General features: G+C 70.5%; 61 protein-coding genes and 1 tRNA gene (2 of these 62 running past the window's edge). 40 read left to right on the forward strand and 22 right to left on the reverse strand.

Translation table 11 applies throughout. From position 1 onward, the window contains the following. The 4 genes in view from ACYU7G_RS12765 to ACYU7G_RS12780 are tightly spaced (each overlapping or abutting the next) and all read right to left on the reverse strand, a layout consistent with a single transcriptional unit that may run on beyond the window. Positions 1–518: the 5' portion of a 2'-5' RNA ligase family protein gene (locus tag ACYU7G_RS12765; protein ID WP_461108393.1), read on the reverse strand. Its footprint begins 169 nt before the window's first position; only the first 518 of its 687 coding nucleotides appear in the window; it begins with the start codon at positions 516–518; its stop codon lies beyond the left edge, outside the window. Then, positions 479–1,099, reverse strand: a complete 621-nt coding sequence (locus tag ACYU7G_RS12770; RefSeq protein ID WP_461108395.1) for a Maf family protein — start codon at positions 1,097–1,099, stop codon at positions 479–481. The genes ACYU7G_RS12765 and ACYU7G_RS12770 overlap by 40 nt, the downstream gene beginning before the upstream one ends. Then, positions 1,096–1,296 carry a hypothetical protein gene (locus tag ACYU7G_RS12775; RefSeq protein ID WP_461108397.1) on the reverse strand — a complete coding sequence of 67 codons (201 nt, stop codon included), beginning with the start codon at positions 1,294–1,296 and terminating at the stop codon, positions 1,096–1,098. The genes ACYU7G_RS12770 and ACYU7G_RS12775 overlap by 4 nt, the downstream gene beginning before the upstream one ends. Then, positions 1,293–2,864: an acyl-CoA carboxylase subunit beta gene (locus ACYU7G_RS12780; RefSeq protein ID WP_461108399.1), complete on the reverse strand. Its 1,572-nt coding sequence runs from the start codon at positions 2,862–2,864 to the stop codon at positions 1,293–1,295. Before ACYU7G_RS12780 ends, ACYU7G_RS12775 begins: the two co-directional genes overlap by 4 nt. Positions 2,865–2,901: 37 nt before the next feature. On the opposite strand from ACYU7G_RS12780, the gene ACYU7G_RS12785 reads away from it, so the two are divergent. Genes ACYU7G_RS12785 through purE form a run of 5 tightly spaced genes read left to right on the forward strand, consistent with a single transcriptional unit; the run spans position 2,902 to position 6,502 of the window. Further along, positions 2,902–3,693 carry a biotin--[acetyl-CoA-carboxylase] ligase gene (locus ACYU7G_RS12785; protein WP_461108401.1) on the forward strand — a complete coding sequence of 264 codons (792 nt, stop codon included), beginning with the start codon at positions 2,902–2,904 and terminating at the stop codon, positions 3,691–3,693. A 54-nt stretch (positions 3,694–3,747) separates the two neighbouring features. Then, the gene (locus ACYU7G_RS12790) at positions 3,748–4,296 is read left to right on the forward strand and encodes a type 1 glutamine amidotransferase domain-containing protein (protein WP_461108403.1); all 549 of its coding nucleotides are present in this window, start codon (positions 3,748–3,750) and stop codon (positions 4,294–4,296) included. Between the two features lie 24 nt (positions 4,297–4,320). Beyond that, positions 4,321–4,833 (forward strand): PH domain-containing protein, encoded by a 513-nt coding sequence (locus ACYU7G_RS12795; protein ID WP_461108405.1) that lies wholly within the window; start codon positions 4,321–4,323, stop codon positions 4,831–4,833. 15 nt (positions 4,834–4,848) lie between these two features. Beyond that, positions 4,849–6,006, forward strand: coding sequence for a 5-(carboxyamino)imidazole ribonucleotide synthase (locus ACYU7G_RS12800; protein ID WP_461108407.1), 1,158 nt, complete (start codon positions 4,849–4,851; stop codon positions 6,004–6,006). After that, entirely contained in the window at positions 5,999–6,502 is a 504-nt protein-coding gene (gene purE, locus ACYU7G_RS12805) for a 5-(carboxyamino)imidazole ribonucleotide mutase (RefSeq protein ID WP_461108409.1), read from the forward strand. The genes ACYU7G_RS12800 and purE overlap by 8 nt, the downstream gene beginning before the upstream one ends. A gap of 63 nt (positions 6,503–6,565) precedes the next feature. On the opposite strand, the gene ACYU7G_RS12810 is transcribed toward purE, so the two are convergent. Both ACYU7G_RS12810 and ACYU7G_RS12815 read right to left on the reverse strand, forming a co-directional pair. Next, entirely contained in the window at positions 6,566–8,155 is a 1,590-nt protein-coding gene (locus ACYU7G_RS12810) for a DUF3352 domain-containing protein (protein WP_461108411.1), read from the reverse strand. A 76-nt stretch (positions 8,156–8,231) separates the two neighbouring features. After that, positions 8,232–9,437 carry an LCP family protein gene (locus ACYU7G_RS12815; protein ID WP_461108413.1) on the reverse strand — a complete coding sequence of 402 codons (1,206 nt, stop codon included), beginning with the start codon at positions 9,435–9,437 and terminating at the stop codon, positions 8,232–8,234. A gap of 137 nt (positions 9,438–9,574) precedes the next feature. On the opposite strand from ACYU7G_RS12815, the gene ACYU7G_RS12820 reads away from it, so the two are divergent. After that, on the forward strand, positions 9,575–11,083 hold the full coding sequence (locus tag ACYU7G_RS12820) for an LCP family protein (RefSeq protein ID WP_461108415.1): 1,509 nt from the start codon (positions 9,575–9,577) through the stop codon (positions 11,081–11,083). Positions 11,084–11,093: 10 nt separating this feature from the next. Beyond that, positions 11,094–12,086: a glycosyltransferase family 2 protein gene (locus ACYU7G_RS12825; protein ID WP_461108417.1), complete on the forward strand. Its 993-nt coding sequence runs from the start codon at positions 11,094–11,096 to the stop codon at positions 12,084–12,086. Here ACYU7G_RS12825 and ACYU7G_RS12830 read toward each other — a convergent pair. Continuing rightward, the gene (locus ACYU7G_RS12830; RefSeq protein ID WP_461108419.1) at positions 12,083–12,748 is read right to left on the reverse strand and encodes a TIGR03089 family protein; all 666 of its coding nucleotides are present in this window, start codon (positions 12,746–12,748) and stop codon (positions 12,083–12,085) included. The genes ACYU7G_RS12825 and ACYU7G_RS12830 overlap by 4 nt on opposite strands. Before the next feature lie 36 nt (positions 12,749–12,784). Between ACYU7G_RS12830 and ACYU7G_RS12835 the strand changes: the two genes are divergently transcribed. The 5 genes from ACYU7G_RS12835 (at position 12,785) to ACYU7G_RS12855 (ending at position 19,367) form a co-directional block, all read left to right on the forward strand. Then, the gene (locus tag ACYU7G_RS12835) at positions 12,785–13,864 is read left to right on the forward strand and encodes a mannose-1-phosphate guanylyltransferase (RefSeq protein ID WP_461108421.1); all 1,080 of its coding nucleotides are present in this window, start codon (positions 12,785–12,787) and stop codon (positions 13,862–13,864) included. 22 nt (positions 13,865–13,886) lie between these two features. Continuing rightward, positions 13,887–14,612 (forward strand): hypothetical protein, encoded by a 726-nt coding sequence (locus tag ACYU7G_RS12840; RefSeq protein WP_461108423.1) that lies wholly within the window; start codon positions 13,887–13,889, stop codon positions 14,610–14,612. 109 nt (positions 14,613–14,721) lie between these two features. Then, a complete protein-coding gene (locus tag ACYU7G_RS12845) occupies positions 14,722–14,979 on the forward strand; it encodes a WhiB family transcriptional regulator (RefSeq protein ID WP_461108425.1) in 258 nt (85 codons plus the stop codon). A gap of 45 nt (positions 14,980–15,024) precedes the next feature. Next, the gene (locus tag ACYU7G_RS12850) at positions 15,025–18,072 is read left to right on the forward strand and encodes a glycosyltransferase family 2 protein (protein WP_461108427.1); all 3,048 of its coding nucleotides are present in this window, start codon (positions 15,025–15,027) and stop codon (positions 18,070–18,072) included. Then, on the forward strand, positions 18,072–19,367 hold the full coding sequence (locus tag ACYU7G_RS12855) for a DUF5719 family protein (RefSeq protein ID WP_461108429.1): 1,296 nt from the start codon (positions 18,072–18,074) through the stop codon (positions 19,365–19,367). The genes ACYU7G_RS12850 and ACYU7G_RS12855 overlap by 1 nt, the downstream gene beginning before the upstream one ends. A gap of 4 nt (positions 19,368–19,371) precedes the next feature. Here ACYU7G_RS12855 and ACYU7G_RS12860 read toward each other — a convergent pair whose 3' ends face one another. Then, positions 19,372–19,815, reverse strand: coding sequence for a metallopeptidase family protein (locus ACYU7G_RS12860; RefSeq protein WP_461108431.1), 444 nt, complete (start codon positions 19,813–19,815; stop codon positions 19,372–19,374). 36 nt (positions 19,816–19,851) lie between these two features. Between ACYU7G_RS12860 and ACYU7G_RS12865 the strand changes: the two genes are divergently transcribed. From ACYU7G_RS12865 to ahcY, 6 genes are read left to right on the forward strand one after another with little or no spacing between them, the layout of a single operon-like run. Next, positions 19,852–20,226 (forward strand): DUF3499 family protein, encoded by a 375-nt coding sequence (locus tag ACYU7G_RS12865; protein WP_461108433.1) that lies wholly within the window; start codon positions 19,852–19,854, stop codon positions 20,224–20,226. 38 nt (positions 20,227–20,264) lie between these two features. Then, positions 20,265–21,626: a phosphohexomutase domain-containing protein gene (locus ACYU7G_RS12870; RefSeq protein ID WP_461108435.1), complete on the forward strand. Its 1,362-nt coding sequence runs from the start codon at positions 20,265–20,267 to the stop codon at positions 21,624–21,626. Positions 21,627–21,662: 36 nt separating this feature from the next. Further along, positions 21,663–21,854 carry a Trm112 family protein gene (locus ACYU7G_RS12875; RefSeq protein ID WP_461108437.1) on the forward strand — a complete coding sequence of 64 codons (192 nt, stop codon included), beginning with the start codon at positions 21,663–21,665 and terminating at the stop codon, positions 21,852–21,854. A 9-nt stretch (positions 21,855–21,863) separates the two neighbouring features. Beyond that, the gene (locus tag ACYU7G_RS12880) at positions 21,864–22,886 is read left to right on the forward strand and encodes a phosphoheptose isomerase family protein (RefSeq protein ID WP_461108439.1); all 1,023 of its coding nucleotides are present in this window, start codon (positions 21,864–21,866) and stop codon (positions 22,884–22,886) included. A gap of 30 nt (positions 22,887–22,916) precedes the next feature. Further along, entirely contained in the window at positions 22,917–23,354 is a 438-nt protein-coding gene (locus tag ACYU7G_RS12885; protein WP_461108441.1) for a type II 3-dehydroquinate dehydratase, read from the forward strand. A 9-nt stretch (positions 23,355–23,363) separates the two neighbouring features. Next, positions 23,364–24,761 carry an adenosylhomocysteinase gene (ahcY, locus tag ACYU7G_RS12890; protein WP_461108443.1) on the forward strand — a complete coding sequence of 466 codons (1,398 nt, stop codon included), beginning with the start codon at positions 23,364–23,366 and terminating at the stop codon, positions 24,759–24,761. A 34-nt stretch (positions 24,762–24,795) separates the two neighbouring features. On the opposite strand, the gene ACYU7G_RS12895 is transcribed toward ahcY, so the two are convergent. Continuing rightward, positions 24,796–25,038, reverse strand: a complete 243-nt coding sequence (locus ACYU7G_RS12895; RefSeq protein WP_143936853.1) for a DUF3039 domain-containing protein — start codon at positions 25,036–25,038, stop codon at positions 24,796–24,798. Between the two features lie 26 nt (positions 25,039–25,064). On the opposite strand from ACYU7G_RS12895, the gene ACYU7G_RS12900 reads away from it, so the two are divergent. Next, the gene (locus tag ACYU7G_RS12900; RefSeq protein ID WP_461108446.1) at positions 25,065–26,426 is read left to right on the forward strand and encodes an MFS transporter; all 1,362 of its coding nucleotides are present in this window, start codon (positions 25,065–25,067) and stop codon (positions 26,424–26,426) included. A 1-nt stretch (position 26,427) separates the two neighbouring features. Here the strand turns inward: ACYU7G_RS12900 and ACYU7G_RS12905 are convergent, their stop codons facing one another. Next, the gene (locus tag ACYU7G_RS12905) at positions 26,428–27,549 is read right to left on the reverse strand and encodes a serine/threonine-protein kinase (RefSeq protein WP_461108448.1); all 1,122 of its coding nucleotides are present in this window, start codon (positions 27,547–27,549) and stop codon (positions 26,428–26,430) included. A gap of 96 nt (positions 27,550–27,645) precedes the next feature. Here ACYU7G_RS12905 and ACYU7G_RS12910 point away from each other — a divergent pair, with 96 nt between their 5' ends. Together ACYU7G_RS12910 and malQ are read left to right on the forward strand one after the other, a co-directional pair. Further along, a complete protein-coding gene (locus ACYU7G_RS12910; RefSeq protein ID WP_461108450.1) occupies positions 27,646–28,356 on the forward strand; it encodes an RDD family protein in 711 nt (236 codons plus the stop codon). After that, the gene (gene malQ / locus ACYU7G_RS12915; RefSeq protein ID WP_461108451.1) at positions 28,353–30,506 is read left to right on the forward strand and encodes a 4-alpha-glucanotransferase; all 2,154 of its coding nucleotides are present in this window, start codon (positions 28,353–28,355) and stop codon (positions 30,504–30,506) included. Before ACYU7G_RS12910 ends, malQ begins: the two co-directional genes overlap by 4 nt. A gap of 3 nt (positions 30,507–30,509) precedes the next feature. Here the strand turns inward: malQ and ACYU7G_RS12920 are convergent, their stop codons facing one another. Continuing rightward, entirely contained in the window at positions 30,510–31,862 is a 1,353-nt protein-coding gene (locus tag ACYU7G_RS12920) for a nicotinate phosphoribosyltransferase (protein ID WP_461108453.1), read from the reverse strand. A gap of 69 nt (positions 31,863–31,931) precedes the next feature. Here ACYU7G_RS12920 and clpS point away from each other — a divergent pair, with 69 nt between their 5' ends. From clpS to ACYU7G_RS12975, 11 genes are all read left to right on the forward strand, one after another. Then, positions 31,932–32,237, forward strand: a complete 306-nt coding sequence (gene clpS, locus ACYU7G_RS12925) for an ATP-dependent Clp protease adapter ClpS (RefSeq protein ID WP_461108455.1) — start codon at positions 31,932–31,934, stop codon at positions 32,235–32,237. Next, on the forward strand, positions 32,234–32,797 hold the full coding sequence (locus ACYU7G_RS12930; protein WP_461108457.1) for a DUF2017 family protein: 564 nt from the start codon (positions 32,234–32,236) through the stop codon (positions 32,795–32,797). The genes clpS and ACYU7G_RS12930 overlap by 4 nt, the downstream gene beginning before the upstream one ends. Positions 32,798–32,853: 56 nt before the next feature. Continuing rightward, positions 32,854–33,597 (forward strand): glutamate racemase, encoded by a 744-nt coding sequence (murI, locus tag ACYU7G_RS12935; protein WP_461109585.1) that lies wholly within the window; start codon positions 32,854–32,856, stop codon positions 33,595–33,597. Between the two features lie 74 nt (positions 33,598–33,671). Continuing rightward, positions 33,672–33,794: a hypothetical protein gene (locus tag ACYU7G_RS12940; RefSeq protein ID WP_461108459.1), complete on the forward strand. Its 123-nt coding sequence runs from the start codon at positions 33,672–33,674 to the stop codon at positions 33,792–33,794. A gap of 15 nt (positions 33,795–33,809) precedes the next feature. Then, positions 33,810–34,538 carry a ribonuclease PH gene (gene rph, locus ACYU7G_RS12945; protein ID WP_461108461.1) on the forward strand — a complete coding sequence of 243 codons (729 nt, stop codon included), beginning with the start codon at positions 33,810–33,812 and terminating at the stop codon, positions 34,536–34,538. Further along, complete coding sequence (gene rdgB / locus ACYU7G_RS12950) at positions 34,535–35,140, forward strand: RdgB/HAM1 family non-canonical purine NTP pyrophosphatase (protein ID WP_461108463.1); 606 nt, start codon at positions 34,535–34,537, stop codon at positions 35,138–35,140. The genes rph and rdgB overlap by 4 nt, the downstream gene beginning before the upstream one ends. Position 35,141: 1 nt before the next feature. Further along, positions 35,142–35,957 (forward strand): thymidylate synthase, encoded by an 816-nt coding sequence (locus tag ACYU7G_RS12955; RefSeq protein WP_461108465.1) that lies wholly within the window; start codon positions 35,142–35,144, stop codon positions 35,955–35,957. A gap of 12 nt (positions 35,958–35,969) precedes the next feature. Continuing rightward, on the forward strand, positions 35,970–36,452 hold the full coding sequence (locus ACYU7G_RS12960; RefSeq protein ID WP_461108467.1) for a dihydrofolate reductase: 483 nt from the start codon (positions 35,970–35,972) through the stop codon (positions 36,450–36,452). 136 nt (positions 36,453–36,588) lie between these two features. Next, entirely contained in the window at positions 36,589–36,801 is a 213-nt protein-coding gene (locus ACYU7G_RS12965; RefSeq protein ID WP_461109587.1) for an IPT/TIG domain-containing protein, read from the forward strand. Between the two features lie 115 nt (positions 36,802–36,916). After that, positions 36,917–37,369, forward strand: a complete 453-nt coding sequence (locus ACYU7G_RS12970) for a hypothetical protein (RefSeq protein WP_461108469.1) — start codon at positions 36,917–36,919, stop codon at positions 37,367–37,369. A 24-nt stretch (positions 37,370–37,393) separates the two neighbouring features. Beyond that, positions 37,394–38,500, forward strand: a complete 1,107-nt coding sequence (locus ACYU7G_RS12975; protein ID WP_461108471.1) for an LOG family protein — start codon at positions 37,394–37,396, stop codon at positions 38,498–38,500. Here the strand turns inward: ACYU7G_RS12975 and ACYU7G_RS12980 are convergent. Then, positions 38,497–39,465, reverse strand: a complete 969-nt coding sequence (locus ACYU7G_RS12980; RefSeq protein ID WP_461108473.1) for a calcium/sodium antiporter — start codon at positions 39,463–39,465, stop codon at positions 38,497–38,499. The genes ACYU7G_RS12975 and ACYU7G_RS12980 overlap by 4 nt on opposite strands. 43 nt (positions 39,466–39,508) lie before the next feature. On the opposite strand from ACYU7G_RS12980, the gene ACYU7G_RS12985 reads away from it, so the two are divergent. Then, positions 39,509–40,864: a DNA polymerase IV gene (locus ACYU7G_RS12985; protein ID WP_461108475.1), complete on the forward strand. Its 1,356-nt coding sequence runs from the start codon at positions 39,509–39,511 to the stop codon at positions 40,862–40,864. Here the strand turns inward: ACYU7G_RS12985 and ACYU7G_RS12990 are convergent. After that, on the reverse strand, positions 40,834–41,637 hold the full coding sequence (locus ACYU7G_RS12990; protein ID WP_461108477.1) for a class I SAM-dependent methyltransferase: 804 nt from the start codon (positions 41,635–41,637) through the stop codon (positions 40,834–40,836). The genes ACYU7G_RS12985 and ACYU7G_RS12990 overlap by 31 nt on opposite strands. Positions 41,638–41,750: 113 nt before the next feature. Here ACYU7G_RS12990 and thpR point away from each other — a divergent pair, with 113 nt between their 5' ends. The 3 genes from thpR (at position 41,751) to ACYU7G_RS13005 (ending at position 43,665) form a co-directional block, all read left to right on the forward strand. Further along, the gene (gene thpR / locus ACYU7G_RS12995) at positions 41,751–42,311 is read left to right on the forward strand and encodes an RNA 2',3'-cyclic phosphodiesterase (RefSeq protein ID WP_461108479.1); all 561 of its coding nucleotides are present in this window, start codon (positions 41,751–41,753) and stop codon (positions 42,309–42,311) included. Positions 42,312–42,346: 35 nt separating this feature from the next. Next, positions 42,347–42,428, forward strand: a tRNA-Leu gene (locus ACYU7G_RS13000). A 1-nt stretch (position 42,429) separates the two neighbouring features. Continuing rightward, the gene (locus tag ACYU7G_RS13005; RefSeq protein WP_461108481.1) at positions 42,430–43,665 is read left to right on the forward strand and encodes an MFS transporter; all 1,236 of its coding nucleotides are present in this window, start codon (positions 42,430–42,432) and stop codon (positions 43,663–43,665) included. Here the strand turns inward: ACYU7G_RS13005 and ACYU7G_RS13010 are convergent. Further along, positions 43,622–44,137 (reverse strand): DUF6328 family protein, encoded by a 516-nt coding sequence (locus ACYU7G_RS13010; protein WP_461108483.1) that lies wholly within the window; start codon positions 44,135–44,137, stop codon positions 43,622–43,624. The genes ACYU7G_RS13005 and ACYU7G_RS13010 overlap by 44 nt on opposite strands. A 111-nt stretch (positions 44,138–44,248) precedes the next feature. Here ACYU7G_RS13010 and ACYU7G_RS13015 point away from each other — a divergent pair, with 111 nt between their 5' ends. Together ACYU7G_RS13015 and ACYU7G_RS13020 are read left to right on the forward strand one after the other, a co-directional pair. Then, positions 44,249–44,596, forward strand: coding sequence for an ArsR/SmtB family transcription factor (locus tag ACYU7G_RS13015; protein ID WP_461108485.1), 348 nt, complete (start codon positions 44,249–44,251; stop codon positions 44,594–44,596). Continuing rightward, the gene (locus tag ACYU7G_RS13020) at positions 44,593–45,084 is read left to right on the forward strand and encodes an SRPBCC family protein (protein ID WP_461108487.1); all 492 of its coding nucleotides are present in this window, start codon (positions 44,593–44,595) and stop codon (positions 45,082–45,084) included. The genes ACYU7G_RS13015 and ACYU7G_RS13020 overlap by 4 nt, the downstream gene beginning before the upstream one ends. Here ACYU7G_RS13020 and ACYU7G_RS13025 read toward each other — a convergent pair. Together ACYU7G_RS13025 and ACYU7G_RS13030 are read right to left on the reverse strand one after the other, a co-directional pair. After that, positions 45,042–45,734 carry an IMPACT family protein gene (locus tag ACYU7G_RS13025; protein WP_461108489.1) on the reverse strand — a complete coding sequence of 231 codons (693 nt, stop codon included), beginning with the start codon at positions 45,732–45,734 and terminating at the stop codon, positions 45,042–45,044. The genes ACYU7G_RS13020 and ACYU7G_RS13025 overlap by 43 nt on opposite strands. Beyond that, a complete protein-coding gene (locus ACYU7G_RS13030; RefSeq protein ID WP_461108491.1) occupies positions 45,727–46,206 on the reverse strand; it encodes a peroxiredoxin in 480 nt (159 codons plus the stop codon). Before ACYU7G_RS13030 ends, ACYU7G_RS13025 begins: the two co-directional genes overlap by 8 nt. A gap of 49 nt (positions 46,207–46,255) precedes the next feature. Here ACYU7G_RS13030 and ACYU7G_RS13035 point away from each other — a divergent pair, with 49 nt between their 5' ends. Next, entirely contained in the window at positions 46,256–46,597 is a 342-nt protein-coding gene (locus ACYU7G_RS13035; protein ID WP_461108493.1) for a DUF3618 domain-containing protein, read from the forward strand. A gap of 23 nt (positions 46,598–46,620) precedes the next feature. Next, positions 46,621–46,917: a GroES family chaperonin gene (locus ACYU7G_RS13040; protein WP_461109589.1), complete on the forward strand. Its 297-nt coding sequence runs from the start codon at positions 46,621–46,623 to the stop codon at positions 46,915–46,917. On the opposite strand, the gene ACYU7G_RS13045 is transcribed toward ACYU7G_RS13040, so the two are convergent. The 6 genes in view from ACYU7G_RS13045 to ACYU7G_RS13070 are tightly spaced (at most 55 nt apart) and all read right to left on the reverse strand, a layout consistent with a single transcriptional unit that may run on beyond the window. Continuing rightward, on the reverse strand, positions 46,914–48,086 hold the full coding sequence (locus ACYU7G_RS13045; protein ID WP_461108495.1) for a hypothetical protein: 1,173 nt from the start codon (positions 48,084–48,086) through the stop codon (positions 46,914–46,916). The genes ACYU7G_RS13040 and ACYU7G_RS13045 overlap by 4 nt on opposite strands. A gap of 40 nt (positions 48,087–48,126) precedes the next feature. After that, positions 48,127–49,134, reverse strand: coding sequence for a sugar phosphate isomerase/epimerase family protein (locus ACYU7G_RS13050; RefSeq protein ID WP_461108497.1), 1,008 nt, complete (start codon positions 49,132–49,134; stop codon positions 48,127–48,129). An 11-nt stretch (positions 49,135–49,145) separates the two neighbouring features. Next, positions 49,146–50,309 (reverse strand): Gfo/Idh/MocA family protein, encoded by a 1,164-nt coding sequence (locus ACYU7G_RS13055; RefSeq protein WP_461108499.1) that lies wholly within the window; start codon positions 50,307–50,309, stop codon positions 49,146–49,148. 20 nt (positions 50,310–50,329) lie between these two features. Then, complete coding sequence (locus ACYU7G_RS13060; protein WP_461108501.1) at positions 50,330–51,400, reverse strand: substrate-binding domain-containing protein; 1,071 nt, start codon at positions 51,398–51,400, stop codon at positions 50,330–50,332. Positions 51,401–51,455: 55 nt separating this feature from the next. Next, on the reverse strand, positions 51,456–52,466 hold the full coding sequence (locus tag ACYU7G_RS13065) for an ABC transporter permease (protein ID WP_461108503.1): 1,011 nt from the start codon (positions 52,464–52,466) through the stop codon (positions 51,456–51,458). After that, positions 52,463–53,384: the 3' portion of a sugar ABC transporter ATP-binding protein gene (locus ACYU7G_RS13070; RefSeq protein WP_461108505.1), read on the reverse strand. 602 nt of this gene lie beyond the right edge of the window; 922 of the gene's 1,524 nt are visible here — the last part of the coding sequence; its start codon lies off the right edge, out of view; it ends in the stop codon at positions 52,463–52,465. The genes ACYU7G_RS13065 and ACYU7G_RS13070 overlap by 4 nt, the downstream gene beginning before the upstream one ends.

Here is a 53,384-nt window from a genome sequence, read left to right on the forward strand (position 1 = left end):
TCGAGCGGTTCGTCGATCGGCCACGACCCCCTGTAGTGGCCCACCGTCACGTGCGGGCGGAAGTCCATGGCGTGCTCCTCCGGGGCGCCGTGGGTCAGCACCGCGTGGGCGTGCGGCAGCCAGTCGTCGGACAGCGCCAGGTGGGGCACCATCGGGAAGGAGCCCCAGCCGTCGGCGCGGAGCGTGACGGGCCCGGCCGCGAGCCGCCGCAGCAGCCGCAGGTCCGACTCCAGTTCGTCGGCACCGTAGGCCTGCTCGCCCTCCCCGACGAGGCCCGCGAAGGTCAGTGTGACGTGCGGTTGCCGCAGGTATCCGCGCAGCAGGTAGCCCTCCAACCGGGACCGGGCGGAGGCCAGTTGACGGCGAACGTCGGGATGGTCCAGCTCCAGCGCCCAGGCCACGGCATGGGTGCGGCCGCCGTGCCACTCGACGAAGTCCCGGTCCCGGCACGCGATGGTGTGGGTGCCGGCCACCGGGGTCAGTGGCTGACGGCGTCGGGCCGCCACAGGTCGTGCCACACGATGCCCAGATCCAGCAGCATCTGCCGCAGCAGCGGCAGGGAGATGCCGACGACGTTGTGCGGGTCGCCCTCGATCCCGGTCAGGTAGGCGCCGCCCAGACCGTCGATGGTGAAGGAGCCGGCCACCCACAGGGGCTCGCCGCTGTGGGTGTAGGCCTCGATCTCGTCGTCGGTGAGGTCCGCGAACTTCACCACGGTGCTGCCCACCCGCTTGCTGGAGAGCACCTCCTCGCCGCGGCGCACCCAGACATAGTGGCCCGTGTGCAGCACGCCCTGGCCGCCCCGCATCCGTCGCCACTGCTCGGCCGCCCGGGTGGGGGTGCCGGGCTTGCCGCGGGGCTTGCCCTCGAACTCCAGCACCGAGTCGCAGGCCACGAGGACGGCGTCGCCCTCCACCTGGTCCAGCACGGAGGTGCCCTTGGCCTCGGCCAGGGTGAGCGCCAGCCGGGCGGAGTCGGTGTCGATCACCTGGCTCTCGTCGAAGCTGGAGACGATCACCTCCGGGTCCAGCCCGGCCTGGCGCAGCAGGCGCAGCCGGCCGGGGGAGCGGGAGGCGAGGATGAAGCGTGGTGTGGTCATGGTGTCCTCAGGGAGTCTCGCCAGGTGTCACGCCCGCGTGGGGGCGGCACCCGGAGTTGGCGGTGGTGGGAGTTCCAGGCGGTGGCGCCCGCCTGGATCTCGGTACTGGTCCCGACGGCGCGGGCCAGGAGGGCGACGAGTGCTGCCGTCGCCTCGGCATCAGTGGCGGGGGTGATGACCTCGGGCATGCTGCTCACAGCGGGATGTTCCCATGCTTCTTGGGCGGCAGCGAGTCCCGCTTGGTGCGCAGCAGCCGCAGTGCACGCACCACCTCGGTGCGGGTGCGGTGCGGATGGACCACCTGGTCCACGTAGCCGCGCTCGGCCGCGATCCACGGGTTGGCCAACTCCTGGTCGTAGTCGTCCATCAACTGCTGCCGCAGGGCCTCGGGGTCCTCGGCCGCGGCCAGGTCCTTCTTGTGGAGCACACCCACGGCGCCCTGGGCACCCATGACGGCGATCTGGGCGGTGGGCCAAGCCAGGTTCACGTCGGCGCCCAGCGCCTTGGAGCCCATCACGAGGAACGCGCCGCCGTAGGCCTTGCGGGTGATGACGGTCACCAGCGGCACCGTCGCCTCCGAGTAGGCGTAGATCAGCTTGGCGCCGCGGCGGATGATGCCGCGGTGCTCCTGCTCCACGCCGGGCAGGAAGCCGGGGACGTCGACGAACGTGAGCACCGGGATGTTGAACGCGTCGCAGGTGCGCACGAACCTTGCCGCCTTCTCCGAGGCGTCGATGTCCAGGCAGCCGGCCAGCACCAACGGCTGGTTGGCGACGACGCCGACGCTGCGGCCCTCGACGCGTCCGAACCCGACCAGCACGTTGCCCGCGAACAGTTCGTGCACCTCCACGAAGTCGCCGTCGTCGAGGACGCTCCGGATCACCTCGCGCATGTCGTAGGGCTGGTTGGCGCCGTCGGGCACGAGGGCGTCAAGGAGCCGGTCGGCGTCGGTCACCTCGGCCACCGGGTCCGCCTCGAGCAGCGGCGGGTCCTCGAGGTTGTTCTGCGGCAGGAACGAGAGCAGTTCGCGCACGAACTCGAGTGCGTCGGTCTCGTCGGCCGCGAGGTAGTGGGAGTTGCCGGACCTGGTGGACTGGGTGCGGCCGCCGCCCAGCTCCTCCATGGTGACGTCCTCGCCGGTGACGGTGCGGATCACGTCCGGGCCGGTGATGAACATCTGGGAGGTCTGGTCCACCATCACGGTGAAGTCGGTCAGGGCGGGGGAGTAGACGTGGCCGCCGGCGGCCGGCCCCATGATCAGTGAGATCTGCGGGATCACGCCCGAGGCGCGGGTGTTGCGTCGGAAGATCTCCCCGTACAGCGCCAGCGAGACCACGCCCTCCTGGATGCGGGCACCGCCGCCCTCGTTGATGCCCACCAGCGGCACGCCGAGTTTGAGCGCGAGGTCCATCACCTTCACGATCTTGCTGCCGTAGACCTCGCCGAGCGCCCCACCGAAGACGGTGACGTCCTGGCTGAAGACGCACACGTGGCGCCCGTCGATGGTGCCCGTGCCGGTGATCACCCCGTCGCCGTAGGGGCGGCGCTCACCCATCCCGAAGGACGTGGTGCGGTGGCGCGCGAACTCGTCGAGTTCGGAGAAGCTGCCCTCGTCCAGCAGGGCGAGCACCCGTTCCCTGGCCGTCAGCTTGCCCTTGGCATGCTGCCGCTCCACCGCCGCCGCCGAGCCGGCGTGCACCGCCTCCTCGATCCGGCGCTCGAGATCGGCGAGCTTGCCCGCCGTGGTGTGGATATCGGGGTCCATTCCCAAGACCCTATCGCCCCGGGCCTAGGCTGCAGGGGTGAGATCGACGCTTCCCGATGCTGCCGCCGTCACCGCCGCCCTGGGCGCCTCGACGTCGTGGCGCGAGGTGCAGGTGGTGGCCAGCACCGGCTCCACCAACGCGGCCCTGGCCGCGGCCGCCCGGGCCGGAGCCGCCCCCGGCGTGGTGCTGGTTGCCTCGGAGCAGACCGCGGGCCGCGGCCGTCGGGACCGGACGTGGGCGAGCCCCGCCGGCAAGTCCGTGGCCATCTCCGTACTGCTGCAGCCCGGTCCCCCGTTCCCGCAGTGGGGCTGGCTGTCCCTGCTCGCCGGGATGGCGGTCTCCTCCGCCGTGGCCGAGCTGGCCCCGGACCCTGACCGGGTGGAACTGAAGTGGCCCAACGACGTCCTGGTGGGTGGCCGCAAGGTGTGCGGGATCCTCTCGGAGGTGGTGCAGCGGGCCGACGGGGCCTGCGCCGTCGTCGGCATGGGCCTCAACCTCACCCTCGAGGAGGACGAACTGCCCGTACCGACGGCCACCTCGCTCGCGCTCGAGGGCATCCGGGTGGACCAGAGCCTCGTTGTCGCGTCAGTGCTGCGCCACTTCGAGCGCCACTACGCCCGCTGGCAGGAGACGGGGAACCTGCGCGCCGAGTACGAGGCCGGGTGCTCCTCGGTGGGTGCGCCGCTGCAGGTGGTGGTGGACGAACGGCGCACCGTGACCGGAGTCGGGCATGGCGTCGACGACGGCGGCAGGCTCCTCGTCGACACCGGGTCCGGGATCGAGGCGTTCGCAGCCGGTGACGTGGTGCACGCACGGCTGCGCCCTTGAAGCTGACCCCTCGGCGCGTAGGTTGGGGAACAACCGAACGAAGAGGAGAAGCAAATGTCTGACCTGACCGGGAAGAAGATCGCGTTCCTGCTCACCAACGGTTACGAGGACAGCGAACTGACCAGCCCGTTGGAGGCCGTCACGTCCGCGGGCGCCACCGCCACCCTCGTGTCCCCCGAATCCGGCGCCGTCGAGGGCAAGAATGGCCACAAGGCTTCCATCGACGAGGCGAGTTCCGCCGCCGATCCCGCCGCCTTCGACGCACTGGTCCTGCCCGGTGGCGTCGTCAACGCGGACCACCTCCGCATGGACTCCGACTCCGTGGCCTTCGCCAAGGCCTTCTTCGAGGCCGGCAAGCCAGTGGGTGTCATCTGCCACGGCGCCTGGATCCTCGCCGACGCCGACGTCCTCCGCGGGCGCACCATCACGTCCTACCCGAGCCTGCGCACGGACCTGCGCAACGCGGGCGCCAACTGGGTGGACGAGGAGGTGGTGGTGGACCAGGGACTGGTCTCGAGCCGGACCCCGGACGACCTGCCCGCGTTCAACGCCAAGCTCGTCGAGGAGTTCGCCGAGGGGCGCCACGAGGGGCAGACGGCCTGATCCCGGGCGTGCCAGACTTGGCGCATGGGAATCAGCAAGAACGAACTGGGGCGTGACGAGCAGGTCATCGACTCGATGCGCACGCACGGCAAGGCGCTGATCCTCCCGGCGGTGGCCCTGATCGTGATCTCCGCAGGCCTCGGTCTGGGTCTCGCCGCCCTGCCCGTGCAGGGGCGGCGCTGGACCACCTGGATACTCGTCGCCCTGTTCGTTGCGCTGTTCATCTGGGTCGTGCTGCTGCCGTTCCTGCGCTGGCTCACCAGCACCTACACCATCACCAACCGCCGGATCATCACCCGCAAGGGCATCCTCAACAAGACCGGCCACGACCTGCCCCTGCGCCGCATCAACAACGTCAACACCGAACGCCACCTCGTCGACCGGATGCTGGGCTGCGGCACCCTGATCCTGGAGACGGCCGCCGGGAACCCGCTCGTGCTGCCGGACGTGCCCGGCGTGCAGAAGGTGCACGTCCTGATCAACGAACTCCTGTTCGCGCCAGAGGACGAACGGGAGGCACTGCCCGAGGACGAGTGACGCTACGCTCGTGGGGTGGATCGGTATCGCGTAGGGATCATCGGAGGCGGCCAGCTGGCGCGCATGATGCAGCAGGCTGCCATCAGCCTGGGCATAGACATCGCGCTGCTCTCGGAGGCGGCGGGCAACTCGGCGGCGCAGGTGATCCCTCGCACCACGGTGGGCGACCAGGACCACCTCGGGGACCTGCTCGCGTTCGCAGACGGTGTCGACGCCGTCACCTTCGACCACGAGCACGTACCCACCAAGCACCTGCACGAACTCGAACAGGTGGTGGCCGTCCGGCCCGGTCCTGCGGCCCTCTCCCACGCCCAGGACAAGGCCCTGATGCGGCAGCGCCTGACCGCACTCGGCATCCCGTGCCCAAGGTTCTCCGTCTGCGCCACCCAGGCCGAACTCGTTGCCTTCGGCGACGAGCTCGGCTGGCCCATCATCGCCAAGACCTCCCGCGGCGGCTACGACGGCAAGGGCGTCTGGAAGCTGGACGGTCCCGACGACGCGGCCGAGCCGTTCGCGAACAAGAAGGAGACCTCGGCGGGTGAACCGGTGGTGATCGTCGCCGAGGAGTTCATCGACTTCAGCCGCGAACTGTCGGCGATCGTCGCCCGCTCGCCATCCGGGCAGGCCGTCGCCTACCCGGTCAGCGAGACCCGGCAGGAGAACGGCGTCTGCGCCGAGACCATCACCCCGGCCCCCGGACTGCCCGACGAGCAGGCCTCCGAACTGCAGCAGATGGCGCTGCGGATCGCCGGCGAACTGGGCGTGGTGGGACTACTGGCGGTGGAACTGATGGAGGCCCGCGACGGCCGGGTGGTGGTCAACGAACTCGCCATGCGGCCCCACAACACCGGCCACTGGACCATCGACGGGGCCGAGACCAGCCAGTTCGAGAACCACCTGCGCGCCGTCCTGGACCTGCCCCTGGGCTCCCCGGAACTGCGGGCCCCGCACGTCGTGATGACCAATGTCCTCGGCGGCGCGGAACACGACCTCACCGGTGCGCTGCTGCACGTCTTCGCCCGCGACCGCAGGGTCAGGGTGCACCTCTACGGCAAGCCGGTGACCCCCGGCCGCAAGGTGGGCCACGTCACCACCTGCTCCGACGACCTCGACGACGCCCTGCGTCGCGCCCGGCACGCCGCCGGGTACCTGATGGGAGACCCGAATGCCTGACAACCCCCTGGTCTCGATCGTGATGGGGTCCGACTCGGACTGGCCCACGATGGAGGCCGCAGGCATCGCGCTCGACGAGTTCGGCATCGCGTGGGAGGCCGACGTGGTCTCCGCCCACCGCATGCCCGACGAGATGGTCACCTTCGGCCGTGAGGCCCACGGCCGAGGCGTCCGGGTGGTCATCGCCGGAGCCGGGGGAGCGGCGCACCTGCCCGGGATGCTCGCGTCCCTCACGCCCCTGCCGGTGATCGGCGTCCCGGTGGCGCTGAAGCACCTCGACGGCATGGACTCGCTGCTTTCCATCGTCCAGATGCCCGCCGGCGTGCCCGTGGCCACGGTCTCCATCGGTAACTCCCGCAACGCGGGCCTGCTGGCGGTGCGGATCCTCGCCGCCTCTGAGCCGGCCCTGCAGGAGCAGATGGTTGCCTTCCAGGCGTCCCTGCGCGACGCCGCCCACGCCAAGGGCGCCAAGGTGCGCGAGGCCACCCGGGGCTGAACCCGAACGCAACAACAGTGGCCCCGACGGCGAACCGTCGGGGCCACAGCTTTCCTGCTGGGACTACTTGGTGCCCACGCGGACGAAGAACTCGGCGTAGCCGTCGTCCAGGGTGGAGCCGGAGATCCCGATGCCGCTGATCGGCTCGAGGTACTGCGCCTCCTCGCTGTTGCCGAGGCCCAGGGCCTGGTTGCCGAGGATGGCCGGGACGTCGACCCAGAGCACGGACTGCGTGTCGCCGGAGGTCTCGGTCACGGAGCCGAAGGCCTCGTGGTCACCGAGGGTCTCCGACGGGCTCGCCAGCGCGTCGGGGCTCATGCCCCACGTGGTGTAGACGGTGTTGCCGTCGGTGCTGTGCTGGACGCCGGGGATGCCGATGCCGGAGGCGATGGCCTCAAGGACCTCCTGGTGCCTGGCCGGGTCATCGGTGTCCACCTTGATGCCCACCTGGGGCTGCTGCCCCTCCCAGCCGAAGGTCAGCGCGAGCTGGTTGCCCAGCACGGCGCGCAGGTCGTCGGCGGAGCTGATGCCGAAGGCGTCGAACATCGCGGGGTCCTGCTGGTACATCGGGGCGAGCTGCTCCCACAGCAGGTCGATGGACTCGGCGGAGAACGCGGAGCCCAGGACGCCGAGCCCGCCGGCGGGCAGGGAGCTCACGAAGTCGTCGGTCAGTTCCGCGTCGCCGATCTCCTGGCTGGACTTGCTGATGCCGCGCAGGACCGCGTTGCCGTCCTCGACCTTGATGCCGGCCGCGCCGTGGGCGGAGAAGCCGGCGGTCTCGATGCCGACCTCGCCCTCGGAGGCCTCGATGGCCTGGTTGATGAACTCCTCGGAGGCCCAGCCGGTGGCCAGGTAGTCCGCGCCCAGCTTGGCCATGTCAGCGACGTAGGTCTCGTTCTCGGCGAGCGAGGAGTCCTTGATGGCCTCGACGTCGACGGGGGTGCTGGCGTCGGAGAAGATCATGAGGTCGTCGATGAACTCCACGGAGGTGTCCTCGAACTCGGCCTCGGCGAACGCCTGCGCGGCGCCCTTGTCGGTCACCTGGACGGCGACGAGGAAGGCCTCGGTCTCGATGTCGAGCACGCCGATGGCGATCGAGTCACCCAGCCACGGGGCGATCTCAGTGTCGAAGTCGGGTTTGTCCTCGGAGTCCGGGATCAGCTCCCACAGCGCCTTCTTGTAGTCGCCCTCCACGTCGCCGACCTCTTCGGCGAGCTGCGGGAACTTCTCGGCGAACTCCTTCACGGCGAGCTTCTGGCCGGCGGAGGGGTTCAGGTTCACCTCGATGGCCGCGAGCGTGGTGGAGGGGAGGCCCTGCGCGGCCGCCGGGGTGGAGCCGCCGAGCAGCGAGAACGCCAGGAAACCGCCGCCGACGAGGAGCGCGACCGCCACGACTGCGGCGATGATGATCGGCGTCTTCGACTTCTGCTTGACCGGAGCCTGCTGGCCCTGCGGACCGAAGCCCTGCTGCTGGTTGTACTGCGGCTGGGGCTGGCCCTGCGGACTGAAACCCTGCTGCTGGTTGTACTGCGGCTGCGGCTGGCCCTGCGGACCGAACTGCTGCTGCGGCTGGGGGTTGCCCTGTTGGTAGTTGGGGCCCTGGGGGCCTTGGGGATTCTGCTGCCAGTTGCCCGGCCTCTGGTTGTCGCTCACAGGGGTCCTCCTGGGTTCATGATCTTCGAACAAATTCCAGCGTATCTGCTGCGCGGGTCAGCGTTTTGTGGTTGGATCAGCGCTCGAACTTCTCGAAACCGTCGGTGTTGCCGGTCCGGATGCCGTCGAAGAGCTCCTCGCTGGCGGCCTCGTCCCAGATCACCGAGGAGCCTGCGCTGGTGCTGGCGTTGGCGTTGGCGATCGGCACCGTGATGCTGAAACCGGAGCCCAGGGCGGTGCTGAAGAAGCCCCTGCCGATGCTGAAGAGCTGGCCGAAACCGGTGTCCTCGCCGCGCCCCACCGAGTTGGACACGGCCATGTTGAGCTGCCAGTAGGTGATCGGGTTCAGCAGGTGCACCGGATTGGCCGCCTTCGAGACCACCTTGCCGATCACCTCGCGCTGCCGCTCGATGCGGCCCAGGTCTCCCCGGGCGTCGGCCTTGCGCATCCGGGCGTAGCCGAGGGCGGTGACGCCGTCGATGACCTGGCACCCGGCCTCGAGTTCGAGGTGGGAGTCCCTGTCGCTGATGGGCTCGGCGGGGCAGACCTCGATGCCGCCGACGGCGTCGACGGTGTCCACCAGGCCGAGCATCCCGATCTCCAGGTAGCCGTCGATCCGGATGCCCGTGTTGGTCTCGATGGTCTCCACCAGCAGTTCCGGGCCGCCGAGGGAGTAGGCCGCGTTCAGCTTGTTGCTGCCGTGGCCGGGAATGGGGACGTAGGAGTCGCGGGGGAGGGAGATCAGAGCCGCCCGACCGTTCGGTGGGGTGTGCAGCAACATCATCGTGTCCGTGCGGCGTCCCTCCGAGGAACCGGTGCCGAGCCGGCTGCGCTCCTCCGGGGTGAGGTCGTCGCGGGCGTCGGAACCCACCAGCAGGACGGTGTTGCCCGGCTGCTCGGCGGGACGCTCACCGTCGGGCGTGGCGTCGACGACGGTGCCCGCCGTCCAGGCGTAGATCGGGGTGCCCACCATGAACGCGAGCCAGGCCAGGACCAGCACGAGGATGGTCCTGCGGACCGGGTGCCTCTTGCGTCCGCGCGGCCTGCCGGACTTCCTGCCCCGCTTGCCGGGAGGTGGGGGTGGCGGCACCCAGCCACCGTCGGCTGGCGCGGTCCGGATGGGTTCGCCGCGGTACTGGAGGTGGTCCTGACGGGGCTGCCGGGTGGCGTCCGGATTCATCCTCGCCACCTCCTCGGGGGTGAACACACGCGTGGCCTCCGGCTCCTGTTCGGAGCGCCGGTACAGCCAGTCGATGTCTTCCTGGGAGCGCTTGTCGTTCAATGTTCCTCCTGCCCGGCGCACCAGCCTACCTCCGCGGGATCGGCCCGCGAATCGGGTGGTTCCCCGGCGCGCCCCCGACGCGGCATCGGTCCGAGGGGGCAGGCTTTCATGCACAACGCCTTCCCCGAGGAGTACCCGTGAGCGATGCCGAAGCGCGCTTGAAGAACCGTAGGGCGGTCGGGCTGATCGTCATGTCCGCCGTCGTACCGGGCTCGGCCCAGTACGTCGCCGGCCACCGAGGCCTCGGTCGCTGGATCATGCGGATCTGGGCTGCTCTCATCTCCCTGGCGCTGCTGGTGGGCCTCGGGCTGCTGCTGTTCCGCGGCGCCACCGTCGGGCTGCTGCTGAGCCCCGCACTGGCCCCCACCCTCAAGGTGGTGGCGTGGGTGCTGTTCATCTCCTGGGTGCTGCTGCTGCTGGGTGCCTGGCGGCTGGCGGACCCGCCCAAGCTGGCGCGCAACAACCGCCTCCTGCTCACCGTGTCCTGCCTCTGCCTGGTGGTGGCCGCAGGCTTCGGCACCAACCTGGTGGCCAGCGCACTGACCGCCGTCTCAAACGTCTCCGACGTCTTCCAGGGCGGCGGCGACCAGGAGGAGAAGGCCGGCCGCTACAACATCCTGCTGCTCGGCGTCGACGGCGCGGAGGGCCGCGACGGACTGCGCCCGGACTCCATCAACGTGGCCTCCATCGACGTGACCAGCGGCAGGACCGTCCTGTTCGGGATCCCGCGCAACCTGCAGGGGGCCCCGTTCCCCGAGTCCTCCCCGCTGCACGAGCTCTACCCGGACGGGTACCGGTGCGAGGAGAACGCGTGCATGATCAACGGCGTCCACACCCTGGGCGAGGAGAACGCGGACCTCTACCCCGGCCAGGACGCCGGGCTCGTGGCCACCAAGGAAGTGGTCTCCGAGACCCTGGGCCTGGAGATCAACTACTACGCGATGGTGGACATGGGCGGCTTCAAGTCGCTTGTGGAGGCCATGGGCGGCATCACGCTGGACAGCAACGTGCGCGTGCCGATCGGCGGCGGCGGCTCGAACGTCAGCGGCTACATCGAGCCGGGGGAGGGCATCCACCTCGACGGCTACCACGCCCTCTGGTACGCCCGCTCCAGGCACGACTCCAGCGACTACGAGCGCATGGTTCGGCAGAAGTGCGTGATGGCGGCGATGGCCAAGCAGTTGGACCCCGGACTGGTGGCCACCCAGTTCCTCGAGCTGTCCGAGGCCGGCAAGGACATCCTGCGCACCGACGTCGGGGCCGGCCACGTCGCCGAACTCGCCGAACTGGCCCTCAGGGCCAAGGACCTGGACATCGTCTCGGTGAACATGACCCCGCCGCTCATCGTGACTGCGGACCCCGACCTCGAACTGATCCGCAGCACCGTCGTCGAGACCATCGCGGCCTCGGAGGCGCTCGACGACGAGGCCCCGGCCGAGCCTGAGACCACTCCCGCCCAGACCACCGACGGGACCGCTGAGGAGCCGGCACCCGCGGACGAGAACACTGCCGCGCAGGAGGCCGCGCCGGCCGACGGGTCGACGCAGGCCGAGGACCCCGAGACGCAGGCCCCCGAGGGCTCCGAGGAGCCGGCAGCGGAGCAGGCGGCCGAGGAGGAGTCGACCTGGATCTGCCGCGCCAGCTAGGTTGATCCCCATGGTGGATTCCCCCGGCGTGAGCGTGATCATGCCCGTTCGCAACGAGGAGCCCTATCTCGAACGGGCCGTGGCCCGCGTGCTCGGGCAGGACTACGACGGCGACGTCGAGGTGGTGCTGGCCGTCGGGCCCAGCGAGGACCGGACCTGGGAGGTGGCCACGCGGATCGCCGCGGAGCAGGACCACGTCCGCGTCGTCGAGAACCCCACCGGCAGGACCCCCGCCGGGCTGAACATCGCCATCGCCGAGGCCGGGCACGACATCCTGGTGCGCGTCGACGGCCACGGCGAGTTGAGCGAGGGCTACCTGGCCACCGTCGTGCGACTGCTGGAGGAGACCGGCGCCGCCAACGTCGGCGGCCGGATGGACGCCCGCGGCGAGACCCCCTTCGAGGAGGCGGTGGCGGCCGCATACAACTCCCGCCTCGGGCTCGGCGGCGGCGGCTTCCACCTCGAGGACACCCCGGCCGGACCGGCCCCGACGGTGTTCCTGGGGGCGTTCCGGCGCGAGGCCCTGGCCGAGGTGGGCGGCTTCGACGAGACCATGCACCGTGCGCAGGACTGGGAACTGAACCACCGACTCCGGGAGGCGGGGCACGTGGTCTGGTTCACGCCGGAACTGACGGTCCTCTACCGGCCACGCTCGTCGCTGCGAGCCCTGGCGAAGCAGTTCTGGACCACGGGGCAGTGGCGCCGCGAGGTGGCCCGTCGGCACCCCGAGACCGTAAGCCTGCGCTACCTCGCACCGCCCGTCGCGGTCACGGGGCTGGCCGTCGGCCTCGTCGCGGGGGTGCTGGGACTGGTGCTGCGCAACCGACTCCTCACCGCGGGCCTGCTGGCGCCGGCCGTGTACGCGGTCTTCCTGCTGGTGGCCACCGCCACCATGGGCGGGCTCAGCCCCGCCGCCCGGCTCCGCCTCCCGCTGGTGCTGGCCACCATGCACGTGTGCTGGGGCGCGGGGTTCCTCCGGGGCGTCCGCCCCGAGGACTACTAGCCCGGGATCTGCTCGTCGCGGCGAACGCGCTCCACGAGGGCGTCGTCGCCGCCGGTCACCACGACGGTGGAGCCGCCGCCCAGCAGCGGGGCGACGAGGAGCTTGCGCATGGTGGACCAGCCCGGCAACGGATCGACGAACAGCGCCGGCTCCGAGCGGGTGTCGGCCGTGGCCAGGGACGCGAACGCCACGTCCGGGGTCCAGGCCAGCTGCGCGGGGGAGGTGGCCTCCACCATGTGCACGTCCGGCTCGGAGAACACCTCGGCGTAGTCGGTGCAGTTCTGGGGCACCTCGTCGAAGGCCATCCCCAGGGGGTGCAGGGAGCAGGCCACGGTCGGCACCCGGTAGGCGAAGGCGTCCGGCCCGGCCACCACCAGTGCGACGTCGTCACCGTCGGTGGTCACCGTGCAGGCCCGCTGCCAGCAGGCCGCCACCCAGACGGCAGTGACCCAGTGTCCGGGGTGGGTGTTGGCGAGCTCGACCCGGACAGACTCGCCCGGCTCGACCCCGAGGGTGTCCAGGAAGTTGCAGGTCTTGTCCACCCAGTTGGCGAAGGTCTTGGCGGACAGCTCGATGCGGGAGCCGGCCTCGCCGTCGTAGTGGATGAACAGTGGGCGGGCGGGGTCCGACTCGACCCGGCGCTGCAACGCTGAAATGGCCATCTGCTGATGGTAGGCCGGGTTGGATACGGTTGACCAATGCGATACGTCGTCATCATGGCCGGCGGGTCCGGCACCAGACTCTGGCCGCTGTCCCGCAAGGGCACCCCCAAGCAGCTCCTGGAGATCTTCAACGGCAAGTCCCTGCTCCGGCTCGCCTACGAACGGCTGGCCGGGCTGGTCCCGGACGCCAACATCCTGACCTGCACCTCCCGCGACTACGCCGACGTGGTGGCCGCCCAGCTGCCCGAACTGCCCGCCGAGAACATCCTCGGTGAGCCGGTCGGCCGGGACTCGCTGAACGCCGTCGCCTGGTCCGCAGCGTTGCTGGCCGCGCGCGACCCGGACGCCGTGGTGGCCATGGTCACCGCGGACCAGCTGATCTCGCCGGTTGACCGGTTCCAGCGCAGTCTGGAGACTGCCTTCGACGTGGTCGACGCCCACCCGCGGGCGCTCGTGACCCTGGGGATCGTGCCCACCTCGCCGCACACCGGCTACGGCTACCTCCACCGGGCCGAACCGCTGTCCGGGTTCGAGGGCGTCCATCGGCTCAGCTCCTTCAAGGAGAAGCCGGAGCTGGAGGTGGCCCAGCGCTACCTGGACAGTGGTGAGTATTGGTGGAACGCCGGCATGTTCGTGTGGCGGGCGACCACCCTGCTGGAGCAACTGGACGCGCTCCTGCCGGACACCGCCAAGAAGATGCGTCGCATCATCGCTGAGCCGGACAGCCTCGACGAGGTGTTCCCGACCCTGGAGAAGACCTCGGTGGACTACGGCGTGATGGAGCCGGTCTCGCAGGGTGCCACCGACGCCACGGTGGTGGCCGTCGGGCTGGACGTCTCCTGGCGCGACGTGGGCGGCTACCTGGCGCTGGCGGAGGAGTTCGCCACCGACGGCCAGGGCAACCGCGTGGAGGGCCGCGCTGTGAACCTGGACAGCCGCGGCTGCATCGTCGTCAACACCGAACCGGGGGCGCACGTGGTGGCCACTTTGGGGCTCCACGACACCCTGGTGGTGCACACCGCGGGGGCGACGCTGGTGGCGCCGCTGGCGGAGACCGAACGGGTCAAGGAACTCGTCGAAGTGGTGCGAACCACCCATGGTGCAGAATTCTCCTGACCGGAAAGGAAGCGGTGCCGCTGTGCTCTGGAGATCGAGGCCCCTCGAGGCGGCCCAGCATGCCCTCCCGCTGGTGTTCCTGACCCTCGGGGTCCTGGAACTGGGTGGCATCATCTACTCGCTGGTGGCCGCGGACCCGATGGGGATCGCCGCGGCCGGTGGTCCCACGGCATTCGTACCCGTGACTCTTGCCGTGGTCTTCGCGACACTCCTGCGCCCCAGCCGCCGCTCCGTGACCGTCAAGGGCGCCACCGCCGTCGGTGCGCTGGTGTTCTTCCTGGTGCGGATCGGGCTCGTGGCGGGGATCGTCCTGACGGACACCGACGCCGTCTCCCTCGGGGCAGTGCTGGGCGTGGTCTCAGGGATCGTGCTGGGGCTCACCCTCGCGGCCTGGGCGGCCATGGAGTTCGTCGCGGCCCGGCTCCAGGTCAGGCAGGGTCCTGCCCCGGCGAGCCGCCCCAGCCCCGCCGAAGCGGCGCTCCCGCCATCACCGGCCAGCCCACCCGTGCGACCCGTCGAGGCTGATCCCGGAACGGTCCGAACGCACCTGTCCGGCAGGCTGCCCCGGCCCGTCAATCCCGCTGTGCCCGCCGCGCCGCACCCGGTCTCCGCGGCCACCCCGGCGGCCGGACCGCCCGAGCGCCGCGCCACCGGCGCCGTCGCATGGCATCGCGGCAGCACACCCTGGCCGCGCAAGAACGAGGACGACCCCGACGGGACCCTCCTGCGCCCTCCGCGACGACGCTGACGTCAACCCAACACGCCGCACGGGGACACCGAATCGCCGAATCCGCTTGACGTTGCCTAATGACACGTGTGTAATTCAATGCAACTAGTCGGTGAAGGGAGGCAGCAAAGTGGACGACATCTTTTCCCTGGTGGGTGAGCCGGAGGGTGTATTCGCCTGGCAGGAAGAAGCGCTGTGCGCGCAGACGGACCCTGAAGCGTTCTTCCCCGAGAAGGGCGGTTCGACCAGGGAGGCCAAGAAGGTCTGCCAGGGCTGCACCGTGCAGACCGAGTGCCTGGAGTACGCGCTCGCCAATGACGAGCGGTTCGGAATCTGGGGTGGGCTCTCCGAGCGCGAGCGGCGCAAACTCAAGCGAGCTGCCGGCTGAGCCGGAGCCGCAATCGTCGGCTATCGTCGGCTGAGCAATTCGACGATGGGAGCTGCGTTGTCCAGCAACGACGAGCCGGTGGGTGGTCTCGAGGACCTGTGGTCCTGGGCCGCTGAGGACGAGGACGTCCTCGAGCACCCGGAGGTCGATCCCGCAGCCGTGACCGCCGTGATGGTGGTCCACAACGCGGCCGAGTGGCTGCCCCGCCAACTCCTGAGCCTGGCGCGGCTGGATCCCCGGCCCGGGCGCATCGTCGCCGTGGACAACGGGTCCACCGACACGAGTCGCGTTCTCCTCGAGTCGGCCCTCGCCGAGGGCGTCATCCACGAACTCCGCGACGGCGACGCCGCCCACGGCTTCGGGCAGGCCGTCGACATCGGCATCGGCGACGACACACCCGAGTGGGTGTGGCTGCTGCACGACGACTCCGCCCCACGTACCGACGCACTCGCCGAACTCCTGCTCGGAGCGCGCACCACCGGCGCCGCCCTGTTGTTCCCGAAGCTCCTGCAACCCAGGCGCCGCAACTACCCCGAGACCGTCGCCGAGGTGGGGCAGAGCATCACCCGAAGCGGACGCCGCGTGCTCAGCGTCGACGAGGGGGACATCGACCAGCAGCAGGAGACCCCCGAGCCCGTCCTGGGCGGGTCCACCGCCGGCCTACTCGTCCGGGGAGACCTCTGGCGGGAGCTCGGTGGCCTCGCGCCCGAGCTGCCGTTGCACCGCGACGGCGTGGACCTCGGCTGGCGCGCCGCCGAGGCCGGCCACGTCGCCACCACCTGGCCGGACGCGGCACTGACACACCGCCAGGCCGGCAGGACCGGGGAGCGGACCCCGGGCGTCGCCCGCAACTCACACGAGGCCGACCGGCTCGCAGCCATGCGGGTGGTGGCCGCACGTGGGAACAAACCCACCCGCGGCGCGGTGCTGTTGCTGGGGAGCGCGCTGCGGGCCCTCGGTTTCCTCGCACTCAAGTCACCGTCCCGGTCCGGGGCCGAACTGCGGGCCGCGGCCCGGTTCGCCGCCGGCGGGGCCGCCACCAAGGCGCTGCGGGCAAGGTCCGTCCCCGGCGACGGCGTGGACCTCTCCGGCATCCTGCCGGACCGGTTCTGGAGCGTGCGCAACGCCTTCGACCGCTTCGGCAACGCCATCGCCGAGCGCTACCGGGACGTCACCGCCACCTCCGAGGGCGACACCGGCATCGACGAACTCACCGGCGACGACTTCGCCGGCAGCGGCCGTCGTGTCCGCAGGATCACCTCGCCGCTGGTGATCCTGTTCACCGTGCTGCTGGTGGCCGGTCTCGTCGCCGGACGGACCCTCCTCGGTTCCGGACAGGTGGCCGGGGGCGGCATGCTCGCCGCACCGGGCAGCCTCGCCGAGGCCTGGTCGGCGTTCCTGACACCCATCGTCGGCGTCTCGGGCGGCAACGCGCCGTGGCTGGGCTTCAACGCCTTCTTCGCCACGTTCGCGCTCGGCAGTCCGGACTGGTTCGCGTTCGCCGCGTTGCTGCTCTTGCCACTGCTCGCGGCCTTCGCCGGGCACCGGCTCCTGAAGACGCTCGGTGCCACGCGCACCGTCTCTGCCGTGGGTGGCGGTGCCTGGGCGGGTGCGGTGATCCTGCTCGGCCTGGTGACCGCCGGCGACATGTCGGGCATGGTCCTCGGCATCGCCGGCCCCCTGCTGGCCCGCAGTGTCCACCGGGTGGCCACCAACAACGCCAGTGGCGTGGAACGACTGCGCGCCCCGGCCGGCGCCGCGTTCTGGCTGCTGGCCTGTGCAGTGGCGTGGCCCATCATGCTGGTCCTGGCCACCGTGGCCGGCCTGGTGTGGCTGGGACGCCACAAGCACCGCTGGGCGGACCTGCTGGTGGCCGTCGGCCTCCCGTGGCTGTTCCTGCTGCCCTGGCTGCCCACCCTGCTGCGCTGGCCCGGCAGGATCCTGACCGGGGCGGACCCACTGGCCTGGCCCGCCTACCCACCGGCCTCCAGCGCCACCCTCGTGGGCCGCATCCTCCCCTCGGGGTTCCCGCTGTGGGTCAACATCGCGTTCTTCGCGATCCTCGGCGTGCTGGCCCTCGTGGCGATGCTGCGGATGCCCACTACGCCCACCCGCCTCCTCGCCGCTTCGTCCATGGGTCTCCCGCTGCTCGCGGGCGTGGCCCTGTCCAGACTCTCCCTGCAGGTGAACGGGGGCGAGTCCCGGGCGCTGCTGTCCGGCTGGGCGCTGCTTGTGGTGGCCGCGCTCCTGGTCACGATCCTCACCCCGCACGTCCGCCGCGAGCCGGAGGAAGAGCCGGCCATGGACCTGCGGGCGGACCTGGCCCTGTTGGCCGCGGTGGCGCTGCTGGCCGTGGGCACCTGGGGCTGGTACGGCTTCCGGGGCCCCGTCGGGCAGAACCCGTCGCAACTGCCCGGCTACGTCCGCGACGTGATCGCCTCCGAGCGCGACACCCGCGCCCTGATGATCGAACTGGTGGACGAACGCACCATCGCCTGGAACGTCGTCGACGGCTCGCAGCCCACCTGGGGGACCGGCGAGCGCAATCCCGCTGGGACGTTCCGTTCGCAGTTCGCGGGCCTGGTGCAGTCGTTCAGCGGAGGTGACGCGCCCGAGGACCTCGCACAGCAGCTCTCCTCGCTGGCCGTGAGCCACGTCTGGATGAAGGGCTTCGACGCGGACCGGCAGGCCGCGATCGGCAACGCCGCGGGGCTCTCACGCGCCGCGGCCGACGAGGACACCGTCGTGTGGACCGTCCTCGGCCTGGTGAGCCGGGCGCAGCTCGTCGACGGCACCGGCAACGTGCCACTGGCCGACGGTGTGGTCCCGGCCGGGGACGGCACGCGGTACGTGCTGGTGGCCGAGGAGGCCGACGTGCGTTGGCAGGCCTCCGTGGGTGGTCAGGAGGTGGCGGTCGCGACGGAGCGGCCGGCGGTCACGTTCGAGGTCCCCGAGGGCGTCGACGGCCAACTCAGCTACTCGCTGCGACCGGCGTGGGGCTGGGTGGCCTGGCAGGGCCTCGTGCTCCTGCTGGTCGCCGCACTGGCAGCGCCCACACTGGGCAGCGGCACCACCGCGAGGAGGGGGGCGTGATGCTCAGGAGGATTCTGGAGACCCTCGGGTACGTGGCCCTGCTCGTGGCCCTCGTGCTCGGCATCACGTCGCTGAGCCCGGCGGCGCTGCCGCGGGTCACCCGGGTGATGCCGCCGCAGGACAACAAGGTGGTCTGCCTGCCCGCCGGGGGCGCGGGTGTGGTGTTCGCCGCCGGCGTCGAGGAGATCGGCGGGCTGGGGGAGCCCGGTGCGTCAGCCGCCGGCTTCGTCGTCCTCGGCGAGCAGACGGAACCGGTGGTGCTGACCGGCACCGGGTCGCTCGTGGGTGGCTACCTGAACGCGATCGGCACCACCAAGTCCTGGACGCCCTGTGGGCCCGCGCTCGCGGAGGGCATGCTGCTGGTTCCCACGGCTGCCGAGACGGAACTGCTGATCGTGAACTCGGACCAGGGTGAGGCCGCCGTGGACCTGACCCTGCACGGCGAGGACGGCGAGATCCGGGCGCTCGGGGCGCGGGGGATCGCGATCGCCCCCAACAGCAGCCGGGTGATCGCGCTGTCGGTGCTCACCGAGCAGACCGGCCCTGTCGCCGTCGAGTTCCGGGCCACCCGGGGCCGCGCCACCGTCATCGCACGCACCACCACCGCCACCGCGCTGGACACGGCCACCGCCTTCCGGGCTGCCACCGAGCACGTGGTGGCCGGGATCCCCGAGGGCGCCGGGAACGCCACCGTCCTCCTGGCCAACCCGACCTCCGAGCGTGTCACCGCGGACATCTCCGCGCTGGGCGCCACCTCCGAGTACACCCCGCTGGGTGGCAGCGACCTCAGCATCCCGGCGGGCAGCACCCTCGCGGTGCCGCTGGGAGGTTCACTCGCGGGGGAGGCCACGGCGTTGCGGATCACCTCGGATGCGGAGATCGGCGCCTCCGTGGTGGTCGGCCCCGCGCTGCTGGACCCGGCCGGGCCCGTGGTCTCGGAACAGGCCTTCGTCGCGCCGTCGGAGCGCGGCGTGAAACTCGCCGCCGCAGTGCCTGCGGCGGGCGTGCTGCAGCTGGCCTCCGCGGGGGCCGACGCCACCGTGACGCTGAGGCACACCGTGACCGGCGGCGCCGAGACCGAGACGGAGATCGCGGTTCCTGCGGGACGGACCATCAGCGTCCCGCTGGCTGTGGCGGCACCTCAGGGCCAGTTCGTGGAGGTGGAGGCCGACGTGGAGGTGGTCGGGGCCGTCACGTTCCTCGATGGCGCCGGCATGGCGGTGGTGCCGCTGCAACGCAGCGGTGCGGCAGCGGTGGAACCGCTCGACGCGGAACTGGATCCGTCGCTGCAGTAGGGCTTCAGTCGTCCCAGTCGTCCCACTCGTCGGCGTAGTCGGTCAACTGGGCGATGTCTAGGCCCGTCAGCGCGCTCAACTGCTCGACGATGGTGCGTTGCACCAGGCGGCGCAACTCCTCGCGGGTGGTTGCCCGGTGCTCGAGAGGTCGCTCGTAGATCACGATCTGCGCCTTGCGGCCGCGGCTCGGCTCCAGCGCGGCCGACATCGGGACCCGGTCCCCGGACCAGTTGATGTTGAAGTGGGGCACGTCCTCCACGCCGACGATGACGCCGTCGAGCGCCTCGGGATTGACCTCCGCGATCTCCGCCATGGCGGCGGTGACGCACTCGTTGAAGAAGTCGGTCCGGCTCGGCCGGCTCAGCGGAACCGGGCGCTTCGACCACGCGTGCGGCAACGCCAGGGGACCCCTGATTCCTCGTCCATGTCGGTCCCTGCTGCGTGGCATGCGCCAACTCTAGCCCGGGAGGGCTAGGTTGTTCGGGTGCGCCTTTGCTCCAGGACTGCCTGCCTCTCACCGGCGGTGGCCACGCTGACCTACGTCTACGCCGACCAGACGGCGGTGCTCGGCCCCCTCGCGGCCGCCCGCGTCCCCGGTGCCCATGACCTGTGCGGCGACCACGCCGAACGGACCAGCGTGCCCAGGGGGTGGGAGGTCATCCGGCTACCGCTCGACGACGCCCCCAGCCCCACCCGGACCGCCGAGGACGACGACGACCTGCTGGCCCTCGCCGACGCGGTGCGGGCCATCGGGCTGCGGCACGACGACGTGGAGCCGGTCGCACCCGCCGAGGTGCCCGCCACGGCCGAGGCGACACGCCAGGCCGGCCACCTGCGGCTGCTGCCGAGCCTCGACTGAGCACGCCGCCCGCCCCACAGGGCGAGTAGGCTGCGGGAGTGCTCGAACCCCAGATCTTCAAGGCCAACGACATCCGTGGCATGGTCGTCGGCGAGTTCCCCGAATGGGACACCGACGGTGCCCGCGCGCTCGGCGCCGCCTTCGTCGAACTCCTGGGCCTGCAGGGCCGTGAGTTCGTGATGGGCAGGGACATGCGCGTCCTGGGGCGCGAACTCTCCCTCGCCTTCGCTGACGGCGCCCGCCGGGCCGGGGCCGGCGTGGTCGACGTCGGCCTCACCTCCACCGACCAGCTCTGGTTCGCCTCCGGGTGGCTGTCCGAGCCCGGGGTGCAGTTCACCGCCAGCCACAACCCGGCCGACTACAACGGCATCAAGTTCTGCCTGGCCGACGCCCGCCCCGTCCCCGCCGACTTCACGGCCCGGCTGCGGGACCGGGCGGCCGAGGTCACCCTCGGGCCCGAGCCCACCGGCGGTTACCGGGTCCTGGACACGCTGGCCGCCTACGCCGAGAAGCTGTCCGCCCTCGTGCCGGCCGGCGACGGCCGGGACCTGCACGTCGTCGTCGATGCCGGCAACGGCATGGCCGGCCACACCGTCCGCCAGGCCCTCGCCGGGCGCCGGCTCGACGTGGTGGGCCTGTACCTGGAGCTCGACGGCACCTTCCCCAACCACCCGGCCAACCCGCTGGAGCCGGAGAACCTGGTGGACGCCCAGCAGGCGGTGCGGGAGCACGGTGCCGACCTCGGGCTGGTGTTCGACGGCGACGCGGACCGCTGCTTCATCATCGACGAGCGCGGCGACGTCGTGGACCCGTCGGTGGTGACCGCCATGATCGCGCTGGCCGAGCTGCGCAAGGAACCCGGTGGGACGATCGTCACCAACACCATCACCTCGTGGGCCGTCGAGGAGGCAGTGGGGGACAAGGGACGGCTCGTGAAGTCCAAGGTGGGACACACCTACGTCAAGGCCCTGATGGCCCAGGAGAACGCCATCTTCGGCGGCGAGCACTCCGCCCACTACTACTTCCGCGACTTCTGGTCCGCGGACACCGGGATGCTCGCTGCGCTGCACGTCATGGAATTGCTGCGCGCCTCGGACCAGCCGCTGTCCGTGCTGGCCCGCGAGTTCGACGGCTACCACCGCTCGGGCGAGCTCAACTCCACCGTCGCCGACGCCACCGCCTGCCAGGACGCCGTCGCGGCGGCCTTCGAGGGCCGCGGCGAGCGCGACGACACCGACGGCCTGACCATCTCCAACCGCGACGAGGGCTGGTGGCTGAACCTGCGCCCGAGCAACACCGAACCGCTGCTGCGGCTCAACGTTGAGGCCCGTTCCGCCGAGCAGATGGCGGCGCTGCGCGACGAGGTGCTGGAACTGGTGGCCGCCACGGCGGCGGGCTAGATTTGACGACGTCGGCAACCGAACAGGAGAACCACAATGGGTGAGCAGAACATGGACCTAACGCCAGAGTTCCTGGAGATCGCGGCCTGTCCGGCTTGCCACTCCAAGTTCGCCGTCGACTACGACGCCTCCGAGCTGGTCTGCACCGGCCAGGACTGCGGCTTGGCCTACCCCGTCGAGGACCGCATCCCCGTCCTGCTCATCGACCGCGCCCGCAGCACCCAGTAGGGACCGCCGATGCCCCGTCCCTCGTTCGACGACGCCCGCCTGGAGGCCACCGACGTCCGGGATGACCCGGAGCTGCGCTGGCTGGCCGAGACCGGTGCGCGCATCCGGCGCGCGGCCACGTCCGAGCCCGTCGGCCGGATCGATGGCGCCGACCGGCCCCGCGGCGTGCTCGTGATCGGGCAGGAGGCCCGCCTCGTGCGGGCTGTGCTGGAGCCCGTGTGCCCCGTGCCGTTCATGGCCTGGCCGGGCCCGACCCTGCCCGCCTGGGTGGGGCCGTTGGACCTCGTGGTCATCCTCGGCGGGCACGACGCCAGCGCCTGGGAGATCGACTGCGCCGGTGAGGCCGCCCGTCGGGGCGCCACGATCATCGTCGCGGCACCCGACGACTCCGCGCTCGCAGCAGCCGCTTCCTCACACGGCACCACCGTCGTCCCGGCCTCCGACGCCGACCCGATGGCCGCCGCCGTCGCCGTCCTCGGACTGCTGGGCCGCCTCGAACTCGGGCCGGCCTTCGAGCCTGAGCAGGTGGCCGACGCCGCGGACCTGGTGGCGGGGCTGTGCTCGCCGTTCCACGAGATCGGGCAGAACCCGGCCAAGGACTGCGCCATCGGGCTGGCCGAGGGGCTGCCCCTCGTCTGGGGCGGCACCGTGCTGGCGGCCCGGGCCTCGCGCAGGATCGCCGAGGCCATGCGCCGTGCCAGCGGCCGGCCCGCGCTCGCCGCCGACGCCGACGAACTGGAGACCATCCTGCGCGCCGTCACCCCGCGGGACCCGTTCGCCGACCCCTTCGAGTCCGACGTCGAGGCCCCGCCGGTGCTGATGCTGCTGGACGAGGACAAGGTGCCCGACAGGCTGCACGGTGTCTCCAGGCGGCTCGGTCGGATCGCCGAGGCCGTCGGCGTCCGCGTGTGCTCGATCTCCTCGGGGGAGCCGGGCCTGGAGAGCTCCGACGTGGAGCGCTACGTCACGCTGCTGCAGCACGGCCGCTACGCGGCGGCCTACCTGGGCATCGGCCTGCGAGACGTCGGCTGAGCCACCCGGCGCTCTGGCAGACTCCTTCCCATGACCAAGGTCCTCGTCCTCAACGGCCCCAACCTCGGCCGGCTCGGCAAGCGCGAGCCGGAGATCTACGGGTCCACCACCCACGCCCAGCTCGCCGAGCACCTCGTCGCCGTCGGCGCCGGGCTCGGGCTGGAGGTGGACGTGCGCCAGACCAACCACGAGGGCGAGATGCTCGACTGGCTCGGGCAGGCCGCCGACGAGGGCCTGCCGGTGGTGCTCAATCCGGCCGCATGGAGCCACTACAGCATCGCCGTGGCCGACGCCGTGGCACAGGTGGAACTGGTGGTGGAGGTCCACATCAGCAACGTCCACGGCCGCGAGGACTTCCGCAAGCACCTCGTGGTCTCGCCGTACTCCACCGGCGTCATCGCGGGTCTGGGCCTGCACGGCTACGACCTGGCCCTGACCCACATCGCTTCCCTCCGGAAGGACAGCTAAACTCCCAGCGTGGATTACCGAGTAGCAGACCTGTCCCTGGCCGAGTTCGGACGCAAGGAGATCGAGCTCGCCGAGCACGAGATGCCCGGCCTGATGGCCATGCGGGAACGCTACGGCGCCTCGCAGCCCCTCGCCGGGGCCCGGATCGCCGGCTCGATCCACATGACCATCCAGACCGCCGTCCTGATCGAGACCCTCGTGACGCTGGGTGCCGAGGTGCGCTGGGCGTCGTGCAACATCTTCTCCACCCAGGACCACGCCGCCGCGGCCATCGCCGCCGCCGGCATCCCGGTGTTCGCGTGGAAGGGCGAGACCCTGGAGGAGTACTGGTGGTGCACCCGCCAGATCCTGCAGTGGCCCGACGGCAAGCTGCCCAACATGATCCTCGACGACGGCGGCGACGCCACGCTGCTGGTCCACCAGGGGGTCTGGGCCCAGGAGGCCGGCGAGGTCCCCGCCGACGATCCGAGCGACTCCGAGGAGTTCCGCGTCGTCAAGGCCGCGCTCCGCGAGGACCACGGCAAGGTGGACTGGAAGGCGATCGCGGACTCCGTCCAGGGCGTCACCGAGGAGACCACCACCGGCGTCATGCGCCTCTACGAGATGGCCCGTGACGGCAAGCTGCTGTTCCCCGGCATCAACGTCAACGACTCGGTCACCAAGTCCAAGTTCGACAACAAGTACGGCTGCCGCCACTCCTTGATCGACGGCATCAACCGCGCCACCGACGTCCTCATCGGCGGCAAGGTGGCAGTGGTCTGCGGCTACGGCGACGTCGGCAAGGGCTGCGCCGAGTCCCTGCGCGGTCAGGGCGCCCGCGTCATCGTCACCGAGATCGACCCCATCTGCGCGCTGCAGGCGGCCATGGACGGCTACCAGGTGGCCGCGCTCGACTCAGTCGTCGAGACCGCCGACATCTTCATCACCGCCACCGGCGGGTTCCACGTGATCACCGCCGAGCAGATGTCGCGGATGAAGCACCAGGCCATCGTCGGCAACATCGGCCACTTCGACAACGAGATCGACATGGCCGGGCTGGCCGCCTTCGAGGGCGTCACCCGCACCAACATCAAGCCGCAGGTGGACAAGTGGACCTTCGCCGACGGCCACGCCATCCTCGTGCTCTCCGAGGGGCGCCTGCTGAACCTGGGCAACGCCACCGGCCACCCCTCGTTCGTGATGAGCAACTCCTTCACCAACCAGGTGCTCGCCCAGATCGAGCTGTTCACCCGTCCCGAGGAGTACCCCGTCGGCGTCTACACGCTGCCCAAGAAGCTCGACGAGGAGGTCGCCCGCCTGCACCTGACATCACTCGGTGTTGAACTCACCGAGCTCACGCAGGAGCAGGCCGACTACCTCGGCCTCGACGTGGCCGGCCCGTACAAGTCGGAGCACTACCGCTACTGAGGGGCTCCGCCCCGTCGCCCCCCCGGTTCGACGGTCACTTCCCGGGGTTGAGGCTCTGCCAGATCTCCTTGCACTCGGGGCACACCGGGTACTTGTCGGGGTTCTTGGTGGGCACCCAGACCTTTCCGCACAGCGCGACGACGGGAGTGCCCGTCACCATGGCCTTCATCAGCTTGTCCTTTGGCACATAGTGCGAGAATCGCTCATGGTCGCCGTCCTCGAACTGTTCGGTTCGTTCGTCGATGACCGTCTGGGAGCCTGGGGCGAGTTCGCTCATGGCACCGATTCTAGGCCGGAGGGACGATGGAGGAGGAACGCACGGTGATGCCGGGGCGCAGGAAGCTGTTGCTCGGGCTGTTCCTGAGCGTTTTCGGGGTGGCTTTCGAGATGATCGGCATCGCCACCGCGATGCCCACGATCATGGCCGAGTTCGACGCCTCGCAGCTGTACGCGTGGGCGTTCTCCACCTTCGTCATAGGCCAACTGCTGGCGACGATCGTCGCGGGCCGGGTGTCCGACCGCAAGGGCCCGCTGCCGCCGATGCTGGCCGGGTTCGTGCTGTTCCTCGCGGGGCTGCTGCTGGCCACCTTCGCCGGCAACGTCTGGGTGCTGTTCCTCGCACGCTTCCTGCAGGGGCTCGGTGCCGGTGGCCTGACGCTCTCGCTCTACGTCACCATCGCGCTGGTGTTCTACGGACCGGAGCGGGCCACGGTGCTGGGCTGGATCAGCTTCATCTGGCTGCTGCCCGCCTTCGTGGGTCCGCCCGTGGCGGCGTGGCTGACCACGATCACCTGGCACCTGGTGTTCGCCCTGATGATCCCGTTCCTGCTGGTGGCCGCCGCGCTGGCCCTGCCTTCGATGCGACGGGTGCAGGAGCACTTCGTACCCGGGCAACGCTCCGGGAGGGTGCCGTGGTGGGCCGTGGCCGCCGTCGCCCTGGCGCCAGGTTTCGTCCAGTTGGGCGGTGAGGGCCTCGGCCCCTGGAGCGTCGCGGCCGTCGTCGTCGGCCTGGTGGGGCTGGTGCTCGGCCTGCGGAAGGTGATGCCGAAGGCCATCAACCTGCTCGGCCGCGGGCTGGGCGCCGTGGTGGCCTCCCGGGCGCTGCAGGCCGGCAGCTTCTTCGCCGCCGAGGCCTTCATGCTGCTCGTCCTGCAGGAGCTCCGCGGGCTGACGCCGCTGGAGGCCGGCCTCATCCTGACCATCGGCAGCGTGTCCTGGTCCCTGGGCGCGTGGCTGCAGGCCCGGCCGTGGATCCGGTTGCGCCGAGACCAGCTCATCAGCATCGGCACAGCACTGGTGATCTTCGCGCTGCTGGTGATCACGGCATTCATCGCGCTGGACTGGGCCGTGTGGATCGCGCTGGCTGGCTGGCTGTTCGCCGGCCTCGGCATGGGCGTGCAACTGCCCAGCACCGCCGTCGCCACCATGGACCTGTCCGGCCCGCACGAGCAGGGCGCCAACAACTCCGGGCTGCAACTGGCCGAGGGACTCGGCAACGCCCTGATGACCGGCATCGCCGGCGCCCTCTACGCGGCGCTGCTGCCCAACCTGCAGGCCAGCTTCCTCACGGTCTTCGCGGTGCTGTTGGTGATGTGCGTGGTGGGGCTGGTGACGACGTTCCGGATCGGCCCCATCGCCAACTCGTCGCTGAAGGAGCCGGTCTGACTCAGGTGGTCAGGAAGTGGACGGTGGCCCACATGGTGAGGCCCAGCAGGGCCGCGGCGCTGACCACCACCCAAACGTAGAACAGCGGGGAGTGCCGCTCCTTGGTCTTCTTCGGCTTGTAGCGGTCCTTGCCGATGTAGTTGTCCAGCATCACCATCGGCGTCTGGGAACGCGGGTGCAGGCTGCCGGACGAGTGGCCGCCGCTGACGGCAACCACCGACGGTGCGGGCGCGTTCGGCATCGACGGCGCCGACGCGGGGGTGCCGGGGTTGTGGGTGGCCACCATCCGGCGGGGACGGAACTCGTCGCCGCCGGGCAGGGCGTCGGCGAGCCGGTCCAGGGCGTCGGCCAGCTGGAGTGCTGTCTGGGGGCGGCGGTTCGGGTCCACCGACAGCGCGGAGGCGAGCACCTCGTCGAGCAGGGGAGGGGCGCCGAGCTGCGCGGCGATGGGGGTGGGAGGGATGGCCGGGTTGCGGTCCAGCACCTCCTGCAGCGTCTTGGCCGGGAACGGCGGACGGCCGGTGAGCATCGCGTAGGTGACGCAGGCGATCGAGTACAGGTCCGAGCGCTGGTCCAGCTGGGTGGAGCGTGCCTGCTCGGGTGCCATGTAGGCGGGGGTGCCGGCGGTCATGGTGTCGCGGTACTCGTCGAGCAGGGACTTGGCGACGCCGAGGTCAGCCAGCATCACCCGCACCCCGCCGGGGCCGTTGGAGAGCAGGATGTTGCCCGGTGTGACGTCGCGGTGCACCAGCTGGTTGCGGTGCAGCACGTCCAAGGCGCGGCAGGCCTCCGCGCACAGCCGCAAGGCGAGCCCGGGGGCCACGAGCCGCTTGCGGAGCGCCTCCAGCGAGCCGCCGTCGGCGAGGTCCATGACGAAGTAGGGCTGGTTTCGGTCCGTGGTCCCGATGTCGTAGACGCGCACCACGCGTTCGTCGGCGAGGCGGCGCAGCAGTCGGGCCTCGGCGAGGAAGCGGGCCCGGACGTCGTCGTTGCCGGCCCAGTTGTCCGCGAGCACCTTGATGGCAACGGGGACCTCGAGGCTGTCGTCCTGGCCGCGGTAGACGGTCGCGAAGGAACCGGACCCGATTCGTCCGGTGATCCTGTAGCGCCCGATCATCTCCATCCTGGCCATTGTCGCGCATCAGGGGCCTCCGCGGTAAATACCGCGTGTGTCAATCCCTTGTGGCGATCACTTGAATAACTTGGCATCCTTGAGCGCATGAGCCAGACCTCCTACCAGCCCCCCGCGGGTTGGTACCCCGACCCCGCCGGTTCCGGCGACGAACGCTACTGGGACGGGGGAACCTGGTCACAGGTGACGAGGCCCACCGGGGGCCTGCACGCACCGGCCCAGCCCGCGCAGCCCCAGGGCTACGGCCAGCAGCCCACCCAGGGCTACGGCTACGTGCCCGGGGCCCCGGCGTCGTTCGGACTGCCTAGGCTCGCGGGCTGGTGGCAGCGGGTGCTGGCGGCCGTGCTCGACTACCTGATCTTCTTCATCCCGGCCACCCTCATCCTCTCGACGATGCCCTTCATGCAGGACCTGCAGGCTTACTACACCGAGGTGTTCATCGCCGCCTCCCAGGGGGCGATCGTCGTCCCCGAGATTCCGCAGAGCGCCCTGGACGGCCTGACGATGTTCTCCGTGGCGATGGCTGTGGTGTGGTTCGGCTACCGGGCGGTGATGGTGGCCCTGAAGGGCGCCACCCTCGGCCAGATGGCGGTCGGCTTGCGCGTGGTGCCCGACGGTTCGGGCCTCGACGCCCGGGTCGGCTGGGGGCAGTCGTTCGCGCGGGCCGCGCTGGCCGTGCTCACGTGGCAGGTGCCGCTGGTGGGCCCCATGGTGTTCGCGCTGGTGTCCCTGTTCACTCCCAAGCGGCAGGCCCTTCATGACCTGATCGCGAAGACCGTCGTGGTGAGGAAGAAGTGAACGGGCTCCCCGACGGCCTGGCCGAACTCGCCGACCACCACGGCATCGCCCGCGAGTTCTGGGACTGGAAGGGCCGCCACACCCTGATCCCCGCCGAGACCATCATCACCGTGCTGGGTGCGTTGGGCGTCGACGCCACCACCCAGGAGGCCCGCGACGACGCCCGCCGCTGCCTGCACGAGGGCTACTGGCGCCGGGTGCTGCCGCCGTGCACCGTCATCAAGCAAGGAGAGGTCACCCCGATCCCAGTCCACGTCCCCGCCGGCTCCGGCGTGGGCGTGCAGGTGGTGCTGGAGTCTGGCGAGCGCCGCAACCTCGGCCAGAGCGACAACCACGTGCCCGACATCGAGGTGGACGGCGCCATGCGCGGCGAGGCCACCTTCGTCGTCCCCGAGGACCTCCCGCTCGGGTACCACACCATCGTCGCCACCGGCGTCGAAGGAGTGGCACAGGCCTCCCTGATCGTCACACCCCGCTTCCTCGGCTTCCCCGCCGCGATGCGCGACGAGCGGATCTGGGGCTACGCCACCCAGCTCTACAGCGTCCGCTCCGAGCGGTCCTGGGGGATGGGGGACCTGACCGACCTGGCGGACCTGATCACCTGGTCCGGCACCCGCCAGTTCGCCGGGTACGTGCTGATCAACCCGCTGCACGCAGCCGAACCCACGGCACCGATGGAGCCGTCGCCGTACTTGCCGGCGAGCCGCCGCTTCGTCAACCCCGTCTACATCCACCCCGAGTCGATCCCGGAGTTCGCGGACCTGGACCGGGGCGACCGGCAGCGGATCCGTGCGATGCGGGCCACCCTGGCCAAGGAGTCCGACCCGGCGGTCATCGACCGCAACGGGAGCTGGGAGGCCAAGCGCGAGGCGCTGGAGCTGGTGTTCGCCGTGGGGAGGCGCGCCGCACGCGACATCGCTTTCGACGACTTCCGCTACCGCGAGGGCAGCGCCCTGCGGAACTTCGCCGTGTGGAGCGTGCTGTGCGAGGAGCTCGGCACGAACTGGCTGGAGTGGCCCGAGCAGTACCAGAGCCCCACGTCCCCGGACGTGCTGGACCACGCGGCCGCGCACGCCGGCCGCGTCGAGTTCTACGAGTGGCTGCAGTGGATCGCCCACACCCAGCTCTCAGCGGCCCAGACCGTCGCCCACGAGGTGGGGATGCGGGTCGGCGTCGTCACGGACCTCGCCGTCGGCGTCAACACCAGCGGCGCCGAGACCTGGATGATGCGTGACCTCTTCGCCGAGGGCATCCACGTCGGGGCCCCGCCGGACCAGTACAACCAGGCCGGCCAGGACTGGGGCCAGCCGCCCTGGCGTCCAGACCGGCTCGAAGAGGTGGCCTACGCGCCGTTCCGGGCGATGGTGGCCGCCACCCTGCGCCGCGTGGGCGGCGTGCGCATCGACCACATCATCGGCCTGTTCCGGCTGTGGTGGGTGCCCCAGGGCCTCGGCCCGAAGTTCGGTACCTACGTGCGCAACAACCACGAGGCGATGGTGGGCATCCTCGCCCTCGAGGCGCACCGCGCCCAGGCGTTGGTGGTGGGGGAGGACCTCGGCACCGTCGAGCCGTGGGTGCGCGACTACCTGAGCGAGCGCGGCATCCTCGGCACCTCCGTGTTGTGGTTCGAGTCCGACGGTCATGGCGGCCCGCTGCCCCCCGAGCGGTGGCGCGAGTACTGCATGGCCTCGGTCACCACCCACGACCTGCCGCCCACGCTCGGATACCTCGCCGGGGACCACGTCAGGCTGCGCGACGACCTGGGTCTGCTGACCGAGCCCCTCGCCGACGAACTGGCGGCGGCCCGCGACGAGCAGGCGGCCTGGCTGCAGCACCTCGTCGACGCCGGGGATCTTGGCCCCGCGAACCGCGACGACCCGGAGGAGGTCATGCTGGCGCTCCACCGGTTCCTGCGGCGCACGCCGTCGAAGGTGCTGCAGGCGGCGTTGGTGGACGCAGTGGGGGAGCGGGTGGCCCAGAACCAGCCCGGCACCCACAACGAGTACCCGAACTGGCGCATCCCGCTGCGGGACGCGTCGGGGGAGCTCGTGCAGTTGGAGGACATCTTCACCGCCGAACTGCCCCGTCGGCTGGCGGCCGTCATGAACGGTCTGGAGCGCCAGCCCCACTCCCGCTGGTCCGGCGACTGAGGTTCAGATGTTCCCCGGGTTGGGGGCGGCCTGGTAGGGGTTGGTGGTCTCGTCGCCGGAGGCGTCGAGGATGATGGTCTCGATGGCCGGGTCGCCGTGGCTGATGCGGCGGGCGGCCAGCGGCAGTTCCGCCAGGGAGGCGGCGTGGCGTTCACGGGCGTCGACGAGGGTGACGTGGTGCACCAGCTCGCCGGCCTTGTAGACGTCCACCAGCAGGTCGCGGTCGTCGCCGTCGTTGGCCGGTGGGGTGCCCATCCCGATCACCTCGGCCTCGGCCACGCCCTTCTCGTCGCGGCGACGCATCGCGAACTTTCGGCCGCCCAGCGTGTTCTTGCCCTTGGACTTCTTCGCCACCGGCGTCATGGGCGCGGTCGGGTCAGCCGAGTCTGCGCGGGCCACCAGCTTGTAGACGAACCCGCAGGTGGGGTGGCCAGAGCCGGTCACCAGTGACGTGCCGACGCCGTAGCCGTCGACCGGGGCGCCGCTGAGGGCGGCGATCTGCCACTCGTCCAGGTCCGAGGTGACCGTGATGCGGGTGTCGGTGGCGCCGAGGTCGTCCAGCAGGTCGCGGGCGCGGCGGGCCATGATGCCCAGGTCCCCGGAGTCCAGCCGGATGGCGCCCAGCCGGCCCTCGGTGAGCTGGACGCCGAGGCGGATGGCGGCCTCCTCGTCGTAGGTGTCCACCAGCAGTGTGGTGTCGTCACCGAGGCTGGCGAGCTGCGCCTTGAACGCCTGCTCCTCCGTGTCGTGCAGGAGCGTGAAGGAGTGCGCGGCGGTGCCCATGGTGGGGATGCCCCAGGTGCGCCCGGCCTCCAGGTTCGACGTCGCCGCGAAGCCCGCGATGTAGGCGGCCCGGGCAGCGCCGACGGCGGCCCACTCGTGGGTGCGGCGCGCGCCCATCTCCGCGCAGGGGCGGCCGTCGGCCATCGAGGTCATGCGCGAGGCCGCCGCGGCGATGGCGGAGTCGTGGTTGTAGATGGCCAGCAGCACCGTCTCCAGGATGCAGCACTCGGCGAAGGAGCCTTCGACGGTGAGCACGGGGGAGCCGGGGAAGTAGACCTCGCCCTCGGGGTAGCCCCAGATGTCGCCGGAGAAGCGGTAGTCCGCCAACCACTCGGCGAGGTTGTCCTTGATCACGCCCTGCTCGAGCAGCCAGCTGATCTCCGGCTCGTCGAAGCGGAAGTTCTCGATGGCCTCGATGGCGCGGCCGAGGCCCGCCACCACGCCGTAGCGGCGGCCGTCGGGCAGGCGTCGGGTGAACAGGTCGAACAGGCTGTGGCGGTCAGCGGTGCCCGCGTCCAGCGCGGCCTGGACCATGGTGAGCTCGTAGTGGTCTGTCAGCAGAGCCGTTGTCATGGGTGGACTCTAGCGGCGTGAAAGCTCGGGGCGCGTGCATCTTCGTCCACGGCTGGTAAGAATGGAGGAATGACAGAGCAAGGCGTACCGGAGCAGGCCGGGGGAGTCGACGTCCTCGACGCACCCTCGGAGGCGCCCGTGACCGCCCAGCAGTGGGTCACCATCGTCTGGGATGATCCGGTCAACCTGATGAGTTACGTGACCTACGTGTTCCAGGAGTACTTCAAGTACTCGCGTGACAAGGCGGAGACCCTGATGCTGCGAGTCCACAACGACGGCAAGGCCGTGGTCTCCACCGGGAACCGCGAGGCGATGGAGCGCGACGTCATGGCTATGCAGAACTACACCCTCTGGGCCACGATGGAGCGCGCATGAGGCCCGGTGACAACGAGGTGGTGTGGGAGTTCGACGGCAGCGACGGCCACGCCGCGGTGATGGGTGCGCTGGTGGTGCGCCACATCGAAGGGCTGGACGATCTCCTGCCCGAGGACTACGACGACCCGATGGACCAGCTGGCGGCCGAGTTCGCCGACCGGCCCGACGAACTCGTCGAGGCCGACCCGTCCCTGGCCCGGCTGTTCCCGCCGGCCCTCGACGACGACGAGCAGGCCCGCCAGTTCCGACGTGACGCCATCACGCAGCAGGCGCGCGACCGGATCGACGCCGCCCGGATGGTGCTGGCGGACGTCTCGATGGAGGACGACGCCGTGGTCTACGTCACGCTCGGCCGGATCGATGCCTGGGTCAAGACCATGTCCGCCATTCGGGCGCAGTGGAACGTGGACCTGACCGGCCGCACCGACCGGCTCGCCGAGGCGACGCGCCGCGACCTGGCGAACAACCCCACCGCCGTCGCCGTGTGTGACTGGCTCGGATACCTCATCGAGGACGCGCTCGAGGCGCGGATGCTGGCCGTGCAGGCAGGAGAACAGTGAACGATCTGGGCAGGCCAATCGGGATCTTCGACTCGGGATTCGGTGGCCTCACGGTCATGCGCGCCCTCGTCGACCAACTCCCCAACGAGGACTTCGTCTACCTGGGCGACACGGCGCGCCAGCCCTATGGTCCGCGCCCAATCGCGCAGGTGCGCGAGTTCGCCCTGCAGGGGCTGGACCACCTCGCCTCCCTGGACGTGAAGGCGCTGGTGATCGCCTGCAACTCCGCCTCGTCGGCCGTCCTGCGCGACGCCCGTGAACGCTACTCCGTGCCGATCACCGAGGTCATCCTCCCCGCGGCCCGCCGCGCCGCGGCAGCCACGCGCAGCGGCCGGGTGGGCGTCGTGTGCACCGAGTCCACGGCGCGCTCGAACTCCTACGACGACGCGTTCGCCATCAACACCGACATCGAACTGGTCACGCAGGCCTGCCCCCGTTTCGTGGAGTTCGTCGAGGCCGGCATCACCGGCGGCGACGAACTGCTCGACGTCGCCCGGGAGTACCTCGACCCGCTCACCGAAGCCGAGATCGACACTTTGGTGCTGGGGTGCACGCACTACCCGCTGCTCAGCGGCGTCATCAACTACGTCATGGGCCACGGCGTCACCCTGGTCTCCAGTGCCGAGGCCGCCGCCCAGGCCGCCTTCGCGATGCTGACCCGCCGCGGCCTCGTCCACGAGGGACCGCGCGAGGCCACCCGGACCTTCCTCACGACGGGGGACCCGACTGACTTCCAGGGCATCGGCGAACGCCTGCTGGGAGAGTTCGTCACAGACGTGGCGCGCGTCAAGATCGACTGACCGTCCTGCCCTGTTGCGACGGGGTGCAGGGCCCGTTCGGAACCACGGTGACGCCCCAGGTATGGTTGGACACCATGTGCTCCAAGATCACCTGCTCCAACTGCAACAAGCCCACCTGGGAGGGCTGCGGCGAACACATCGAGTTCGCACTCGGCGACGTGGCGCCCGCGGACCGCTGCGCCTGCCCGCGCGGCTGACGATAGGTTTGGGGCATGACTGAACAGCCCCGCCACGACGGCCGCACGCCCGACGCCCTCCGCGAAGTTCGCATCACCCGCAACTGGCTCGACCATGCCGAGGGGTCCGTGCTCGTGGAGTTCGGCCGCACGCGGGTGCTGGTGGCCGCCAGCGTCACCGTCGGCGTCCCGCGCTGGCGCAAGGGATCCGGGCTGGGCTGGGTGACCGCGGAGTACTCGATGCTTCCCCGCGCCACCCACACCCGCGGTGACCGCGAGGCCGTCAAGGGACGCATCGGTGGCCGCACGCACGAGATCTCCCGCCTGATCGGTCGCTCGCTGCGAGCCGTGATCGACTACAAGGCACTGGGCGAGAACACCATCGTGCTGGACTGCGACGTCCTGCAGGCCGACGGCGGCACCCGCACCGCCGCCATCACCGGCGCCTGGGTGGCCCTCGCCGACGCCGTCGCGCACCTGCGCGGCCTCGGCGCGCTGCAGGGCGAGCCGCTGAAGGACTCCGTCGCCGCCATCTCCGCCGGTTTCGTCGGGGGCCGCCCGCTGCTGGACCTCAACTACGAGGAGGACTCCGGCGCGGGCACCGACATGAACATCGTGATGACCGGTTCCGGCAAGCTGATCGAGGTGCAGGGCACCGCCGAGGGCGAGCCGTTCAGCCGGGCCGAACTGAACCAGCTGCTGGACCTCGGGGAGGTCGGCTGCGCAGAGCTGACCCGCTTGCAGCAGGAGGCGCTCGCGAAGTGAGCCGCCCGCAGCGGGTGGTGCTGGCCACCAACAATGCCAAGAAGCTCGTCGAACTGCGCCGCGTCGTCGAGGCCGCCGGGCTGGACGTCGAGGTGCTGGGTCTGGCCGATTTCCCGTCCTACCCGGACCCCGACGAGACCGAGCGCACCTTCGAGGGCAACGCGTTCCTGAAGGCCGAGGCCGCCGTCGCAGCCACGGGGGTGGCCGCCATCGCCGACGACTCCGGGCTGGAGGTGGCCGAACTGAACGGCATGCCCGGTGTCCGCTCGGCCCGCTGGGCCGGGCCGGAGTGCGACGACCAGCGCAACGTCGATCTGCTGCTGCGGCAACTCGATGGCGTGCCCGATGAGCGCCGGACCGCCTGCTTCGTCTGCGCCCTCGCCTACGTCGCGCCCGACGGGGAGCGGCACCTGTGGCGGGGTGAGATGCCCGGCCGGATCGCGACGGCCCAGGCGGGCGAGCACGGCTTCGGATACGATCCGATCTTCATCGCCGACGGCCTCACTCAGACCAATGCCGAGCTCACGCCGTCGCAGAAGGATGCCATCAGCCACCGCGGCCACGCGGTGCGTGCGTTCGTGAACTGGCTCGAGGAGGGCTGAGATGCAGCAGTACCTGGACCTGCTCAAAATCGTGATGGACACGGGCATCGACAAGTCGGACCGCACCGGCACCGGCACCCGCAGCATCTTCGGCCACCAGATGCGCTTCGACCTGCGCGCCGGGTTCCCCCTGCTGACCACCAAGAAGGTGCACACCCGCAGCGTGTTCGGCGAGCTGCTGTGGTTCCTGCGCGGCGACACCAACATCAAGTGGCTGCGCGAGAACCGGATCAGCATCTGGGACGAGTGGGCCGACGCCGACGGCAACCTGGGGCCCGTCTACGGCTACCAGTGGCGCTCGTGGCCGACGCCGAACGGTGAGCACGTGGACCAGATCGCCAAGGTGATCGAGTCCCTGCGCACCAAGCCGGACTCCCGCCGCCACATCGTCAGCGCCTGGAACGTCGCCGACGTGGACGACATGGCGCTGCCGCCGTGCCACTCGCTGTTCCAGTTCTACGTGGCCCCACCCGCCTCCGAGGGCGGCAGGGGAGTGCTCAGCTGCCAGCTCTACCAGCGCTCTGCGGACCTGTTCCTAGGGGTGCCGTTCAACATCGCCAGCTACGCCCTGCTCACCCACCTGGTGGCGCAGGTGTGCGACCTCGATGTGGGGGACTTCGTCCACACGCTCGGCGACGCGCACATCTACTCCAACCACTTCGAGCAGGTGGCCGAGCAGCTGACACGGACCCCGGGCCCGTTGCCGACGTTACGCCTCAACCCCGAGGTGCGGGCCATCGACGAGTTCGAACTGGCCGACATCGAGGTGCTGGACTACAACCCGGCACCCGCCATCAAGGCACCCATCGCCGTCTAGGAGGACCCACTCATGCGCATCGTCGCAATCGCCGCAGTCGCAGACAACGGAGTGATCGGTTCCGGCGACGACATGTTGTGGCACCTGCCGCTGGACTTCAAGCGGTTCAAGGAGGTCACCACGGGCAACACCCTGATCTTCGGGCGCCGCACGCACGAGCAGATCGGGCGCCGGCTGCCGAACCGCCGGCTGATCATCGTGACCCGCAACCAGGACTGGTCCGAGGAGGGCGTCGAGGTGGCGCACTCGATCGAGGAGGCCCTCGAGCTGGCCGCCCAGACCCCGGAGAAGATCTGCTACGTCGGTGGCGGCTCGGAGATCTACGCCGCCGCCTGGCCGTACCTGACCGAACTGGACCTGACCCACGTCCACCAGTCCCCGGAGGGGGAGGCGACCTTCCCGCTGGTCACCCAGCGCGAGTGGACCGAGATCTCCCGTGAACCGATGCCGGGGTTCGACTTCGTCCAGTACCGACCCACGCCCAAGGCGCCCTGAACGGAGCGGCAACAAGGGGGCACAATGCCCCTAACGCCAGTCTTTCGCCCCCGGAACCCACTTCGAGGACACCGACGACGGCGATGACGGCGACGGTGGCGACGACTCCGGTACGCAGGTACCGGATGCGGACACCATCAGCCCGGACACCGGGCCCGTCACCGGCGGCACCGAGGTCATCATCCGCGGCGACGACTTCACCGGTGCGACCGGCGTCGACTTCGGTGGTGTCCCCGGCACCAACTTCACGGTGATCGACGACACAACATCCGCGTCACCACCCCTCGGCACGCCGCCGGGAGCGTGGACGTGGTGGTCAGGCACCCGAACGGTGACTCGAACGCGCTGACGTTCACGTACCGCTCGGGAACGCGCCCGGGCCTCCCGGACGCGGGTGCCCCGGGTGATGCCGGACTGGTGGGGGCAGGGCCCTCAGCGATCCCCAGTCCCGATACGCTTCCGTCATGATCATTTGGAACGGCTGGGGCATCCTCAGCGTGCTCATCCCCGGCCTGGCTGCGGCCGCGATGGCGGGCCTCGCCTCGGCGCTGGACATGGCCGCAGGGTTGTTCGTCGGGGTGGGGCTCGTCCTTGGTGGGATCGGCGCGTTCTTCGCGGGGAAGTGGTTCAACGAGACCAACGCCGCACAGAAGGCGGCACAGTGGCGCAGCGCCCGGGAACAGGAACTGCTCCACCTCGTGCACGCCGGGCAGTTCCAGGTGGCACCCGGCTACGCGCAGCCGCGCTCGCTGGAGGAGGCGCAGCAGCAGGCCGCGGCGATGCTCGAGGCCGAGCACCGGGCCGTGGCCAAGAAGCTGCGCAACCGACACACCGTGTTCTGGGTCCCGATGCAGTGGTTCGGGTTGTTCGTCTCAGCCATCGGCCTCGCGCTGGTCATCACCTCGCTGCTCGGCTGACCCGGTTGCCCTAGGCTCGTGGCCATGCGCACGGAGATGGACACCCTGGCCCAGTTCGACGACGCGGTGGCGGCGGGTGGGGACCTGTCCCGCGCCGTGCTCCAGTCCCTCGACCTCAGGCACCGCGACGAAGCCCTGCGCAGCTGCCGCGTGGACGGTGCGTTGGTCCTCGGCTGCCGCCTGAGCGAGGAGGGTGCGGCGCTGCTGCGATCGGGCGGGGCGCTGCTGTTCCCGCGCCTGCCCGACGCGCCACTGGACACCTACCGCGCCCACCTCTACACGCCCATCGACCTGTTCAACACCTACCCCAGCGGCACCTACGAGGACAGCCTCGATGCCCGCGGCTACGCCTGGACGCGCGGGGCCGCGGGGGCGCCGTCGCTGGACCAGAAGCTGGCCGAGTCCCTCCACGACCACGCGATCTCCGAGGCGTTGGACGACTGGTTGGACATGGTGGACCCGGCCCACGTTGTCGGCATCATGGGCGGCCACGCCCTGCAGCGCGGCAGCGACGGCTACACCGCCACCGCACAGTTGGGCATGCAACTCGCACTGGCCGGGAAGCTGGTGGCCTCCGGCGGTGGCCCCGGAGCCATGGAGGCCGCCAACCTGGGCGCGCGGCTCGCGCCCCACGGACTCGACGCCCTGGAGGCGGCGCTGCGGATGCTGGCCGCCGTCCCGAGCTTCGTCCCGTCCGTGGACGACTGGGCGCGGGTGGCGTTCGAGGTGAAGGACCGGTTCTCGGGAGGCTCCGACAACCTCGGCATCCCCACCTGGTTCTACGGCCACGAACCGCCGAACGTGTTCGCCTCCCAGATCGCGAAGTTCTGCTCCAACGCCCTGCGTGAGGACATCCTCCTGAAACTCTGCAGGGGTGGCCTGGTCTACCTGCCGGGCGCGGCCGGCACCGTGCAGGAACTGTTCCAGGCGGTCACGGGGAACTACTACGCGGAGGACCCCTCCACCATCACGCCCCTGGTGCTGGTGGGGGTGGAGCAGTGGACCAGGACCCTGCCCGCCTGGCCGCTGCTGACCGAGCTGGCGGCCGGCAAGCCGATGGCGGACGCGATCATGCTGGTCGACTCCGTTGAGGAGGCGGGGGAGTACCTCATCTCCCGCGCTGCCAGTTAGGTCCTGGCCACCAGCAGGTAGGCGAGGTAGGCCAGGTAGGCGGCCACGAAGACCCCGCCCTCGAAGCGGGTGATCCGCCGCCCCGACAGGAACGTCGGGATGCACACCAGCGCCACCACCAGCATCACCACCATGTCCACCCACAGCACGGCCGGTGCCACGGGGAGGGCGTATGGGGCGGCGACGATGGTGGCTCCCAGGATGAACACGATGTTGTAGACGCTGGAGCCCAGCAGGTTCCCGATGGCGATGTCCCGGTTGCCGCGGATGGTGGAGACCAGCGTCGTGACGAGTTCGGGGGCGGAGGTGCCGACGGCGACGATGGTCAGGCCGATCACCGTCTCGCTCACCCCCAGGGCGGTGGCCACGTCGACGGAGCCGTCCACCAGCCACTGCGCGCCCGCCACGATCACGACGATGCCGCCCACCAGCGCCGCCAGGTCGGCCGGCAGCCGGCCGGGCGGGGCAGGTTCATCCTCGCGGAACTCGTCCGCGAACTCCCGCTCCACGGCCGGCGCCTCGACGCGTGCCGAGCGCAGCACCACCCACGTGTAGGCGGCTGCCAGTGCCAGCAGCACCGCACCGTCGAGGAGGCCGAGGCCGCCGTCGAGGGACATCACGAACAGCACGGCCGAGGCCACCGCCATCGCTGGCAGGTCCAGCCGCACCGTCCGGCTCTCGATGGTGAGCGGGCGCAGGAGCGCGCTGAGTCCGAGGATCAGGAGGATATTGACGATGTTGGTGCCGACGATGTTGCCGATGGCGAGTCCGGAACTCCCGGTCCGGGCCGCCTCGATTGCGATGGCGAGCTCCGGCATGGACGTGCCGAGCGAGACCACGGTGAGGCCGACGACGATGGGCGAGATCCGCAACCGCGTCGCGATGTGCGAGCCGCCCCGCACCAGGAACTCGGCGCCCACCACCAGCGCGACGAGACCGACGACGATGAGCAGTGGTGCGGGCACTGCAACAAGGTATACCCACCACGGAGCGGGGTAGCCTTCCCACATGCGATCGACGGCCAGCATCCTGCACCTGGACCTCGACGCCTTCTTCGCCGCCGTCGAGCAACGCGACAAGCCCAGCCTGCGCGGGCGCGCCGTCGTCGTGGGTGGGTCCGGCCCCCGCGGGGTGGTGGCAACCGCCAGCTACGAGGCCAGGCGCTTCGGCGTGCGCTCCGCGATGCCCGGCACCGAGGCCCGCCGCCGGGCCCCCAACGCCGCCTTCCTCGGTGGCCGCTTCGACGCGTACCGGCAGTCTTCGCGGGTGGTGATGGCGCTGCTGCGGGAGGTCTCGCCGCTGGTGGAGCCGCTCAGCCTCGACGAGGCCTTCGTGGACCTGGCCGCCAGCGACTGGGAGCTGGACCGCGTCGAGGAGCACGTGGCCGAGCTGCGGGCGGAACTCACCCGCCGCACCGCCGGGCTCACCGCGTCGGTGGGGGTGGCCAGCAGCAAGTTCCTCGCCAAGCTGGCCTCCGAGGACGCCAAGCCCGACGGTGCGCGGGTGGTGCGGCCGGGCGACGAGCTGGGCTTCATCGCCCCGCTGCCCGTGCGTGCCATCCCCGGCGTCGGACCCGTCACGGAGCAGAAGCTGCTCACCATCGGCATGCACACCGTCGAGGACCTCCGCCACGCCGACCCGGGCGAGCTCGTGCGCGAGCTGGGCCGGGCCTCCGGTGAGGCGCTGGCCGAGCTCGCCTTCGCCCGGGACGACCGCCCCGTCGTGGCCGAGCGTGAGGCCAAGTCCATCTCCACCGAGGACACGTTCCCCACGGACCTGAAGGACCGCGCCGAGTTGGAGGAGATCCTGCGGCGCGACGCCCAGCAGGTGGCGCGGCGGGTGCAGGCGACGGGGGTGTTCGCGAAGACCATCAGCATCAAGGTGCGGATGGGGGACTTCACCACCGTCTCGAAGGCCCGGTCCCTCGCCGGGGCAACGGACAGGCACGAGGTGATCTCGGCCGTCGGCGAGGAGTTGCTGCGCGAGGTGGACGTCCGCGCCGGCGTCCGCCTGCTGGGGATCGGCGCCTCCAACTTCACCCGCGCCGCCCAGGAACAGCTCTTCGACGACGAGTCCGAGACGCCCGTCGGCGCCACCCAGACCTCCAGCGAGGTGGCGGTCTCCGGGGTGCGCGGCCACGGCTACCACCCCGGCGCCGACGTGGAGCACGACGAGTTCGGCCGGGGCTGGGTCTGGGGTGCCGGCCTGGGGCGGGTCACGGTGCGCTTCGAGACGCGCGACTCGGGACCGGGACCCATCAGGACACTCTCGGCGTCGGATCCCGCGTTGCGGCCGAACCCGGAACTGCCCGGGCTGCCCGGCGAGAGCGATTCTCAGGGCTTGGAGCCGAGCGCCACCACGTAGTCGATCCCGAGTTGCGTGGGGTTCGGTATCCGGCTGCAACGCTCCACGAAGTCCGAGCGCAACCGCTGCAGCGCAGGATCCTCCAGCACGGCCACCATCGGAGCAAGTGGGGTCGCCGCCACGTACATGTCGAAGGTGTCCAGCGGCGGCGGCAGCGTGAGGTTCGCCGTCGACGACGTGGTGCGCACGGCCTGGAAACCCGCCGCGCCCAGGAGGCCGGTCAACTCGTCCGGATCGCCCAACTCGAAGATCCGCTCTATGAAGCGGCGCGCATGGTCCCCGACGTGCTGGCCGAGGCAGTCTGCCATGGTCTGCATGAACTCCGGGATCGGTCCCGGCGTGAGGGAGGCGAGGCGGCCGCCGGGGGCCAGCACCCGCAGAATCTCGGACAGCGCCCGGGCGCGGTCGGCGAAGTACTGCAACCCCTGCAGGCACAGAGCCAGGGTGAAGGAGTCGTCCGGCAGCGGGATGTCCTCGGCGCTGCCGAGCACCCAGTTCATGCCGGCCGGCGCCTTCGAGGCGGCCACCTCGAGCATCGTCTCGCTCGGGTCCAGCCCCGTGACGTTGCGCACATCACCCACCGCCTCGGCCGCCGTCCTGGCGACGATGCCGGTGCCGCAGGCGACGTCGAGCACCTGCTCGTGACTGCGTGGCTGGGCGGCCGACAGCAGGCCGTAGGCCATCGGGCGCCCCACCGTCGGAACGTACTCGCGCTCGTACAGCTCGGCGGCACGCAACAGGTGCTCCCGCTCAGCAGGCGAATGCGTGTTCATGCCTTGGTCCCCCTCCAACACAACGTCACCACGCGTGCGGACAGAATACTGCGGAAGAGGGCGAATGCGGATGCGAATCGGTCTCAAGAACCACCGGGCGTAGACTCCCGGACATGGGAGCGAGACTGTTCACGGCCGTCCTGCCGCCCGAGGAGGTGGTCGTAGACCTCATGCGCCACCTCGAACCGCGCCGCGAGGCCGGGATCGAGCACTGGCGCTGGACCAGACCCGAGGGCTGGCACCTGACCACGGCCTTCATGGCTTCGGTCTCTGACTCCGCGCAGGACCTGCTCCTGGAGAACCTGTCAGCTGCGACGGCCCGTTCGCACCCCTTCGACGTCGAACTCGCCGGGGCGCTGTGCTTCCCGAACCCAGCCAGGGCGCGGGTGCTGGCCATGTCCGTGGGGGAGGGACACGAGGAACTCGCCGCGCTGGCCACCTCCTGCCGGGGTGCGGCCACGCGTGCCGGCGCCGCCCCGGACGGCAGCCGGTTCCGCGGCCACCTCACCCTGGCACGCGCCCGGCGCCCCTTCGAGGCGACGAAGTGGTTCCACGTGGTGGACTCGTTCCCCGGCTGGACGTGGAACGTCACGGAGGTGGCGCTGGTGGAGTCCCACATGGCGGACCCCGGCAACCGGTACGAGGTGCTGGAGAGATTCCCGCTCGGGGCGTAGTGGCCTATGCTGGACGACGGTCCCACCGGGGCCGAGCGGAAGTGGTGGAATTGGTAGACACGCAGGATTTAGGTTCCTGTGCCTTCGGGCGTGAGGGTTCAAGTCCCTTCTTCCGTACGTGACAACCCGGGCGCTGCAGCGTCGTGTCCTCACCACACTGGTCAGCGCCCAGGTGCTGACCAGCCTCGGCATGGCCAGCGGCATGGCGGTCGGGGTGCTGCTCGCCGAGGAGCTCACCGGCTCCGAGACGCTCGCCGGCCTCGGGACGACGGCGCAGGTGCTCGGCGGCGCGCTCATCGCCATCCCGACGGCGCGGATCATGGCCGCGCGCGGCAGGCGCCCCGGCCTCTGGTTCAGCTACTCCCTCGCCGCCCTCGGCGCGGTGGTGATCATCGCCTCGGCGGTGCTGTCGAGCTACCTCCTGCTCGTGCTCGGCATGCTGCTGTTCGGCGGCGCCACCGCCGGCAACGGCCAGTCCCGCTACGCGGCGGCCGACCTCGCCGACGACGCCCACCGCGGCCGCGACCTCTCCATCGTCGTGTGGGCCGCCACCATCGGGGCCGTCCTCGGACCCAACCTGATCGGACCCGGCCGCGAACTCGGGCGTCTGGTGGGTGTCCCGGACCTCGCCGGCTCCTTCCTGTTCGCTCTGGTGGGCATGCTGCTCGGCGTGCTGGTGATCGTCTGCTGGCTGCGCCCGGACCCGCTGCTGGTGGCACGCGAACGCGCCGCGGCGGACCTGGACGGGGAGGTGCAGGACCACGACGGCTCGCTCAGCCGCGGGCTGCGCATCCTCCGGGTGAACACCGAGGCCCGCCGCGGCGCGCTGGTGGTGGCGCTCGGCCACGTGGTCATGGTGGGCGTGATGGGAATGACGCCGCTGCACATGTCGCACGGCCACGCGGAGCTCGAAGTGATCGGCTTCGTGCTCTCGATCCACATCCTGGGCATGTTCGCCCTGTCCCCGGTGGTGGGCCTGGCCGTCGACCGGTGGGGCGGCCGTCCGGTGGCGGGCTTCGGGGCAGTGGTGCTGCTCGCCGCCGTGCTGCTCACCTCCGTCTCCCAGGAAGGGTGGTCGTCACTGCTGCTGGTGGCGCTGTTCCTGCTGGGACTGGGCTGGTCCTGCACCCTGGTGTCGGGCTCCACCATGCTGACCGCCGCCGTCCGGACCGACGAGCGGGCGGCCGTCCAGGGGCTCGCCGAGGTCGGGATGGGCCTGGCCGCCGCCGCGGGCGGCGCGCTGGCCGGAGGTGTGATGGAGGCTTTCGGCTACAGCTGGCTGGGGCTCGGGGCGGCCGTGCTGGCCGTCGTCATTCTGTTGCTTGCGGTGGGTCGGTCTCGCCTGCGTTCCTGAGGACCGTGAGCGGGATCACGAGCCACAGCACGACGATCACCAACGCCGTCGCACCCGCGCTGACCCAGGCGGCCACCGGGGTGACCACCACGGACACGATCAGGCCCACCGCACCCGTGAGTGCGCCACCGAGGAAGGCCAGTGACGCCTTCGCGAGCCGCCCGCCGAACTTCACCAACTCGTCCTTCAGCTTCTGCCGGAACAGGAGCCGGTGCGCCACCACGGGCGCGAGGATGCAGACGGTGGATGCCGTCATGCAGGCGAACACCAGCAGGTAGATGGTCCGGCCGTTGGCCTCCAGTTCGGTGAACCCGGACTGGAAGGGGAGGATCAACAGGAAGCCGAACAGGATCTGGATCCCGGTCTGGGCCACGCGGAACTCCTGCAGCAGCTCACCCCAGTTGCGGTCGAGACGCTCGCCGGGCGACTCGTCGCGGCGCGCGCGGCCGGGGACCCGGTCGTCGTCGGACATCCCCTGATTCTAGTTGCAGCCACCCCGTCGAGAACTGTATTCAACCGAAGGGTTGACAATGGTTCGGTCGAGGCGCAGGATGGTATTCAACCTAACGGTTGAAGGAGCATCATGACGGACGAGTTGAGCAAGGTGTTCGCCGCGCTGGCGGATCCCACCAGACGTGACATCGTCGCCAGGCTGACGACGGCTGACGCGACGGTCAGCGAACTCGCCCAGCCCTATGACGTCAGCATCCAGGCGGTCTCCAAGCACCTCAAGGTGCTGGAGGAGGCCGGGCTGGTGACCCGCAGCCGCGAGGCGCAGACCCGTCCGGTGCATCTGGACGCGAACGTGTTCGATCTCATGACGAAGTGGATCGAGCGCTACCGCCGGCAGGCCGAGGAGCGCTACCAGCGCCTCGACGCCGTGCTGGCAGAGATGGATGACACGAACCAACAGGAAGGAATGGTGTCATGAGCACCACCACAACGATGGCCGAGGCGAGGATCGAGGCCGACAAGGAACTACCGATCATCCACATCACCCGGGACTTCCGGGCCACCCCAGCCCAACTGGTCAGGGCCCACACGGATCCCGATCTGTACATGCGCTGGGTGGGTCCGGACGGCACCTCGAGCCGCGTCACCGAGTGGGACGCGCGCTCCGGTGGTTGCTGGCGCTACACCGGCGAGGCCGGGGGAGAGGAGTATGCCTTCCGTGGCTGCTTCCACACCGTCTCCGAGGACCGGATCGTCCAGACCTTCACCTGGGAGGGCATGCCTGACCAGGTGTCGTTGGAGACGATGACGTTCGAGGACCTCGGCAACGGCATCACCCGGCTGCACGCGCAGTCGCTGTGCGACAGCTTCGAGGGCCGCGACGGTTGGCTCGCCTCCGGCATGGAGGTGGGCGTCAACGACGGCTACGCCAAGCTGGACCGGCTCCTGGCCGACGGCGAGGTCTGATCCACCCAGCGCTCGGCCACCTCGGTGGCCGAGAGTGACCCCGAGGAGAGGGCCGTGAGGGCGACGTCGAAGTCCTCACGGCTCCGCCGCGGCACCGCGAGGTTGATGGTGGCGCGCTGGGCCCAGTCCACGCCGTCGACGACGACGGGCGTCCCGTCCGGCAGCACCAGGCCGCGCAACTGCGCCTCCAAGGAGCCCGCCTCGGCGGCGGAGACCTCCACCGCCAGGACGCTGCACCGCGCCACCGGCCGGGTGCCGACGGCGGCGACTGCCTGCGCCACCGCGTCGGAGTAGGCGCGCACCAACCCGCCGGCGCCCAGCTTCACGCCACCGAAGTAGCGGGTGACGACGGCGACGACGTCGCTCACCCCGTTGCTGTTCAGCACCCCCAGCATGGGGACGCCGGCGGTGCCGGCGGGTTCGCCGTCGTCGGAGGAGCGGGCGATTCGGGCGTCAGGCCCGAGGACGAACGCCGTGCAGTGGTGGCGGGCGTCGAACATGGCCCGCCGACGCTCCTCGATGACCGCGCGGGCGTCCTCCTCCGAGGTCACCCGCCGCAGCCGCGTGAGGAAGCGCGAACGCTTGATCTCGAGCTCGACGTCGACGCCGCGGCCGGGCGCGGCGTCGATGGTCAGGAACTCGTCAGACACCCAGTTCGCGACGGAGCTTCGCGACGTGCCCGGTGGCCTTCACGTTGTACTGGGCCACCCGCACGGTGCCCTCGCCGGCCTCGTCGACGTCGATCACGAAGGTGGAGCGGAGCACGCCCTCGATCTCCTTGCCGTAGAGCTTCTTGGTGCCGTAGGCGCCGTACGCGTTGAGGGCCTCCTTGTCCGCGTCGGAGAGCAGCGTGAAGCCGACGTCGGACTTCTCCTTGAACTTGGCCAGGCGCTCGACGGTGTCCGGGGAGACGCCGACGACGGTGTAGCCGGCTTCGGTCAGCGCGCCGAGGGACTCGGAGAAGTCGACTGCCTGCGTGGTGCAGCCGGGCGTCATGGCAGCCGGGTAGAAGTACAGGATCACCGACGAGCCGGAGTAGTCGGCCAGGGTGATGGTGTTGCCGTCGGAGTCCGGCAACCGCACCTCGGGTGCCTTGGAACCTTGTGTCAAGCGCGCAGTCATGCGCCCATCCTAGGGGCTAGGCTGAAGGGGTTCGACGTAAGGAGATTCGATGGCCAGCAAGAAGGCGCGCCCGGTGGCAGAGATCCGGGCGGACCTCGCAAGGAATCGGGCCAAGGTGGCGAACTCGTTGGGTGACTTCGTCGAGGAGGTCCATCCCAAGAACATCGCCAAGCGCACCGTCAACGAGGCCAAGGGCTTCGTCACCGACGAGTTCAATGCCGCGAAGTCCCACGTGAAGGACGAGAACGGCTGGCGCACGGACCGGCTCCTCGCCATCGGGGGAGCGGTGCTCGGCGTGGTGGTGTTCGCAGTCACCGTCAACGTCATCGCCGGGCGTCGCACCAAGAGCGTGCAGGCGCAGGTGCGCAAGGCGCTGGAAGCGGCCAGGTGAGCGAAGGCGGGCTGCCCATCCGCATGCTGCACGACAGGGTGCTGGTGGACGTCGACGCCGCCGCCTCGGAGCGACGCAGTGGCGGCGGCATCCTGATCCCCGCGACGGTGCAGATGGGGCGCAAGCTCTCCTGGGCCAAGGTGGTGGCGAAGGGTCCCAACGTACGAGCCGTGGAGACGGGGGACCGGGTCCTGTTCGACCCGGAGGAGCGCGCCGAGGTGGAACTGCACAGCCGCTCCTACGTCCTCCTGCGCGAGCGCGACATCCACGCCGTCGCCTCCGAGGGGGACTCCGACGGCGGCACCGGGCTGTACCTCTAGGTCCGTTCCTGCGCCCAACGTCGGGCGAGGTAGTCGTTCTGGTCCAGGATGCGCGAGCGACCGGAGAACCAGGCCGAGGCGTGCAGCAGCAGGCCGACGCCGCCAAGGGTGGCGAGCAGTTGGAAGAGCACTTGGAGGTCTCCCAGCGGGTACTCCGGTCCGGTCCTGATGCCGGCGGAGCCCACCACCAGGACGATCACCGAGACGGCCAGCAGCGAGCCGAGCGCCGACTGCCGCGGCACCTCCTCCCGCAGGACCTCCCGGAGCTGGTTGTGGGGCGGGGCCGGTGCCCCGGGGTCCGCCGCCTGGCGCAGCAGGGCGCCCCGCAGCCGCCAGGCGAGCACGGCGTCGCAGCAGGCGGCGAGCACGAGCAGCCCGGCCGCAGTCACCAGCACCCACGTGCCGGCGAGCAGCAGCCCGGCGCCGGAGAGACCCAAGACGAGCGCCGCCCCCACGGCTGCCAGCAGCAACAGGACGTGACGGCCGGAGTCCAGCAGCCCCAACCGGCGCAGGGGCGGGCGTGCCGTGCGCAGCACCGTCCGGTGCATGGAACGCGAGCCGCGAGGCACCACCGACGCCGGCAGGTGGCCCCACCTGTCCCGCGCCGGCCCCACCACGCTCCGCCCGCCGACCACGATCATCAGCACACCCACCAGCACCAGCAACGGGCAGACGATGGCCAGGGTCAGGGCCAGCCAGTTGGCCGGTTGTTCGTTGGCGACGTAGATCCCCACCGCCGCCATGAACCCGAAGAACAAGATGGCGGGGATGCCCACCAGCACCAGCCCGATGCCGGCCCGCTTGCGCTGCACGGCCGCGTGCTGCCAGCCGACCGGCGCCTGCGCGGGAGCGGCGGGTTCCGAGGCCAGACGGTCAAGCACCTTGCGGATGCTGCGGTGCTGGAGGTAGGTGGTGAACTGCGCCACCGCCAGTGGCACCAACAGGCCACCCACCCCGGCTGCAAGGGCGCAGTTCTCCAGGAACCGGGAGACGCCCGAGCGGGCGGCGCCGGTCAGGCCGAAGACGCCCTCGGCCACCGCCGCCTGCAGGAACCACACCGTCACCAGCAGCACGGCAGAGGTGATCGCCGCGCGCACCAGCACTCGCGAGAGGTGCCGCAGGACGTGCACCGCGACGGGCATGGGGTGGACTGGCGGTGGCTCGAGCATCGCCCCCAAGCCTGCCAGAGAACCGCGCCTTACCCCCGGTTCAGTTCCCGGAGGCGAATGCTGCGTCGAACGCCGCCGCCGGGGCGTCGAAGTTCAGCTTCTGCACGAACGCCAGCGCGTCGGGTGCCCCGACGAGTCGGTCCATGCCCGCGTCCTCCCACTCCACCGACAGCGGACCGTCGTAACCGATCGAGTTGAGGGCGCGGATCGAGTCCTCCCAGGGCACGTCCCCGTGGCCCACGGAGATGAAGTCCCAGCCGCGGCGCGGGTCCGCCCAGGGCAGCAGCGACGACAGCCGTCCGTTGCGCCCGCCGTCGAGACGCACCTTCGTGTCCTTGCAGTGGACGTGGTAGATCCGGTCGGCGAAGTCGAGGATGAACCCCACGGGGTCCACCTGCTGCCACACCATGTGGCTCGGGTCCCAGTTGATGCCGAAGGCCTCGCGATGGCCGATGGCCTCGAGCGTGGCCTTCGTGCTCCAGTAGTCGAAGGCGATCTCGCTCGGGTGGGTCTCGTGCGCGAACCGGACGCCCACCTCGTCGAAGGTGTCGAGGATCGGGTTCCACCGCTCGGCGAACTCGCGGTAGCCGGCCTCAATCACCTCTGCCCCCACGGGCGGGAACATCGCGACGTACTTCCAGATGGGGGAGCCGGCGAAGCCCGTCACGGTCTTCACGCCGAGCTTGGCGGCCGCCCGGGCCGTGTCGGCCATCCGCTGCGCGGCGCGCTGACGCACGCCCTCCGGGTCGCCGTCGCCCCAGACCTCGGGCGGGAGGATGTCGCGGTGCCGCTGGTCGATCGGGTCGTCGCAGACGGCCTGGCCGACGAGGTGGTTGGCGACGGTCCACACCTGCAACCCGTTGCGCTCCAGGATCTCGCGGCGCGAGTCCACGTAACCGTCGTCGGAGAGTGCCTTGTCAACCTCGAAGTGGTCGCCCCAAGCGGCGATCTCGAGGCCGTCGTAGCCCCATTCGCCCGCCAGTCGGCACACCTCCTCGAAGGGTAGGTCGGCCCACTGGCCGGTGAACAGCGTGATCGGTCGAGACATCGGTGCTCCTCCTAGTGTTGTGTGATCGGGGTCCAGGCAGCATCCTGCTGCGAACTGCGGGCGACGGCGTCCAGGGTGCGCTGGATCCCGAGGCCGGTGCGGAAGTCCGGTTCCGGTTGGCGGTCCAGGGCGATGTCGGTGAGGAAGTCCAGCGCCTGGTGGGTGAAGCCGTGCTCGTAGCCGAGCATGTGGCCCGGCGGCCACCAACCGGCGACGTAGGGGTGTTCGGCCTCGGTGACGACGACCCGTTTGAAGCCCTCGTCCGTGCCGCGCCCGGCCAGCACGTGCAGCACGTTCAGGTCCTCGAAGTCGAACGCCAGGGCGCCGCCCGAGCCGTGGATCTCGATCCGGATGGCGTTCTTGCGGCCGGTGGCGAACCGCGTCGCCTCGAAGGTGGCCAGTGCGCTGCCCTCGAGCCGGGAGAGGAACACGGCGGCGTCATCGACGGTGACCGGGCCCACGTCGGAGCCCGACGAGGTGGGCCGTTCGTCCACGAAGGTCTCGAGCAGCGCGCTGACACCGGTGAGCCGCTGGCCCGTGATGAACTGCACCAGGTCGATCACGTGCGCACCGATGTCCCCCAGCGCGCCCGAGCCGGCGCGCTCCTTCTGGAGCCGCCACGTCAGCGGCGCCGACGGGTCCACGAGCCAGTCCTGCAGGTACTGCGCGCGGACGTGGAAGATCCGGCCCAGCCGTCCCGCAGCGACGAGGTCGCGGGCATGGGTGATCGCCGGCACGCGTCGGTAGGTGAACCCGACCATCGCCTTCACCCCCGAGGCGGCTGCCCGCTCCGCCGCCGCCACCATCGCCTCGGCCTCCTCGACGTTGTTGGCCAGGGGCTTCTCGCACAGCACGTGCTTGCCCGCCTCCAGCGCGGCGATGGCGATCTCGGCATGCGTGTCGCCGGGGGTGCAGATGTCCACGACGTCGACGTCGTCGCGCTCGATGACGGCCCGCCAGTCGGTCTCCGTGGACTCCCAACCGAACCGGGCGGCCACGTCGGAGAGCGCCTCCTGGTTGCGGCCCGCCACCACGGCGAGCCGCGGCACTGCCGGGGGATCGAAGAAGGACCGGGCGTTTCGCCACCCCTGCGAGTGCGCGCGGCCCATGAATGCGTAGCCGATCATCCCGATGCCGAGGCTCCGGGGCGGGATGCCGCTGTCAAGCGTTGCCATGGTCTAGCTCCCGTAACTGGTCAGGACTCGAATCCGAGGTGCATGTACTCGTCCACGTTCTCGGCGGTGACCACCGGTGCGTGCAGGACGATCCGGGTGGGAACCTCCACCTGGACGAGATCACTCATGCCCTTGCCCTGGGCGAGGAGGCGGGCGATCTTGATGCCGTCGGCCGCCTGCGTCGGCGGGTAGATGACGGTGGCCTCCATCTTCCCCTCCTGGATCCAGCGCATCGCGTTGGCGGAACCGGCGCCGCCGATCAGGGCCATCTCGTGGCGGTCGGCGTTGTCGAGGGCGGCCATGACACCGACGCCCTGGTCGTCGTCGTGGTTCCAGATGATGTCGATCTGCGGGGCGGCCTGCAGCAGGTTGGAGGTGACGGCCTCGCCCGACTCGACGGTGAACTCCGCGGCAACCCGGTTGTCGACGGTCTGGTCGCAGTCGGCGAGTGCGTCGGCGAAGCCCTGCGAGCGGTCCTGCGTGAGCGGCAGCGAGTCGATCCCGGCGATCTCGGCGATCACCGGATCCGCGATGCTGCCCTCCTCGATGAGCTGGCAGGCGTGGGTGCCGGCGCTGACGCCCATGCCGTAGTTGTCGCCGAGCACCGTGGTGCGGGCTGCGAACGGGCTGGAGAACTCACGGTCGACGTTGACCACCGGGATCCCGGCCTGCATCGCCTTGGTGGCAGCCTCGGTCAGGGCCGCGCCGTCGGTGGGGAGCAGCACGATGACGTCGACGTCGTCGTTGATGAAGGTCTCGATGTGGGAGATCTGCAGGCTCGGGTCGTTGGTGCCCTCTGCCACCCGCAGGTCGATGTCGGAGTACTGCGCGGCGGCCTCCTGGGCGGAGGAGTTGATGGCGGCCAGCCAGCCGTGGTCGGCGGCCGGGCCGCTGAAGCCGATGACGACGGTCTCGCCCGGTTCGTCGTTGCCGCCCGTGGTGGTGCCGGTGTCGGTGTCGGTGGTGGTCTCGGACGTGGTGTCGTCGACGGGGTCCTGGGTCACCTCGGGGGTGTTGCCCGTGCAGGCGGTGAGGACGAGGACGATGCTGCTGGCAGTGGCTGCCAGGCTGAGTCGCTTCGAGATGGACATGGTTCTTCTCCTGGTTCGTCGTTGAATCGGGTGGATGGATGGTTGGGTTGCGGTGTCACCCGCTTGCGGCATGCCGCTTGGCCATTCGCTGTTGCAGCAGCACGGCGGCGACGATGATCGCCCCCTTCGCAACCGCCTGGGTGGAGGTGTCGAGGTTGTTGAGGGTGAACACGTTGGTGAGGGTGGTGAAGATCAGCACGCCGAGCACGGTGCCCACGACGGTGCCCCGGCCGCCGATCAGCAGCGTCCCGCCGATCACGACGGCCGCGATGGCGTCGAGCTCGTAGAGCTGGCCGTGGGTGGAGGTGCCCGTGGTGGTGCGCGCCATCAGCATCACGGCCGCGATGCCGCACGTGATGCCCGCCAGGACGTAGAGCAGCGCGGTGTGGAGCTTGATCCTGATGCCCGCCAGGCGGGCCGCCTCGGCGTTGCCACCGACGGCGAGCGTGCGGCGGCCGAAGGTGGTGCGGTTGAGCAGCACCCACCCGGCGAGCGCCACCAGCGCGAACACGATCACCAGTACCGGGATGCCGAACAGGTCACCGCCGAAGAAGTCGATGAAGTCCCGGTCCTGGACGATCTGGGTCTTGCGTTGGGCGATGATCTCGGCCATGCCGCGGGCCGCTGCCAGCATGGCGAGGGTGGCGATGAACGGCGCCACCCCGCCGTAGGCGATCAGGATCCCGTTCACGGCACCGCACCCCGCCCCCACGGCCAGGGCCGTGAACACCATCACCACCCAGTGGAAATCCGCGGCCATCGCCTGGGTGGCCAGCGTCGTCGCCCAGACACTGCTCAGCGCGACGATGGCGCCCACCGAGAGGTCGATACCGCCTCCGGAGATCACGAAGGTCATGCCCACGCTGACGACGCCGATCACGGAGGCCAGGCGCAGGATCGTCAGAAGGTTGTCGATGCTGGCGAACCGTTCCCCGCTGGTGGCGAAGCCGACCATGCACAGCACCAGCAGCGCCACCACGAGTCCGAGGTTGAGCCCGAAGGTGGTGTTGAGGAAGCCGCGCAGGCCGCCTCTTTCGGGCTTGGTGGTCTCGGCAGTCGTGGTCATGCTGTCTCTCCCTTCAGGATGATGTCGAGAACCTGGCGCTCGTCGAGGTCTGGGGCCGGCCCGTCATGCAGGACCACGCCGTCGGCGAGGACGAGGACCCTGTCCGACAGCCCGAGCACCTCCGGGATCTCGCTGGAGACCACCACAACGGCGCAGCCGTCGTCGCTCAGATGCTGGATGAGTCCGTAGATCTCGGAGCGGGCGCCGACGTCGACGCCGCGGGTGGGCTCGTCGAGCAGGAGGACCCGGCTGCCGCGCTGGAGCCAGCGGGCCAGGACCACCTTCTGCTGGTTGCCGCCGCTGAGCGTGCGCATCTCCCGCTCGATCCCGCGCGGGCGGAGTTCCAAGGCGTCGACGTGTTCCTGGGAGGACCTGAGTTCGCGGCCGCGGTCGATGAACCCGGCGGTGGCGAACTCGCTGAAGGTGGCGAGCGAGACGTTGTCCGCGACGGAGTGGCCCAGTACGAGTGCCTGGTGCTTGCGTTCCTCCGGGCAGAGGCCGATGCCTGCCGCCACGGCGGCCGGGACCGAGCCGTTGGCGATCCTCCTGCCGCTGATGCGGACCGTGCCGGCGTCGGCGCGGCGGGCCCCGAAGATGGTCTCGAGGATCTCGGAGCGTCCCGCACCCACGAGGCCCGCGATGCCGACGATCTCGCCCGGGTGGACCTCGAAACCCACGTCCTCGAACTCACCCGCGCGGGACAGCCCCGCCACGGCCAGGAGGGGCTCGGCGTCGCGTTCGGGGGCTTCGCGTGGCGGGAAGTCGTACTCGATGGAGCGTCCCGTCATCAGGCGGACCAGTTCGGACTTCGGGGTGTCCTTGGCGCTGAGCCCGGTGGCGACGGTCTGGCCGTCCTTGAGGATGGTGACGCGGTCACCGATCTGGCGGATCTCCTCCAGGCGGTGGGAGATGTAGATG

The organism is Tessaracoccus terricola, assembly GCF_054776555.1.

Bases quoted from the DNA above. Each gene is read 5' to 3' on its own strand.
- ACYU7G_RS12825 (WP_461108417.1), top strand. From the start codon at position 11,094: ATGGTGGATTCCCCCGGCGTGAGCGTGATCATGCCCGTTCGCAACGAG.
- ACYU7G_RS13010 (WP_461108483.1), bottom strand. From the start codon at position 44,137: ATGTCCGACGACGACCGGGTCCCCGGCCGCGCGCGCCGCGACGAGTCG.
- ACYU7G_RS12970 (WP_461108469.1), top strand. From the start codon at position 36,917: ATGATCATTTGGAACGGCTGGGGCATCCTCAGCGTGCTCATCCCCGGC.
- ACYU7G_RS12835 (WP_461108421.1), top strand. From the start codon at position 12,785: ATGCGATACGTCGTCATCATGGCCGGCGGGTCCGGCACCAGACTCTGG.
- ACYU7G_RS12770 (WP_461108395.1), bottom strand. From the start codon at position 1,099: ATGACCACACCACGCTTCATCCTCGCCTCCCGCTCCCCCGGCCGGCTG.
- ACYU7G_RS12960 (WP_461108467.1), top strand. From the start codon at position 35,970: ATGCGCATCGTCGCAATCGCCGCAGTCGCAGACAACGGAGTGATCGGT.
- ACYU7G_RS13030 (WP_461108491.1), bottom strand. From the start codon at position 46,206: ATGACTGCGCGCTTGACACAAGGTTCCAAGGCACCCGAGGTGCGGTTG.
- ACYU7G_RS13055 (WP_461108499.1), bottom strand. From the start codon at position 50,309: ATGGCAACGCTTGACAGCGGCATCCCGCCCCGGAGCCTCGGCATCGGG.
- ACYU7G_RS12790 (WP_461108403.1), top strand. From the start codon at position 3,748: ATGTCTGACCTGACCGGGAAGAAGATCGCGTTCCTGCTCACCAACGGT.
- thpR (WP_461108479.1), top strand. From the start codon at position 41,751: ATGGGAGCGAGACTGTTCACGGCCGTCCTGCCGCCCGAGGAGGTGGTC.
- ACYU7G_RS12920 (WP_461108453.1), bottom strand. From the start codon at position 31,862: ATGACAACGGCTCTGCTGACAGACCACTACGAGCTCACCATGGTCCAG.
- ACYU7G_RS12880 (WP_461108439.1), top strand. From the start codon at position 21,864: ATGCCCCGTCCCTCGTTCGACGACGCCCGCCTGGAGGCCACCGACGTC.
- ACYU7G_RS12955 (WP_461108465.1), top strand. From the start codon at position 35,142: ATGCAGCAGTACCTGGACCTGCTCAAAATCGTGATGGACACGGGCATC.
- ACYU7G_RS13060 (WP_461108501.1), bottom strand. From the start codon at position 51,400: ATGTCCATCTCGAAGCGACTCAGCCTGGCAGCCACTGCCAGCAGCATC.
- ACYU7G_RS12910 (WP_461108450.1), top strand. From the start codon at position 27,646: ATGAGCCAGACCTCCTACCAGCCCCCCGCGGGTTGGTACCCCGACCCC.
- ACYU7G_RS12975 (WP_461108471.1), top strand. From the start codon at position 37,394: ATGCGCACGGAGATGGACACCCTGGCCCAGTTCGACGACGCGGTGGCG.
- ACYU7G_RS12860 (WP_461108431.1), bottom strand. From the start codon at position 19,815: ATGCCACGCAGCAGGGACCGACATGGACGAGGAATCAGGGGTCCCCTG.
- ACYU7G_RS12780 (WP_461108399.1), bottom strand. From the start codon at position 2,864: ATGGACCCCGATATCCACACCACGGCGGGCAAGCTCGCCGATCTCGAG.
- clpS (WP_461108455.1), top strand. From the start codon at position 31,932: ATGACAGAGCAAGGCGTACCGGAGCAGGCCGGGGGAGTCGACGTCCTC.
- ACYU7G_RS12930 (WP_461108457.1), top strand. From the start codon at position 32,234: ATGAGGCCCGGTGACAACGAGGTGGTGTGGGAGTTCGACGGCAGCGAC.
- ACYU7G_RS13045 (WP_461108495.1), bottom strand. From the start codon at position 48,086: ATGCTCGAGCCACCGCCAGTCCACCCCATGCCCGTCGCGGTGCACGTC.
- ACYU7G_RS13015 (WP_461108485.1), top strand. From the start codon at position 44,249: ATGACGGACGAGTTGAGCAAGGTGTTCGCCGCGCTGGCGGATCCCACC.
- ACYU7G_RS12855 (WP_461108429.1), top strand. From the start codon at position 18,072: ATGCTCAGGAGGATTCTGGAGACCCTCGGGTACGTGGCCCTGCTCGTG.
- ACYU7G_RS12830 (WP_461108419.1), bottom strand. From the start codon at position 12,748: ATGGCCATTTCAGCGTTGCAGCGCCGGGTCGAGTCGGACCCCGCCCGC.
- ACYU7G_RS12940 (WP_461108459.1), top strand. From the start codon at position 33,672: ATGTGCTCCAAGATCACCTGCTCCAACTGCAACAAGCCCACCTGGGAG.
- ACYU7G_RS12895 (WP_143936853.1), bottom strand. From the start codon at position 25,038: ATGAGCGAACTCGCCCCAGGCTCCCAGACGGTCATCGACGAACGAACC.
- ACYU7G_RS12900 (WP_461108446.1), top strand. From the start codon at position 25,065: ATGGAGGAGGAACGCACGGTGATGCCGGGGCGCAGGAAGCTGTTGCTC.
- murI (WP_461109585.1), top strand. From the start codon at position 32,854: ATGCGCGCCCTCGTCGACCAACTCCCCAACGAGGACTTCGTCTACCTG.
- ACYU7G_RS12905 (WP_461108448.1), bottom strand. From the start codon at position 27,549: ATGGAGATGATCGGGCGCTACAGGATCACCGGACGAATCGGGTCCGGT.
- ACYU7G_RS13065 (WP_461108503.1), bottom strand. From the start codon at position 52,466: ATGACCACGACTGCCGAGACCACCAAGCCCGAAAGAGGCGGCCTGCGC.
- rph (WP_461108461.1), top strand. From the start codon at position 33,810: ATGACTGAACAGCCCCGCCACGACGGCCGCACGCCCGACGCCCTCCGC.
- ACYU7G_RS13040 (WP_461109589.1), top strand. From the start codon at position 46,621: ATGCTGCACGACAGGGTGCTGGTGGACGTCGACGCCGCCGCCTCGGAG.
- ACYU7G_RS13035 (WP_461108493.1), top strand. From the start codon at position 46,256: ATGGCCAGCAAGAAGGCGCGCCCGGTGGCAGAGATCCGGGCGGACCTC.
- ACYU7G_RS12875 (WP_461108437.1), top strand. From the start codon at position 21,663: ATGGGTGAGCAGAACATGGACCTAACGCCAGAGTTCCTGGAGATCGCG.
- ACYU7G_RS12850 (WP_461108427.1), top strand. From the start codon at position 15,025: ATGGGAGCTGCGTTGTCCAGCAACGACGAGCCGGTGGGTGGTCTCGAG.
- ACYU7G_RS12795 (WP_461108405.1), top strand. From the start codon at position 4,321: ATGGGAATCAGCAAGAACGAACTGGGGCGTGACGAGCAGGTCATCGAC.
- ACYU7G_RS13020 (WP_461108487.1), top strand. From the start codon at position 44,593: ATGAGCACCACCACAACGATGGCCGAGGCGAGGATCGAGGCCGACAAG.
- ACYU7G_RS13050 (WP_461108497.1), bottom strand. From the start codon at position 49,134: ATGTCTCGACCGATCACGCTGTTCACCGGCCAGTGGGCCGACCTACCC.
- ACYU7G_RS12990 (WP_461108477.1), bottom strand. From the start codon at position 41,637: ATGAACACGCATTCGCCTGCTGAGCGGGAGCACCTGTTGCGTGCCGCC.
- ACYU7G_RS12985 (WP_461108475.1), top strand. From the start codon at position 39,509: ATGCGATCGACGGCCAGCATCCTGCACCTGGACCTCGACGCCTTCTTC.
- purE (WP_461108409.1), top strand. From the start codon at position 5,999: ATGCCTGACAACCCCCTGGTCTCGATCGTGATGGGGTCCGACTCGGAC.
- ACYU7G_RS12885 (WP_461108441.1), top strand. From the start codon at position 22,917: ATGACCAAGGTCCTCGTCCTCAACGGCCCCAACCTCGGCCGGCTCGGC.